Source organism: Sporosarcina sp. NCCP-2331, assembly GCF_023707945.1.
GTDB lineage: Bacteria > Bacillota > Bacilli > Bacillales_A > Planococcaceae > Sporosarcina > Sporosarcina cascadiensis.
On sequence record NZ_BRCD01000012.1, the window covers coordinates 1 to 57,671 of the forward strand.

The 57,671-nt window shown below is 43.5% G+C and carries 60 protein-coding genes and 1 riboswitch (1 of these 61 running past the window's edge); of the genes, 47 read left to right on the top strand and 13 right to left on the bottom strand.

Features of this window, described 5'->3' with window-relative positions; genetic code table 11:
- Positions 1–32: 32 nt before the first annotated feature.
- Genes NCCP2331_RS08595 through NCCP2331_RS08605 form a run of 3 tightly spaced genes read left to right on the top strand, consistent with a single transcriptional unit; the run spans position 33 to position 1,351 of the window.
- Entirely contained in the window at positions 33–431 is a 399-nt protein-coding gene (locus tag NCCP2331_RS08595; RefSeq protein WP_251670035.1) for a phage holin family protein, read from the top strand.
- Positions 424–756 (top strand): hypothetical protein, encoded by a 333-nt coding sequence (locus tag NCCP2331_RS08600; RefSeq protein ID WP_251670037.1) that lies wholly within the window; start codon positions 424–426, stop codon positions 754–756. Before NCCP2331_RS08595 ends, NCCP2331_RS08600 begins: the two co-directional genes overlap by 8 nt.
- Positions 757–772: 16 nt before the next feature.
- Entirely contained in the window at positions 773–1,351 is a 579-nt protein-coding gene (locus NCCP2331_RS08605) for a hypothetical protein (protein ID WP_251670038.1), read from the top strand.
- Between the two features lie 264 nt (positions 1,352–1,615).
- Here NCCP2331_RS08605 and NCCP2331_RS08610 read toward each other — a convergent pair whose 3' ends face one another.
- On the bottom strand, positions 1,616–2,539 hold the full coding sequence (locus tag NCCP2331_RS08610; RefSeq protein ID WP_153720349.1) for an alpha/beta hydrolase: 924 nt from the start codon (positions 2,537–2,539) through the stop codon (positions 1,616–1,618).
- A 25-nt stretch (positions 2,540–2,564) separates the two neighbouring features.
- Entirely contained in the window at positions 2,565–3,458 is an 894-nt protein-coding gene (locus NCCP2331_RS08615) for a hydroxymethylglutaryl-CoA lyase (RefSeq protein ID WP_251670040.1), read from the bottom strand.
- 128 nt (positions 3,459–3,586) lie between these two features.
- Here NCCP2331_RS08615 and NCCP2331_RS08620 point away from each other — a divergent pair, with 128 nt between their 5' ends.
- From NCCP2331_RS08620 to NCCP2331_RS08630, 3 genes are all read left to right on the top strand, one after another.
- Positions 3,587–3,844, top strand: a complete 258-nt coding sequence (locus tag NCCP2331_RS08620; protein WP_153720347.1) for a YqkE family protein — start codon at positions 3,587–3,589, stop codon at positions 3,842–3,844.
- An 88-nt stretch (positions 3,845–3,932) separates the two neighbouring features.
- Positions 3,933–4,358 (top strand): hypothetical protein, encoded by a 426-nt coding sequence (locus NCCP2331_RS08625; RefSeq protein ID WP_153720346.1) that lies wholly within the window; start codon positions 3,933–3,935, stop codon positions 4,356–4,358.
- Positions 4,359–4,415: 57 nt separating this feature from the next.
- Entirely contained in the window at positions 4,416–5,267 is an 852-nt protein-coding gene (locus NCCP2331_RS08630) for an STAS domain-containing protein (protein ID WP_153720345.1), read from the top strand.
- Between the two features lie 36 nt (positions 5,268–5,303).
- Here NCCP2331_RS08630 and serC read toward each other — a convergent pair whose 3' ends face one another.
- Complete coding sequence (gene serC / locus NCCP2331_RS08635; RefSeq protein ID WP_153720344.1) at positions 5,304–6,404, bottom strand: 3-phosphoserine/phosphohydroxythreonine transaminase; 1,101 nt, start codon at positions 6,402–6,404, stop codon at positions 5,304–5,306.
- 220 nt (positions 6,405–6,624) lie between these two features.
- On the opposite strand from serC, the gene ypfJ reads away from it, so the two are divergent.
- A complete protein-coding gene (ypfJ, locus tag NCCP2331_RS08640; RefSeq protein WP_153720343.1) occupies positions 6,625–7,470 on the top strand; it encodes a KPN_02809 family neutral zinc metallopeptidase in 846 nt (281 codons plus the stop codon).
- Between the two features lie 45 nt (positions 7,471–7,515).
- Here the strand turns inward: ypfJ and NCCP2331_RS08645 are convergent, their stop codons facing one another.
- The 3 genes from NCCP2331_RS08645 to NCCP2331_RS08655 form a co-directional block, all read right to left on the bottom strand.
- Entirely contained in the window at positions 7,516–8,799 is a 1,284-nt protein-coding gene (locus tag NCCP2331_RS08645) for an L-lactate MFS transporter (RefSeq protein ID WP_153720342.1), read from the bottom strand.
- 219 nt (positions 8,800–9,018) lie between these two features.
- Positions 9,019–9,810 carry a formate dehydrogenase accessory sulfurtransferase FdhD gene (gene fdhD / locus NCCP2331_RS08650; protein WP_153720341.1) on the bottom strand — a complete coding sequence of 264 codons (792 nt, stop codon included), beginning with the start codon at positions 9,808–9,810 and terminating at the stop codon, positions 9,019–9,021.
- A gap of 14 nt (positions 9,811–9,824) precedes the next feature.
- A complete protein-coding gene (locus NCCP2331_RS08655; protein WP_153720340.1) occupies positions 9,825–10,166 on the bottom strand; it encodes a Na-translocating system protein MpsC family protein in 342 nt (113 codons plus the stop codon).
- 261 nt (positions 10,167–10,427) lie between these two features.
- On the opposite strand from NCCP2331_RS08655, the gene fdhF reads away from it, so the two are divergent.
- From fdhF to purU, 3 genes are all read left to right on the top strand, one after another.
- Positions 10,428–13,352: a formate dehydrogenase subunit alpha gene (gene fdhF / locus NCCP2331_RS08660; protein WP_153720339.1), complete on the top strand. Its 2,925-nt coding sequence runs from the start codon at positions 10,428–10,430 to the stop codon at positions 13,350–13,352.
- Positions 13,353–13,369: 17 nt separating this feature from the next.
- The gene (locus NCCP2331_RS08665; protein ID WP_251670042.1) at positions 13,370–13,858 is read left to right on the top strand and encodes a helical membrane plugin domain-containing protein; all 489 of its coding nucleotides are present in this window, start codon (positions 13,370–13,372) and stop codon (positions 13,856–13,858) included.
- A gap of 187 nt (positions 13,859–14,045) precedes the next feature.
- Positions 14,046–14,936, top strand: coding sequence for a formyltetrahydrofolate deformylase (gene purU / locus NCCP2331_RS08670; protein ID WP_153720660.1), 891 nt, complete (start codon positions 14,046–14,048; stop codon positions 14,934–14,936).
- 65 nt (positions 14,937–15,001) lie between these two features.
- Here the strand turns inward: purU and NCCP2331_RS08675 are convergent, their stop codons facing one another.
- Positions 15,002–15,865 (bottom strand): YitT family protein, encoded by an 864-nt coding sequence (locus NCCP2331_RS08675; protein WP_153720337.1) that lies wholly within the window; start codon positions 15,863–15,865, stop codon positions 15,002–15,004.
- 120 nt (positions 15,866–15,985) lie between these two features.
- Between NCCP2331_RS08675 and NCCP2331_RS08680 the strand changes: the two genes are divergently transcribed.
- The 9 genes from NCCP2331_RS08680 to NCCP2331_RS08720 all read left to right on the top strand — a co-directional run bounded on the left by NCCP2331_RS08680 (position 15,986) and on the right by NCCP2331_RS08720 (position 27,343).
- Positions 15,986–17,914: a PrkA family serine protein kinase gene (locus tag NCCP2331_RS08680; protein WP_376776811.1), complete on the top strand. Its 1,929-nt coding sequence runs from the start codon at positions 15,986–15,988 to the stop codon at positions 17,912–17,914.
- A gap of 1,304 nt (positions 17,915–19,218) precedes the next feature.
- Positions 19,219–20,382, top strand: a complete 1,164-nt coding sequence (gene yhbH / locus NCCP2331_RS08685) for a sporulation protein YhbH (RefSeq protein ID WP_153720335.1) — start codon at positions 19,219–19,221, stop codon at positions 20,380–20,382.
- Positions 20,379–21,776, top strand: a complete 1,398-nt coding sequence (locus tag NCCP2331_RS08690; RefSeq protein WP_153720334.1) for a SpoVR family protein — start codon at positions 20,379–20,381, stop codon at positions 21,774–21,776. Before yhbH ends, NCCP2331_RS08690 begins: the two co-directional genes overlap by 4 nt.
- A gap of 150 nt (positions 21,777–21,926) precedes the next feature.
- On the top strand, positions 21,927–22,739 hold the full coding sequence (locus NCCP2331_RS08695) for an amino acid ABC transporter substrate-binding protein (protein WP_251670046.1): 813 nt from the start codon (positions 21,927–21,929) through the stop codon (positions 22,737–22,739).
- Positions 22,740–22,826: 87 nt separating this feature from the next.
- Complete coding sequence (locus NCCP2331_RS08700) at positions 22,827–23,486, top strand: amino acid ABC transporter permease (protein WP_251670048.1); 660 nt, start codon at positions 22,827–22,829, stop codon at positions 23,484–23,486.
- A gap of 13 nt (positions 23,487–23,499) precedes the next feature.
- A complete protein-coding gene (locus NCCP2331_RS08705; RefSeq protein WP_251670050.1) occupies positions 23,500–24,243 on the top strand; it encodes an amino acid ABC transporter ATP-binding protein in 744 nt (247 codons plus the stop codon).
- Between the two features lie 255 nt (positions 24,244–24,498).
- Entirely contained in the window at positions 24,499–25,509 is a 1,011-nt protein-coding gene (locus NCCP2331_RS08710) for an ABC transporter substrate binding protein (RefSeq protein WP_153720330.1), read from the top strand.
- An 18-nt stretch (positions 25,510–25,527) separates the two neighbouring features.
- A complete protein-coding gene (locus tag NCCP2331_RS08715; protein ID WP_251670052.1) occupies positions 25,528–26,571 on the top strand; it encodes an ABC transporter permease in 1,044 nt (347 codons plus the stop codon).
- Entirely contained in the window at positions 26,546–27,343 is a 798-nt protein-coding gene (locus tag NCCP2331_RS08720; RefSeq protein ID WP_153720328.1) for an ABC transporter ATP-binding protein, read from the top strand. The genes NCCP2331_RS08715 and NCCP2331_RS08720 overlap by 26 nt, the downstream gene beginning before the upstream one ends.
- Positions 27,344–27,407: 64 nt before the next feature.
- Here the strand turns inward: NCCP2331_RS08720 and NCCP2331_RS08725 are convergent, their stop codons facing one another.
- Entirely contained in the window at positions 27,408–28,502 is a 1,095-nt protein-coding gene (locus NCCP2331_RS08725) for a branched-chain amino acid aminotransferase (protein ID WP_153720327.1), read from the bottom strand.
- Positions 28,503–28,636: 134 nt separating this feature from the next.
- Between NCCP2331_RS08725 and NCCP2331_RS08730 the strand changes: the two genes are divergently transcribed.
- The 3 genes from NCCP2331_RS08730 (at position 28,637) to NCCP2331_RS08740 (ending at position 31,522) form a co-directional block, all read left to right on the top strand.
- Positions 28,637–29,761 carry an NAD(P)/FAD-dependent oxidoreductase gene (locus NCCP2331_RS08730; protein WP_153720326.1) on the top strand — a complete coding sequence of 375 codons (1,125 nt, stop codon included), beginning with the start codon at positions 28,637–28,639 and terminating at the stop codon, positions 29,759–29,761.
- Positions 29,762–29,824: 63 nt separating this feature from the next.
- Positions 29,825–30,736 carry a pseudouridine-5'-phosphate glycosidase gene (locus NCCP2331_RS08735; RefSeq protein WP_153720325.1) on the top strand — a complete coding sequence of 304 codons (912 nt, stop codon included), beginning with the start codon at positions 29,825–29,827 and terminating at the stop codon, positions 30,734–30,736.
- Between the two features lie 27 nt (positions 30,737–30,763).
- Positions 30,764–31,522, top strand: a complete 759-nt coding sequence (locus tag NCCP2331_RS08740) for an exodeoxyribonuclease III (RefSeq protein ID WP_153720324.1) — start codon at positions 30,764–30,766, stop codon at positions 31,520–31,522.
- A 38-nt stretch (positions 31,523–31,560) separates the two neighbouring features.
- Here the strand turns inward: NCCP2331_RS08740 and NCCP2331_RS08745 are convergent, their stop codons facing one another.
- The gene (locus tag NCCP2331_RS08745; RefSeq protein WP_228550966.1) at positions 31,561–32,793 is read right to left on the bottom strand and encodes a CynX/NimT family MFS transporter; all 1,233 of its coding nucleotides are present in this window, start codon (positions 32,791–32,793) and stop codon (positions 31,561–31,563) included.
- A gap of 77 nt (positions 32,794–32,870) precedes the next feature.
- Between NCCP2331_RS08745 and NCCP2331_RS08750 the strand changes: the two genes are divergently transcribed.
- The 5 genes from NCCP2331_RS08750 (at position 32,871) to NCCP2331_RS08770 (ending at position 37,782) form a co-directional block, all read left to right on the top strand.
- Positions 32,871–33,800, top strand: coding sequence for an AEC family transporter (locus NCCP2331_RS08750; RefSeq protein WP_251670054.1), 930 nt, complete (start codon positions 32,871–32,873; stop codon positions 33,798–33,800).
- Between the two features lie 86 nt (positions 33,801–33,886).
- Positions 33,887–33,988, top strand: a riboswitch (purine riboswitch).
- A 130-nt stretch (positions 33,989–34,118) separates the two neighbouring features.
- Positions 34,119–34,703 carry a xanthine phosphoribosyltransferase gene (locus NCCP2331_RS08755; protein WP_251670056.1) on the top strand — a complete coding sequence of 195 codons (585 nt, stop codon included), beginning with the start codon at positions 34,119–34,121 and terminating at the stop codon, positions 34,701–34,703.
- Entirely contained in the window at positions 34,703–36,058 is a 1,356-nt protein-coding gene (locus tag NCCP2331_RS08760) for a nucleobase:cation symporter-2 family protein (RefSeq protein ID WP_251670058.1), read from the top strand. Before NCCP2331_RS08755 ends, NCCP2331_RS08760 begins: the two co-directional genes overlap by 1 nt.
- 311 nt (positions 36,059–36,369) lie before the next feature.
- Positions 36,370–37,404, top strand: coding sequence for a DUF1835 domain-containing protein (locus NCCP2331_RS08765; RefSeq protein WP_251670060.1), 1,035 nt, complete (start codon positions 36,370–36,372; stop codon positions 37,402–37,404).
- Positions 37,405–37,545: 141 nt separating this feature from the next.
- Positions 37,546–37,782, top strand: coding sequence for a hypothetical protein (locus tag NCCP2331_RS08770; RefSeq protein ID WP_251670062.1), 237 nt, complete (start codon positions 37,546–37,548; stop codon positions 37,780–37,782).
- A 44-nt stretch (positions 37,783–37,826) separates the two neighbouring features.
- Here NCCP2331_RS08770 and NCCP2331_RS08775 read toward each other — a convergent pair whose 3' ends face one another.
- The 3 genes from NCCP2331_RS08775 to NCCP2331_RS08785 all read right to left on the bottom strand — a co-directional run bounded on the left by NCCP2331_RS08775 (position 37,827) and on the right by NCCP2331_RS08785 (position 39,590).
- A complete protein-coding gene (locus tag NCCP2331_RS08775; protein WP_251670064.1) occupies positions 37,827–38,222 on the bottom strand; it encodes a type II toxin-antitoxin system RelE family toxin in 396 nt (131 codons plus the stop codon).
- A gap of 2 nt (positions 38,223–38,224) precedes the next feature.
- Entirely contained in the window at positions 38,225–38,521 is a 297-nt protein-coding gene (locus tag NCCP2331_RS08780; protein ID WP_251670066.1) for a hypothetical protein, read from the bottom strand.
- 160 nt (positions 38,522–38,681) lie between these two features.
- Positions 38,682–39,590, bottom strand: coding sequence for an aldo/keto reductase (locus tag NCCP2331_RS08785; protein ID WP_153720318.1), 909 nt, complete (start codon positions 39,588–39,590; stop codon positions 38,682–38,684).
- Between the two features lie 72 nt (positions 39,591–39,662).
- Here NCCP2331_RS08785 and NCCP2331_RS08790 point away from each other — a divergent pair, with 72 nt between their 5' ends.
- From NCCP2331_RS08790 to NCCP2331_RS08845, 12 genes are all read left to right on the top strand, one after another.
- Entirely contained in the window at positions 39,663–40,196 is a 534-nt protein-coding gene (locus tag NCCP2331_RS08790; RefSeq protein ID WP_153720317.1) for an NUDIX hydrolase, read from the top strand.
- Positions 40,197–40,259: 63 nt separating this feature from the next.
- Positions 40,260–40,772 carry a hypothetical protein gene (locus NCCP2331_RS08795; protein ID WP_153720316.1) on the top strand — a complete coding sequence of 171 codons (513 nt, stop codon included), beginning with the start codon at positions 40,260–40,262 and terminating at the stop codon, positions 40,770–40,772.
- A 95-nt stretch (positions 40,773–40,867) separates the two neighbouring features.
- On the top strand, positions 40,868–41,338 hold the full coding sequence (gene fur, locus NCCP2331_RS08800) for a ferric iron uptake transcriptional regulator (RefSeq protein ID WP_153720315.1): 471 nt from the start codon (positions 40,868–40,870) through the stop codon (positions 41,336–41,338).
- A gap of 45 nt (positions 41,339–41,383) precedes the next feature.
- The gene (xerD, locus tag NCCP2331_RS08805; protein ID WP_251670163.1) at positions 41,384–42,283 is read left to right on the top strand and encodes a site-specific tyrosine recombinase XerD; all 900 of its coding nucleotides are present in this window, start codon (positions 41,384–41,386) and stop codon (positions 42,281–42,283) included.
- Between the two features lie 22 nt (positions 42,284–42,305).
- Positions 42,306–43,499, top strand: coding sequence for a phosphopentomutase (gene deoB, locus NCCP2331_RS08810; protein ID WP_251670068.1), 1,194 nt, complete (start codon positions 42,306–42,308; stop codon positions 43,497–43,499).
- A 7-nt stretch (positions 43,500–43,506) separates the two neighbouring features.
- Complete coding sequence (locus NCCP2331_RS08815; protein WP_251670165.1) at positions 43,507–44,802, top strand: pyrimidine-nucleoside phosphorylase; 1,296 nt, start codon at positions 43,507–43,509, stop codon at positions 44,800–44,802.
- A 342-nt stretch (positions 44,803–45,144) separates the two neighbouring features.
- A complete protein-coding gene (locus NCCP2331_RS08820) occupies positions 45,145–45,498 on the top strand; it encodes an STAS domain-containing protein (RefSeq protein ID WP_153720313.1) in 354 nt (117 codons plus the stop codon).
- A complete protein-coding gene (gene spoIIAB, locus NCCP2331_RS08825; RefSeq protein WP_251670070.1) occupies positions 45,488–45,934 on the top strand; it encodes an anti-sigma F factor in 447 nt (148 codons plus the stop codon). Before NCCP2331_RS08820 ends, spoIIAB begins: the two co-directional genes overlap by 11 nt.
- A gap of 3 nt (positions 45,935–45,937) precedes the next feature.
- Positions 45,938–46,726 (top strand): SigF/SigG family RNA polymerase sporulation sigma factor, encoded by a 789-nt coding sequence (locus NCCP2331_RS08830; protein ID WP_153720311.1) that lies wholly within the window; start codon positions 45,938–45,940, stop codon positions 46,724–46,726.
- Between the two features lies 1 nt (position 46,727).
- Positions 46,728–48,188: a spore germination protein gene (locus tag NCCP2331_RS08835; protein ID WP_251670072.1), complete on the top strand. Its 1,461-nt coding sequence runs from the start codon at positions 46,728–46,730 to the stop codon at positions 48,186–48,188.
- 85 nt (positions 48,189–48,273) lie between these two features.
- Positions 48,274–49,602: a diaminopimelate decarboxylase gene (gene lysA, locus NCCP2331_RS08840; protein WP_251670074.1), complete on the top strand. Its 1,329-nt coding sequence runs from the start codon at positions 48,274–48,276 to the stop codon at positions 49,600–49,602.
- A 178-nt stretch (positions 49,603–49,780) separates the two neighbouring features.
- A complete protein-coding gene (locus NCCP2331_RS08845; protein WP_153720308.1) occupies positions 49,781–50,155 on the top strand; it encodes a GNAT family N-acetyltransferase in 375 nt (124 codons plus the stop codon).
- Here the strand turns inward: NCCP2331_RS08845 and NCCP2331_RS08850 are convergent.
- Entirely contained in the window at positions 50,152–50,661 is a 510-nt protein-coding gene (locus tag NCCP2331_RS08850; RefSeq protein WP_153720307.1) for a DUF309 domain-containing protein, read from the bottom strand. The genes NCCP2331_RS08845 and NCCP2331_RS08850 overlap by 4 nt on opposite strands.
- A 36-nt stretch (positions 50,662–50,697) precedes the next feature.
- Here NCCP2331_RS08850 and NCCP2331_RS08855 point away from each other — a divergent pair, with 36 nt between their 5' ends.
- The 8 genes from NCCP2331_RS08855 to NCCP2331_RS08890 form a co-directional block, all read left to right on the top strand.
- On the top strand, positions 50,698–51,444 hold the full coding sequence (locus tag NCCP2331_RS08855) for a segregation/condensation protein A (protein ID WP_251670076.1): 747 nt from the start codon (positions 50,698–50,700) through the stop codon (positions 51,442–51,444).
- 1 nt (position 51,445) lies between these two features.
- A complete protein-coding gene (scpB, locus tag NCCP2331_RS08860; protein ID WP_251670077.1) occupies positions 51,446–52,054 on the top strand; it encodes an SMC-Scp complex subunit ScpB in 609 nt (202 codons plus the stop codon).
- Positions 52,051–53,061 carry a D-alanyl-D-alanine carboxypeptidase family protein gene (locus tag NCCP2331_RS08865; RefSeq protein WP_251670079.1) on the top strand — a complete coding sequence of 337 codons (1,011 nt, stop codon included), beginning with the start codon at positions 52,051–52,053 and terminating at the stop codon, positions 53,059–53,061. The genes scpB and NCCP2331_RS08865 overlap by 4 nt, the downstream gene beginning before the upstream one ends.
- A 108-nt stretch (positions 53,062–53,169) precedes the next feature.
- Positions 53,170–53,901, top strand: a complete 732-nt coding sequence (locus tag NCCP2331_RS08870; protein ID WP_251670081.1) for a pseudouridine synthase — start codon at positions 53,170–53,172, stop codon at positions 53,899–53,901.
- Between the two features lie 104 nt (positions 53,902–54,005).
- Complete coding sequence (gene resA / locus NCCP2331_RS08875) at positions 54,006–54,542, top strand: thiol-disulfide oxidoreductase ResA (RefSeq protein WP_153720303.1); 537 nt, start codon at positions 54,006–54,008, stop codon at positions 54,540–54,542.
- 15 nt (positions 54,543–54,557) lie between these two features.
- Positions 54,558–56,216, top strand: a complete 1,659-nt coding sequence (resB, locus tag NCCP2331_RS08880; RefSeq protein ID WP_251670082.1) for a cytochrome c biogenesis protein ResB — start codon at positions 54,558–54,560, stop codon at positions 56,214–56,216.
- Positions 56,207–57,391 (top strand): c-type cytochrome biogenesis protein CcsB, encoded by a 1,185-nt coding sequence (gene ccsB / locus NCCP2331_RS08885; RefSeq protein ID WP_251670084.1) that lies wholly within the window; start codon positions 56,207–56,209, stop codon positions 57,389–57,391. Before resB ends, ccsB begins: the two co-directional genes overlap by 10 nt.
- 105 nt (positions 57,392–57,496) lie before the next feature.
- A protein-coding gene (locus NCCP2331_RS08890) for a response regulator transcription factor (protein WP_153720300.1) crosses the window boundary here: on the top strand, positions 57,497–57,671 show its 5' portion. It continues 545 nt past the right edge of the window; 175 of the gene's 720 nt are visible here — the first part of the coding sequence; the start codon lies at positions 57,497–57,499; the stop codon falls past the right edge of the window.

A 57,671-nucleotide genomic window follows, 5' to 3' on the forward strand; every position in this document is an offset into this window, starting at 1 on the left:
AACACATACACAATTCGAGAGGATTTTATCATATGGAAAAATTATTATTAGCATCATCAATCATAGGTTCATGGCTTGCCTTTCTTATTGGTGGCTGGCATGCCTCTCTTACAGTTCTATGTATTTTTATGTGTATAGACATCGTAACAGGCATTATGAAAGCATTTGTGACTAAGCAGGTAAATAGCAAGATTGGTTATGTTGGCTTTGTCCGTAAAGCAGGAATTATGTTAGCAATCATTATAGCAAACCTATTAGACGTACTGACAGGATCGGAGTTTCTATTCCGTAATCTTGCAGTGCTTTTTTATATTGGACTGGAAAGCATCAGTATTATAGAAAATTTAGGGCATATAGGCGTACCGCTGCCAGAGCAGATTACAAAATATTTAAAGCAACTATCTAATGAAGGGAAAGATGAAGATGAATAATATGGAGAGAATAAAATTAGAAACTAAAGGAATCCAGTTGACAGATGATGAGTTGAAAATCTACTTACAGGAGAATGGATTAGAACCTCTTTCAGAATATAAGGCAAGTAATCTTGAATCACAAAAAGCAGTATACACCACTACACTTTCTATTTTAGAGAGTTTAGCAAATAATCCTGAAAACTATAAGAACATTAAAATGGACGATCTTTCTGTCAGTCAATTCAGTGAGAACATACAAAAGCGTATCTATCACCTAACACGTAAAATTAGAACAATGAAAACGGAAACCAAAAGTACAGATACCTTCATGCTGTATCTATAAAAAGGTGGGAAATAATATGAATAAATTTACAGGTGTTCAGTCGCTGCAAGATGCTTTTAAATCCATTGCCGATACTATACTCATTAATGATGTACCTCAACAAGCATATATTACCACTGCCCATTTAGGTGAAAAAAGCAGACGGCATTTACATTCAATAGAGCCATTTAATCAAGGTGATTATGTGGATTTTAGAGAAGGCGTTTATATGGTTGTGGAAGATGTTATTAATCAAAGAGGGGCTAAATATAAATCAACTATTGAGCATTGTAATTATAAAATCACCTTAGAAGGTGAGTCAGAAAGAGTCATTACTGGTTATGATGATCGTGGTAGACCGATTTACGGTTATATTACTAAGCCCGGTCGTGAAATCCATGCCATTGTTGATATGGATAGGGTTACAATTAGTGGAGCGCAAATTAGAATAAATACCTCTATGATGTCTATGCTAGTACCCGATACAGAAGAAAATAGAACAGAAATTATAATAGGTAAGGAATATGATGTATACGGCTCTAATATGGCAGTAAGTCATATAAATAGATTGCGTACAGGATTATTAGAGATTAATTTACAGGTGAAAGTGGTTTAAGAATCAGCAGAATGTATTAATCAGACAACAAATAACTAGACAAGCCATCTAGCATTCTGGTATAGTTTACTTACAGTGAAAAGTGATAATTAAATCTTTGAAAACCCTTATATATCAATGTTTATGCTTTGTTTATCCATCTAATTCACAAAAGAAAATCAATCAAATGATGGCTCAAATGAACAAGGTTCAAGACAAGCCCGATAAAAAAAAATAAGCAAAAACTCCGTTGCAGGCTAATGACCTTTTACGGAGTTTTTTGTTTTAATATAATCGAAAACGGTGCAGGAATGTCTGGACAGTGCGTAAATACTGTTCAGGATTATCATTATATGACTTCGCATGAGCACCTTTCTCAAACAGTCTCATCATTTTGTCGCCCTCCTTTAGTTCATACAACTCTTCTGTCATATGCGGCAATATAAAAGTATCTTCCATACTGTGTATGAAAAGAACAGGTTTATTGATATATTTCATCACCTCGCGGGGAGACACCGCAGCCGAGGTATAGCCATCACGAATTTTCAGGAATAAGTTGGCGACGCGCAGGCTCATAGAAGTCTTAAAAGGAAATTCGGTTCGGATGATATGCAGCAGCTGTTCTGAGAAATCGGAGAAGGGACAGTCTGAAATATAGAAATCAGCCTGATCTTCATAGGTACCGGCATATAATAGCGTCGTCGCAGCTCCCATCGATTCACCATGTATCCCAATCAGCGCACGTTTGCCGACCCGTTCGCGCACTGCGGAAACTACTTCTTTCAAATCCATCTTTTCATAAAACCCAAAGCTGGTAGTCTTTCCTCCAGAATCCCCATGCCGGCGATGATCAAAGATGACAGAGTTAAAACCCAGACGCTCAAAAAGCCTGGCATATTTGATGGAGTTCACTTTGTTTTCAGTTACGCCATGACAGATGACAACTGTCCGCGTCGTATCGAGCGGCCGTAAAAAGATGGCGCGAAGATTATAACCGTTAGGAGAAGGAATCCAAATATCATCTTTGCGTACCGTTTCAAACCACTGACGATCAAATCGCTTGGCAATTGTCTCTCTTTGCAAAATAAATTCGGAATCCTTTGTTTTCAGGTACATCATTCGATTGGTGACTAAAAAACCGAAAATGGTCAGTACAGATGCGAGTACACTTGAAATGATGCCTGTCATATAGATTAATCTGCGTTTCAAAGAATTACCTCCTTCCCGTTTATTCTTATTGTTTACTTAATTGATACATAGCAGTTGTTATGGGCCGTGAGAGATATGGGGCTACTTCATCCACTGCGAGAATAACTTTCTGCAGGTCAACTCCTGTATGGATATCTAGAGTGTTTAAAAGGTATAAGACATCCTCTGTCGCTACATTTCCAGTTGCACCCGGCGCAAACGGACAGCCCCCCAGACCACCCGCAGATGTATCGAACCGATCCACACCTGCCTGTAGAGAAGCATAAATATTCGTCAGTCCCAATTTTCGCGTATCATGAAAATGAGCTGTCACCAGTGTATGCGGAAAATGTTCTTTCAGACTGTTGAATAATGAGAAGCTGGCAGCAGGATTGGCCATTCCGTCTGTATCTGCAACGCTTAATTCATCTGCACCCATATCAATGAATTGCTGACATAAAGCTATTGTCTGTTCGGGTTTGATCCATCCTTCATATGGACAGTGAAAAGCAGTGGAAATACAAGCGCGGACAAAGTGCTTTTTTTCTTTTAATTGCCGGACGACAGGAAATAAAGCGTTGACAGCTTCCTCGGTAGTTCGATTGATATTCTTTTTATTGAATGTATTACTGACTCCAACAAATACAGCCATATTCTGTGCGCCTGCATGTAGGGCAGTTGAAACACCTTTTTCATTGGGTGTCAGTACAATTTGCCGTCCAACTTTTTTGGCTTGCCCAACAATCTCTTTGGCGTCTGCCATTTGGGGAATCCATTTTGGAGATACAAACGAGGTCAGCTCCATTTCCTGAATACCTGCCTCCTGAAGTGCATGAATATATGCTAATTTACTGTCTGTGGGGATACTGTTTTTTTCATTTTGAAGACCATCACGCGGTCCTACCTCGATTAGTGTGACGTTTTTTGGTAAACTAAACATAGAACATCCCTCCCTCCTTCTATTGTACGTAAAAAAGAAGAATTAGGGCAATGGTTATACCCTGCGAATTACTATTATAAGTCGCATGAAGCCGGATGATACATAACAGATAGAAAGCAGTGATAGATATGGCGAAAAAAGGAAAGAAGATTCGTGCAGCTCAGCCGAAGCAAGAAATAAAGGAGACAGGCAACTCACTTTCTGACTTAGTAAGCGATGAAATGCTTGCAAAATTAAAGAATGCCAAACAAGAACTCTCAGCAGCTGACGAACAGAAAAAAGAGCTGGAGAAAGAAAAACGTATTCAGGAAAGAAGAGAACGGGAGAAAAATAAAAGTTTTGGAGAACTTTTAGAGGAATACGGTGACAAAGGGGCAAAATACTAAGTAATTGAACGATACGCTTAACGAATAGGTTATAATAGACTTGTCTGGATAATCAAAGACAGTAAGAGCGATTTAAGGAGGGAATCACGTGAAATTTTTACATATTGAGTATTGCGGTCTAAATGAAATATCCGAAGCGGCAATACATCAGCATCCATGCAAAAAAGTTCATCAGGCACCTCTGGAACACCCGATTGCAGCATGGGTCAGAAATCAGTTACAATTACTTGCTGAAAATGAAGAGATTCTTTGTTATGATTTTCCTAAAGAAAAGGTTGAGCTTTTTTATGATGTTTTGAATGAAGCACATGCTGAGAAAGCGAAAGATCCATCACGTCCTTGGAAGTATCTTCCTATCCCTGATGAAGAGAATTATCCTTATCCAATCGCGCAGTATGAAAAAGAATATGGACAGATTTATTATGAGTCACTTTATAAATACATTACAGTACTTGGAGTGATTTTGAATATATTTGATTTCGAAAAAAATCAATTAATCATTACAATCAAGTAAAAATGTCTTTGTTGTGTAAACATATGATGGAAACTAGAATATTAGCGGAGGAAAGATATGAAACAATTAGATGTAAAACTTTATGAGTTCTTAATGGCTAATTTCAATAATATTACGGACTCCTGGTTGTCGATGAGAGAAGTAGAAGACGGATCTGTCTATTCACTCGATGTGAATGACAAGATGGAAGAGACACTCCGTGAGCAAAACAAACTCACGAACTTGACAATTACAAGCAGTTTATTGGATGATCCTGAAATTTTCGAGAAAAATAAAAAGAAATGGGCTGCGGTAGTCGCGCTCAGCAGAGTAAACAGCAGTACGCCGATCGAAGATGTATTGGCGGCATTGAGTAAAGTCCGTTTAACGTACTGGAAATTTATCAAAGAGTTTTATTTGCTTCACGGGGACGATGTAACAATAGAAGATTATGTTCGCTGGAGCGAAACGATCAATAATGCATTCGATCAAATCAATGTAGATTTCGCCGCTGCATACAATAAATTTATAAATAGTAAATTTGATATTCAGCAAACCTTGATCAATGAATTAAGTTCGCCTGTCATTAAGCTGACAGACAAAATCGGAGTGGTTCCGCTAGTTGGCGACATGGATGAATTGCGTGCACGAATTATGCTAGAAAGTATTCCTGAAAAATGTTTGGAAGCAGATATTATTCATTTGTACATCGATTTATCCGGTGTGACAGTTATCGATACGTTAGTCGCCCAGCAAATTTATCAGGTTATAAAAGTTCTTGAACTTCTTGGCACAGAAGCTACACTCACTGGAATCAGGCCGGAAATTGCTCATGCATCTACTGAATTAGGATTAGACTTTACAAACACTCAGACATTCAGCTCACTACAGCAGGCATTTTCCAAAGAATTCAGCGTAGTTGCCAATTAAAAAATGAGGCACTCTCATAAGAGAGTACCTCATTTTTTATTTCTGATGTTTTGCCTGGAAGTTTTTCATGAACTGCTCTAAAGCCTGGCATGCAGTAAATGGCACGGAGTTATATGCAGAAGCACGGCATCCGCCAACAGAGCGATGTCCGTTCAATCCTACAAAACCAGCTTCTTTTGCTTCAGCTAAAAATTGTTTTTCCAGCTCTTCATCCGCAACACGGAACGTAATATTCATCAAAGAACGGCTGCCTTTTTCAGCATGTCCTGTGTAGAAGCCGCCACTGTTGTCGATCGCGTCATAGATCAACTTTGCTTTTTCTTCATTATTTCTAGCGATTGCTTCGAGCCCGCCTTGTTTTTCCATCCAGCCCAGCACTTCACCCAGCATATAAATTCCAAATGAAGGGGGAGTATTGTACAGCGAGTTATTGGAAGCATGTGTGCTGTATTTCAAGATCGCAGGAATGGAAGAATTGGCATTCTCCAAAAGGTCTTTTCGGATAATCGCAACTGTTACGCCGGAAGGACCCAGATTTTTTTGCGCTCCTGCATAGATCATTCCAAATTTGCTGACATCAATTGGACGGGACAGAATATCGCTCGACATATCCGCAATTAATGGCACATCGTTTGTTTCGGGGAATTCCTGAAATTGTGTACCGAAAATCGTGTTATTAGATGTGATATGAACATAGGCATCGTCTTCGTTCCATTTGATTTCATTGAGGGCAGGAACTTTATTATAGTTGGTTTCTTTTGTAGAAGCTGATTCATATACTTCTCCGATTGCTTTACCTTCTTTTAATGCTTTATCAGACCAAGCGCCCGACATGATATAGGCAGCTTTTTTTCCGGAAGCTAAAAAATTCATTGGAATCATAGCAAATTGAAGGCTGGCTCCGCCCTGCATCAAAAGCACTTCGTAATTTTCCGGAACAGAGAAAAGTGATTTCAGACGTTCGATTGCTTGATTATGTACTTCTTCATAAGCGGCACTGCGGTGGCTCATCTCCATAATAGACATTCCAGAATCTTTAAAATCAACCAATTCTGTTTGTGCTTTCTCCAAAACTTCACGCGGAAGAGCTGACGGACCCGCGTTAAAATTATATACAGACTTCAGATTACTCAACATAACCACTCCTTCATACAGTTTACGATACTAAAGTAAAGTATATATGAAAAAGCAGCTGTGTGAAATAGATAACTGCCGATTCACAATAATTTCACTGTATAGTACATAAGCTTGCTTGTTTGCTCGGCTCAAAAGATGGGTATGTTGAAATAAAAGTTATTTTGTCTTTTAGCTACTAGACGGACATTCCACAATGGAAAGAAAGAGTGGAGGAGATTGTATGAAAACAGATGGACGTAGAAAAAGCTCCAACGTAGAAGACAGACGCGGCAGGGGCGGCGGAGGCGGGGCGATTGCGCTCGGCGGCGGGGGACTCGGTATCGTCGGAATTATCTTGTTCTTATTGCTGGGCGGCAACCCGACTGATTTATTGGGAAATGAATCATCTGTCGGTAATGAACAGCCTTATGTCGAAACAGAGCAGGATAAAGAATTGGCTGACTTTGTTTCAGTAGTTCTGGCAGATACTGAGGACATCTGGTCAGAGCAGTTCAGACAGGAAGGCCTGACTTATAAGAACCCGACATTAGTATTATATACGGGACAAGTACAGACAGCCTGCGGATTTGGCAGCGCTGCAGCGGGCCCGTTTTATTGTCCGGGTGATCAGAAATTATATATTGATTTAGAATTTTATAATGAACTGCAGAATTCCTTCCAAGCTCCGGGAGATTTTGCAATGGCATACGTTGTGGCACATGAAGTCGGTCATCATGTACAGACACTGCTTGGTATTTCCGATCAAGTGATGCCTTTGCGGCAGAAACTCAGCGAAGAGGAATTTAATAAATATTTAGTTCGATTTGAGTTGCAGGCCGATTACTTTGCCGGTGTCTGGGCGCATCATGCACAGGGACGCGGTTACTTGGAACAAGGAGACTTGCAGGAAGCAATCACTGCGGCGGGTGCAGTCGGAGACGATACCATTCAAAAACGTGCAAGAGGCTATGTAGTACCCGAAAGTTTTACGCATGGTACAGCGAAACAAAGGATTTATTGGTTTGAGCGCGGCTTTAAGCTCGGTACCATTGAAGGCGGCGACACATTTAACGAAACAGAAAAATAAAAGCAGCGCATCTTCACAAAAACTGTGAATAGGATGCGCTGTTTTTTATTTTGTAGCGGCTGTCTGAGCAATTACCGACGGATCAATACCTTCCTGTTCATTGCGCAGTCGCTTCATATCGACACGGATTAATAAGGAGATGACGAAAGCGACAGCAAACAGTCCGGCAAAAAATAAGAGACTGCTCTCATAACTGCCTGTTGTATCTTTCATCCAGGCAGCAAACATCGGGCCGGCTACTCCCGCGGCAGACCAGGCAGTTAGAATATAACCGTGAATCGCACCGAGCTGTTTTGTGCCGAAAATATCCCCGATAAACGCGGGAATGGACGCGAAACCTCCACCGTAGCAGGTATAGATGACAGCCAGGATAATCTGGAATACTATCGCGTTTGTCGTGAATGGAAGCACGGAGAATAAAATGAGCTGCACGACGAAAAATGTCGTATACGTATTCGGACGGCCGATATAGTCTGAAATGGCCGCCCAGCCGAGACGCCCTGCACCGTTGAAAATACCGAGTACACCGACCAGAGCGGCGGCTTGAACAGTCGTCATCCCGATACTGTCGATGGCGAGAGGTTTAGCAGCAGAGAGAATGGCGATTCCGCATGTGACATTAATAAATAACATAAGCCATAAATAATAAAAACGTTTTGTTTTTATGGCCTGATTAGCAGTTAACTGAGCAAGATCCTTTTTAATTTCTGATTTTCCTGAACGGACTTTCTCAATAAATCCAGGAGGAGCCCATCCTTCTTCTGGTTTCTCTAGGTATAGAGAGGACAGAAGCATGATCGCGAAATAAGAGATTCCAAGAATGTAAAAAGTATTGGTCAGCCCAACATTAACGATTAAATATTCCATGATCGGACTGCTGATTGCAGCAGCAAAACCAAAGCCCATAATTGCGAGACCTGTTGCCAGCCCGCGTCTGTCGGGGAACCATTTGACCAAAGTGGAAACAGGTGCGATATAACCGACGCCCAAACCGATTCCGCCGAGCATACCGTAGAAAATATAAAGCATTGGCAATGATCCCATACTGACAGCGAGTCCTGAACCAGTAACTCCAATTCCAAAGAACGCAGCTGCCAGCAGCCCGGCTTTGCGGGGGCCGTACTTCTCTACAAAATGACCGAGAAATGCAGCTGATAAGCCGAGGAAAAGGATGGCGATACTGAATGTCAGCTGTACTTGACTTGTCGTCCAGCCAAATTCTTCGATCAGTGGATTGGTGAAGTTACTCCATGCATACACCGACCCGATAGAAATGTGAATACCTACCGCAGATAAAGCGATTAACCATCTGTTCTTAGTCTTTTTCATGCGATATCCTCCCTTTTTTATTCAGGTTTCTCTTGTTGTATTTTTATGCCGGAGAGACGTCTCTCTCTGTACAGATCTGTCGGTGAAATCCCGTTTATTGCCAAAAACAGAATTCGTTTTAGCGATAAGTAACGTGCAATTCAGGATTAAGCTGTATGTTAGTATCATTTCACAATATTGTCAATATTAATTTTTGTATTTACTTGGGAGAGGTTCCAGTTAATCCGTTAGTATACGTTCGGGATGTGTGTATAAATTAAAAGATGTACCCCGGATAAAGCCAACTGTTGTAATCCCCAGATCTTCAGCCAATGTCAGTGCTAATTCGGTCGGTGCCGATTTTGATAATACAATTTCACAGCCGATTTTTGCCACCTTCAGAAGAATTTCAGATGAGATGCGACCACTGAAAACAATAATCTTATTCCGAACGGAAATTTTGTTTTTCAGACAGTGTCCATAGATTTTATCCAGCGCATTATGCCGGCCGATATCCATTCGCGATAAAAGCAATTGATCCGGCTGGCAAAGTGCCGCATTATGGACTCCTCCAGTATGCCGGAACATCTCCGCCTGTTCTTCCATCTCGTTCATCAGTGAGAAAATTTGATTGGTTGTCAATTGCACAGAGATGCTGTCCATCTTTTTTGCTGTTAAAACATCGCTGGCAAAGACAAACCCTTGCCGGCTCATCCCGCAGCAAGAGGTAATATAGCGTTTATTCTGCAGCTGTTCAAAAAATGGATATACTGTTTCCGTATGCACATCGATTATTCCTTTTTCCTTATCCAGACGAATGTCTTTGATCTGATCCCATCTCGGCACTACTCCTTCAGATGCAAGAAAACCAACCACCATATCTTCGATGTATTCAGGGGTACAGACGATGGTGGCGAATTCTTTATCATTCAGTCTGATGGTAATCGCATATTCTACAGCCACTTGATCTTCTTTTACAGTAAACTGTCCATTCTGATAGCGTATAATCGGCCGTTTTTGCTGCTGCTCCACATCTTTTCCCCCTTTCACTCGATCGATCTGTCAAATAAAAATACCGAGACAGCAATATCATCATCCACTTTGAAATCACTGAATAAGTGTAAAAATTGAGCTTCGACTATTTCTTCCAGTCCCTCCGGAGGTGCTTTTGCGTAGACCGCCTGAATCATGCCTGTGCGTGCGCGGTGCACCATTTCTCTTCCTTCCGGGGTGCTGGCAATAAACTTTTCAGTCGGCGTCAAATTGCCGTACAGCGTAGAGACTGCCATATTATCTACGAAGACTGTATGGATTCTTTCCGGACCTTTTCCAAACAGGTCTTTTCGCAGCTTTCTGATAATATCATTGAACACATGGATCTTTTTCATGGGTTTCCCTCGATTCCGTTTACTGAATAATCAAAATTTTAATTTATAGGCATTGTATTAATTGTTATATTACTTTATACTAAATAGTGAATCGATGATAGTCTGGTATGTGAATGCCAAATTATTATCTATTGTCTATTGTTATATTAAATATGGATTGGTTCTTTAGCAAGTCCTGTTAAGAAACTATTCCACCATGAAAATTGCCGATATACCGGCCTTTTTCATGGTGGATTTTTATTTGAGAAGGGGGACGCAGACGTGTCAATTACAATCAACGGCAAGCCCTTTGACTTTTCTCCAGGGTCAACGATCATTCAAATCATCAATGCCAATAAAATAGAACACCCGCAGATTTGCTATTTACCGGAAGTAGATCCGATCGAAACTTGCGATACGTGCATCGTAGAAGTAAACGGTGAATTGATGCGTGCCTGTTCCGCGAAAGCAGCCGACGGTATGGATGTCCGGCTGGATTCTTCACGCGCAAAGGCTGCACAGACAGAAGCAATGGACCGAATCCTGGAAAATCATTTACTGTACTGTACAGTGTGTGATAATAACAACGGCAACTGTAAAGTGCATAACACGGTGGCGATGATGGAAGTCGAGCATCAAAAGTATCCATACGAGCCGAAGTGTACGAAAGATGCAGTTGATTTCACTCATCCGTTCTACCGCTATGATCCTAATCAGTGTATCGCCTGCGGTCAATGCGTGGAAGTATGCCAGAATCTTCAGGTCAATGAAACACTGTCGATGGACTGGAAACGCGACCGTCCGATTGTGCTGTGGGATGGCGGAGCGAAAATCAATGATTCTTCCTGTGTTGGATGCGGACATTGTATTACGGTTTGTCCGTGTAATGCCTTAATGGAGAAAACTATGCTGGGCGAAGCAGGATTCATGACGAAGATGGATGATGAACTGATGGATCCGATGATCGATCTGATCAAAGATGTCGAGCCGGGCTACAGCAGTATTATGGCAGTATCCGACGTAGAGGCGGCGATGAGAGAATCGAAAATCAATAAAACAAAAACCGTCTGTACGTTCTGTGGAGTTGGCTGCTCTTATGAGGTTTGGACGAAAGACCGAAAAATCTTGAAAATTCAACCTGTCCATGAGGCGCCGGTCAACCAAATATCCACTTGCATCAAGGGAAAATTCGGCTGGGATTTTGTCAACAGTGAAGAGCGGATCACATCTCCTCTAATCCGTAAAGGTGATGCATTTGTCGAGGCTTCATGGGAAGAAGCACTGGATCTGGTTGCTCAAAAACTGGGAGAAATAAAAAAAGAACATGGACGTGACGGTGTGGGCGTAATTTCTTCTTCCAAGATTACCAATGAAGAAAACTACGTCATTCAAAAGTTCGCACGTCAGGTATTTGAAACCAATAACGTGGATAATTGCTCACGCTACTGCCAGTCACCTGCAACCGATGGATTGTTCAGAACGGTCGGGATGGGCGGAGATGCCGGAACGATTAAGGATATCGCGAAAGCCGGACTGGTCATCATTGTCGGGGCAAATCCTGCAGAAGGACATCCAGTTCTTGCAACACGTGTAAAACGGGCGCATAAACTGCATGAGCAGAAATTAATTGTCGCTGATCTCAGAAAACATGAAATGGCAGAGCGTGCAGATATCTTCATGACACCGCAGCAAGGGACAGACCAGGTATGGCTGATGGCGGTTACAAAATATCTGATTGATCAAGGCTGGCATGATCAGCGTTTCATTGATGAAAATGTTCATCACTTCGAAGATTTCAAAAAGGTATTAGAGCGCTATACACTTGAGTATGCAGAGAAAATTACAGGGATTTCACAAGAGGTGCTGATTCAAACAGCTGAATTAATCCGCGATGCGGATGGCACTTGTGTGCTGTGGGGAATGGGTGTCACTCAAAATACAGGCGGGTCTGATACATCAGCAGCAATTTCAAACTTGCTTCTCGCTACCGGGAATTACCGCCGCGAAGGTGCAGGCGCCTATCCGCTGCGCGGCCATAATAACGTACAGGGCGCCTGTGATATGGGCAGTCTGCCGGGCTGGCTTCCGGGTTATCAGCATGTGACGGATGATGCGGCGAGGGAAAAGTTTGAACACGCATATGGTGTGAAAATTGAAGGGAAGCCGGGTTTGGATAATATCCAGATGCTTCATTCGATTGATGACGGCAAGATGAAAGGCATGTATATCGTCGGAGAAGATATGGCGTTAGTTGATTCGAATGCCAATTATGTTCATGATGTTTTATCTAAACTTGATTTCTTAGTCGTGCAGGATATTTTCTTCTCCCGTACAGCCCAATATGCAGATGTTATTCTGCCGGCGGTTCCTTCATTGGAAAAGGACGGAACATTTACAAATACCGAACGCCGCGTGCAGCGTCTGTATAAAGCACTGCCGAACAAAGGCGACTCACGCCAGGACTGGTGGATCATTCAGGAAGTGGCCAAACGTCTCGGATATGATTGGAATTACACACATCCGCGTGATATTTTTGAAGAGATGACAAGTCTGAGCCCGATGTTCAGCCAGGCATCTTACGAAGAACTCGAAGATTGGGGCAGTTTCCTTTGGGGCAGTCTGGAAGGAGAAAGTACACCGCTTCTGTATACAGACGGTTTTAATTTTCCTGATAAAATGGCGCGTTTTGCCTTGTCTGACTGGGTAGAGCCTGTGAAATTCGACGATGAGTTTGATCTTCATATTAATAATGGCCGGATGCTCGAGCATTTCCATGAAGGGAATATGACCAATAAATCCGAAGGGATCCAGGAGAAAGTTCCCAATATATTTGTGGAAGTTTCACCGGAACTTGCAAAAGAGCGGAAAGTCGTGACAGGTACTTATGTCCGTCTGATCTCTCCATACGGTGCATTGAAACTGCCGGCACTTGTTACAGACCGTGTGCAGAAAAACGAATTATTCCTGCCTATGAACTCTGTCAGCAAAGAATCTGCGATCAATTTCCTGACAGGTCCTGCGACAGATCAGCGTACGAATACACCAGCCTATAAGCAGACAAAGGTACGCATGGAAGTACTTGATAAAGAAGGCGATAATCCATTGCCTAAAAGCAATCACCGCGATAAGAAAAGACATCCGCAAAACGGTGTGGAAGTAGAGCGGAAATGGAAACGCCCCGGGTATATCCAGTTAACAGATCAATAATTCAGGAGGTGAAAGGAATGGCGGCACCGATAACTTCTATTAAACGAATTGAACGGACAGAGATGGAAATTCAGCAGGAGAAGCTGGCGGATCTTCAAAAACTGATTGCAGAACAAGAAGAGTCACTGCAGAAGATTATGGAGATCACAGGGGAGCTTCATGACATCGGCGCGCTGGATGCATTGCAGGCGATGCTTCAGGCGAAAGAGAAAATTACGGGCATTGCTGTTGGTCAAATATCACGTGAGCCCGTAACCAATATGCTCAATAACGTCATGGCAGCTGCCGGCGCGCTGACAGAAATTGATCCGGCGACTATTCAGAAGCTGACAAAGAGTGCGCAGCGCGGTTTACAGGAAGCGGAGCAGGGAATTGAGCAAAATCATAAAACCAGTGCTCTTCAATTATTGAAATCAGTGAACGATCCTGATATTAACCGGGCGCTTACTTTCGGACTCAACTTTCTAAAGGGAATGGGCAAAGGATTAGATACTCCAGCCGAATAACAAAACTTTGCGAAAAAGGAAGACTTCCTTCATACTATATAGAAGTAAAACATTCTCCAGCTGCCACCTCAGGCAGTTGGAGAATTTATTGATTATAGAAGTTGGATGAGGTTCGTTGCCATAATCGTAACCGGTCATCACAACTTACCCAGTAGGAGATGGAGAATACATGTCAACAAGAAGTAAAATGTCAGCACACCTTGAAAAGCAATCATCAGCAATGCGGAATATCGGAAGATTACTTATTAAATGCTCCGACAAACCGGGAATCGTTTCGGCCGTCTCGACTTTTTTGCTGAAACACCAAGCAAATATCGTAGAATCCAGCCAGTACTCAACTGATCCTGAAGGCGGAACGTTCTATCTGCGTATTGAATTTCATTTAGAAAATCTGCTTGAACGAAAGGCAGAACTTGAGAAAGATTTTCGTGGTATCGCAGATGGGCATAGTATGGAATACAAATTCTCCTATGCTGCTGAGTTAAAAAGAGCGGCAATCTTTGTTTCAAAAGAACCGTATTGCCTGATGGAACTTCTTTGGGAATGGCAGAACGGTGACTTGAATGCGGAAATAGCTGTTGTCATCAGTAACCATGAAGATGCACGCGATATGGTCGAAGCACTGGGCATTCCATTCCATTATATTCCTGCGAATAAAGACATTCGCCAGGAAGTTGAACAGAAGCAGATTAAGCTGATGGAAGAATATGAAATCGATGTGTTGATACTTGCGCGTTATATGCAAATTCTCACCCCTGATTTCGTCAGCCATTTTCCAAATCAGATAATCAATATTCATCACTCCTTCCTGCCGGCGTTCATCGGTGCACGTCCTTATGAAAGAGCTTTTGGACGCGGAGTAAAGCTGATCGGGGCAACTTCCCACTATGTTACGAATGATTTGGATGAAGGTCCGATCATCGAGCAGGATATTGAACGTGTAGATCACCGCGACGATACAGTTCAACTGAAGAAGATCGGCCGTACGATTGAACGGCGTGTACTTGCACGCGCAGTGAAATGGCATATTGAAGACCGGATCATTGTAGAAGATAATAAAACAATTGTCTTTCATTAAGAATGCGAAACAGCCTCTCCGTAAAACTGCGGAGAGGCTGTTGCTATTATATAGAAGGAACTCGTTTAATGGATCGGTGATTTAAAGGTCGCTCCATGTGTTTCCTGTGTATTCATAATCGTTAAAAATGCAGATGGATCAACGTCCTGCGCAATTTGTTTAAGCTTGGAAATCTCCAGACGTGTGACAACGACATAGATGACATCTTTTTCATTGTCTGAATAGCCGCCGCGTCCATGCAATTTCGTTATACTGCGGCCTAAACGTAGACGAATCGCTTCACCGAGTTCTTCATATTCATCAGAAATGATAATGACTGCTTTTGTTTCATCAAGACCCTGGATGACAATATCAATCGCTTTGGAAGCGATATAATAAGTGATAATTGAGTACATGGCCTTTTCAGGACCCAATACAAAACCTGCCCATCCAAAAATAAAAAGATTGAAGAACATCACGAATTCACCGACACTGTAAGGTATTTTACGCGTCAGTAATATACCAAGTATTTCCGTACCGTCCAACGCTCCGCCATTGCGTATGATCGTTCCAACGCCGGCTCCCAGCAGTAAACCCCCAAAAACAGTAGCAAGCAATGGATCTGTAACGAAAGGCCCGATAGTTTTTAAAGGAAACTCCACAATTGCAAGCAGTGCAATCGCAAATGAAGAAGAGATAAAAAAGTTCTTTCCGATATGTTTGTATCCGAAAAATAAAAACGGCAGATTGAGAATGAGGATCAGAATACCAAAAGGCATCCCCGTAATGAAATTCAATATAAGTGCAATACCAATAATGCCTCCGTCAATGACTGCGTTCGGTATAAGAAATAAATCTAATGCAACAGCGGTCAGCACAACGCCGATCGATATGAATAAATATCGTCTGATCAAATGACCGGTACTTTCTTTTTTATGTTGTTTGTTCATAAAACTCTCCTTTTCTACATCCTGTACCTTCTATCTTAACGGAATATATAGCAAGAACCTAGTCGCAACTTGTTATTTCTCTGCAGTCGCAGGTAATTATTTTTCTTTCTGGCGCATACGATGATACATCATAGCCTAATTGGAGGAGAGACGTTGGATATTATTAATCAATTGCATAACTATCGTAAAGAAGAAAATGAGTTGAAGTGGGAAGGGACGTTCAAAGATTATTTGGAACTGCTGAAGGAACGTAAAGAAGTTGCACAGACGGCTCATTCGAGAATATATGAAATGATTGAAAGTGCAGGAATCGAGAAACAAAATGGACGAAAGGTTTTCAGCTTTTTTAATGAAGAGTTATTCGGCTTAGAAGAATCTATTGAACGACTCGTAGAAGAATATTTTCATCCGGCAGCCAAGCGCCTGGATGTTAAAAAACGTGTTTTACTGTTAATGGGACCGGTGAGCGGTGGAAAGTCCACGATTGTGACGATGCTGAAACGCGGTTTGGAAGAGTATTCACGGACTGATAAGGGGGCTGTTTATGCGATTAAAGGCTGCCCGATGCATGAAGATCCGCTTCATTTGATACCAATGGCATTGCGTGATTCATTTTTTGAAGAGTACGGGATTCGTGTGGAAGGAAGTCTTTCTCCTTTAAACAGACTTCGTCTCGAAGAAGAATATGAAGGCAGAATAGAAGAAGTATTAATTGAGAGAGTGCTATTTTCAGAAGATCGAAGAGTTGGCATCGGTACTTTCACACCGTCTGATCCCAAGTCGCAGGACATTGCTGACTTAACAGGAAGCATCGACTTTTCCACAATTGCAGAATATGGTTCCGAATCTGACCCGCGGGCGTACCGTTTTGACGGCGAATTAAATATTGCAAACCGCGGTATGATGGAGTTCCAAGAAATGCTGAAGTTGGATGAGAAGTTTCTCTGGCATTTACTGTCGCTGACACAGGAAGGGAATTTTAAAGCAGGCAGATTTGCGCTGATCAGTGCAGATGAGCTGATTGTTGCCCATACGAATGAAACGGAGTATCGCTCCTTCATTAGCAATAAAAAGAATGAAGCATTACACTCCAGGCTGATTGTCATCCCGATTCCATATAATCTTAAAGTGAGTGCGGAAGAGAAAATTTATGAGAAAATGATTCGCGACAGTGATATCTCACATGTTCATATTGCACCGCATGCGTTGCGTGTGGCTGCTATTTTCTCTGTCTTGACCCGATTAAAAGCATCTAAAAAGCAAGGAATTGACCGCTTAAAAAAGCTGCGTCTGTATGATGGTCAAAATGTGGAAGGCTTCAATGATGCGGACGCAGAAGAATTGAAAAATGAGTTCATGGATGAAGGCATGGATGGAATTGATCCGCGTTATGTAATCAACCGTATTTCATCAGCAATTATCCGTAAAGAAGTGCCCAGTATCAATGCGCTGGATGTGTTACGCAGTCTGAAGGATGGTTTTGATCAGCATGCATCGATTTCAGCTGAAGACCGTGATACTTATATGAACTATATATCGATGGCGCGAAAAGAGTACGACGAAATAGCAAAGAAAGAAGTACAGAAAGCATTTGTCTATTCTTATGAAGAATCAGCGGAAACGTTGATGGATAACTATTTGGATAATGTAGAAGCGTACTGCAATAAAAATAAATTGCGTGATCAGCTGACAGGTGAAGAAGTGAACCCGGATGAAAAATTGATGCGTTCGCTGGAGGAGCAGATCGGAATATCTGAAAATGCGAAGAAAGCATTCAGAGAAGAAATTTTGATTCGAATTTCTGCATATGCGCGAAAGAATCAGCGTTTTGATTATCGTTCGCATGACCGTTTGCGCGAGGCAATTCAGAAAAAGCTATTTGCCGATCTGAAGGATGTCGTCAAGATTACAACGACGTCTGCGACACCTGACGAGACTCAGCTCAAGAAGATGAATGAAGTAGTCGCACGCTTGGTCGATGAACATGGCTATAACTCTGTTTCAGCAAATGAATTGCTGCGCTATGTAGGCAGTCTGTTAAATCGGTGATATAAACAAGGCCTGAATATAGGCCTTGTTTTTGGGTTCTTCAACAAAGACGAATGCTGGCCAGTTTATTCCTTTAAGTAATGCAGTCTGCAATCAAGAGTAGCTTTTATAGTTTACGCAGTTATAGATTGATAAGTGGGAGTATACCGTTTCCCTGCGCTCCAGGCGGACGCGTTCTGGAGGGCCCGCGGTGAGCCAACTTGAAGTGCAAAGATGTGCTTCTAACGCTTCGCTTTTACGCGCAAAAGCCGTTCTTCGTGACGGCTCTCGCTTCGCTCCCGCAAGTTGTCTCACCTGTCGGGCTGATCCTCCCAGAGTGTTTTTAGCCGCGGGCTCACACGAAGTGAGTCATGCAACCGTTGCCGCAGGACGCGGCGTACTTAGGTTGCCTTCCACTCCGGTACACTGGCTGGTTTTTCAATAACTTTTATGTGAGTTGCAGTATGAGCATATTATTTGAGATTATTACGATAGGTGAGGCATTTCATGCATTACTTATCATTCTGCAAATACCTAGATGCCTGTAATCAATGCGTTTACAAAGTCGAGAAACGGGACCTAACCAACTAATTAATACTCTAAAAAAGAGCAACATGATGTCCACTTTCCACACAAGCGTAGGCGCAACTGCGGGGTCGGCCGTTGCTATGAGACTGCTGGCGCGCTCTTTGCCAGTAGGCTCATAGCGTAAGGCAATCCCCCAGCGCCGAAGCGAATTTAAACTGCAAACACACCCTTCGTTCAAATCTCTTGCAAAGTCGAGCAACGAAACAAAACCAACTAAATCCACACTCTGCAAAAAAGCAGAATGAAATACATTCCTCACACCAGCGAAGGCGCAACTGCGGGGTCGGCCGTTGTGATGAGACTGCTGGCATGTCCTTCGCCAGTAGGCTTATCACGTAAGGCAATCCCCCAGCGCCGAAGCGAGTTTAAACTGCAAACACACACTTCGTTCAAATCTCTTGCAAAGTCGAGCAACAAAACAAAACCAACTAAATACGCACTCTGCAAAAAGCAGCATTACATACATTCCCCACACCAGCGAAGGCGCAACTGCGGGGTCGGCCGTGGCTATGAGACAACTGGCGTGCTCTTTGCCAGCTGGCTCATGGCGTAAAGCAATCCCCCCAGCGCCGAAGCGAGATTAAATTACAAACAAATACTTCATTCAAACGCTCTGCAGGACCGAGCAACGACACCACACCAACTAAATTGTGTTTCCTGAACATTTAGTCAATAATTAAAAGTCTGCCGCATATGATAGGGGAAACAGATTGTACGAGAGATAGGCGGGGATTCGAATGGAAGAAAACGAGAAAAGTCGATTTGTCGTTACCGAGGAAAATTGGTCTCTCCATCGCAAAGGTCATCAGGATCAGCAACGCCATCTGGATAAAATTAAAGAGGTTTTGCAAAGTAATTTACCAGACTTAATCAGTGAAGAAAACATAATATTATCCAACGGTAAAAATGTCGTTAAAATTCCAATCCGTTCTCTGGACGAATTTAAGATACGCTATAATCATGATAAGTCCAAGCATGTCGGCCAGGGAACAGGCGACAGCAAAATTGGAGATGTTGTAGCACAGGGAGAACAGCAAAAAGGGCAGCAAGGCACAGGAAAAGAAGCGGGAGATCAGCCGGGGCAGGATATATATGAAACAGAAGTGACAGTAGAAGAGATTGAAGAAATGCTTTTCAAAGAGCTGGAGCTGCCTAATTTAGAGCAGAAAGAACAATCTGCCACAACAATTGAAGACATCGATTTTACAGATATCAGAAAAAAAGGCTTGATTGGAAATCTGGATAAAAAGCGAACGCTGCTGTCTGCAATTAAACGAAATGCAATGGAGGGGAAAGCGGAAATTGCACCGATTTTAGAAGATGATCTGCGTTTTAAGACGTGGAATCCCGTAGAGAAACATCAGTCAAAAGCCGTTGTGCTGGCGATGATGGACACAAGCGGTTCGATGGGGAAGTTCGAAAAGTACATGGCAAGAAGTTTCTTTTTCTGGATGACGAAATTCTTGCGCACGAAATATGAAACGGTGGATATTGAATTCATTGCACACCATACAGAAGCGAAAGTTGTGACGGAAGAAATTTTTTTCAATAAAGGAGAGAGCGGCGGGACTAAGTGTTCGTCAGCATATGAAAAAGCTCTTTATCTCATCAAGGAATCTTATCCTCCAGCCAGTTATAATATTTATCCGGTACACTTCTCAGATGGAGAAAACATGACGAGTGATAATCGTAAATGTCTTGAATATGTCGAGGAGCTATTGAGAATATCCAATATGTTCGGTTATGCCGAAGTCAATGAGCATCGTAGAATGTCGACATTGATGTCGGCATATAAATCGATTGAGCATCCAAAATTCAACTATTATATTTTACAGAAGAATCGTGATGTCTACTTTGCGCTAAAGAAGTTTTTTGAAAAGCGAACGGAGGGATTCCGCTGACTGGATACCGGGAATTGGAACAGGCAATTGATGAAATAACAGAGATCGCAAACGGATTCGGACTTGACTTTTATACAATGCGCTATGAAATCTGCCCTGCGGATATTTTGTACACGTTTGGTGCATATGGCATGCCTACCCGCTTTACGCACTGGAGTTTTGGCAAGCAGTTTCATAAGATGAAACTTCAATATGATATCGGGCTTAGCAAAATCTACGAGCTTGTCATCAACTCCAATCCCTGCTATGCATTCTTGCTTAATACAAACAGCCTGATTCAAAATAAATTAATTATCGCGCATGTTCTGGCACATTGTGATTTCTTTAAAAATAATATTTATTTTTCCAAGACGCGGAAAGACATGGTAGAAAGTATGGCGGCAACGGCAGAACGCATAGCAGATTATGAAATTCGCTACGGTAAGCAGCAGGTGGAAGAGTTCCTGGATGCGGTGCTCGCTGTTCAGGAGCATGTGGATCCGAGCATAGTACGGGATATCAAACCCTCAGCAGATGCCTTTGAAACACAGCATCCGAGGAAGTCTGAATATGATGATTTGTGGAAACTTGATCAGCGAACAGTAACAGGACAGCAATCGATCGAAATGCACAAAAAACATCCGGTCCAGCAAGAAAAGGACCTTTTGCTTTTCATTCTGGAAAATAGCCGCAATCTGAAAGAGTGGCAGTCGGATATTCTGACAATGCTTCGCGAAGAGATGCTCTATTTCTGGCCGCAGCTGGAGACGAAAATCATGAATGAAGGCTGGGCTTCTTATTGGCATCAGAAAATCTTGCGCAAAATGGATTTGTCTCCATCGGAAACAATCGAGTTTGCAAAGCTTAATGCGAATGTGCTGCAACCGTCAAAAACATCCATTAATCCATATTACTTAGGCGTTAAAATGTATGAAGATATCGAGAGAAAGCAGGATCTGCTGGCAAAGAAAGCGGCAGAACTCGGTGATCGGGCAATGACAGGCCGTGAAAAGATTTTTGAAGCACGCGAAATTGAAAATGACACATCTTTTATTCGGAATTATCTATCAAATGATTTGATTAAATCAGAAGATTTATATGTATTTCAGAAACAGGATAATATGTATAAGGTGTCCAATCAGGAAGCGGAATCAATTCGCAGCCAGCTGATTAATATGCGTGTCAATGGCGGATTTCCGTATATTGTCGTAGAGGACGGCGATTATATGCGTAACGGGGAACTTTACCTGGTGCACCGATATGAAGAGACAGAGCTCGATCTTCCTTATCTTGAGCATGTGCTGCCATTCATTCATCAGCTGTGGGGCCGGATTGTTCATCTTGAAACAGTGCTTGAAAACAAGCCGCTTATATTTTCCTATGACGGCCACAAAGTGTTCCGCAGAACTAAATAAAAGAGAAAGAATAGGCTGCTGTCTATTCTTTTTTTATTTGGCAAAAAGAAATCAGTAGTTTAGGGCTTTTCATTTTGAGTATCTAATGGTATTTTTATAGTATATTAATTCTTTACTAAGGTAAAGCGTTAAAAGGAAGAGGGGGATTTTATGAAAAAGACCATTTTCACGTTTTGGTTTACAGCAGTGTTATTACTTATCGCGGGATGCGGGGCAGATTCTTCTGACAAGAACAGTACAGGCTCTGAAACAGACAAAGAAACAGACCAAAAAAGTCAGGAAATTGTCATCGGAGTCGATGATAAGTTTGCACCGATGGGCTTTAGAGACGATAAAAATGAACTGGTAGGTTTTGATATTGATATGGCTAAAGCGGCTGTCGAGCATATGGGGGCTACAGCAAAATTCCAGCCGATTGATTGGAAAACGAAAGAAACTGAACTGAGCAGCGGCCGAATTGATTTAATTTGGAACGGGTATACGATTACGGATGAGCGTAAGGAAAAAGTGCTGTTTACAAAACCTTATTTGGATAATAATCAAGTAGTCGTGACATTAGCTGATTCAGACATAGAAAAAGTAGAAGACTTAGATGGCAAAGAAGTTGGCTTGCAGGCACTGTCTTCAGCCGGCCCGGCGCTTGAAAGTGATCCGATACATGAAAAAGTTAAAAAAGTGACGGAATTTGCGGATAACGTTCTGGCATTGACAGACTTGAAAACAGGCCGTCTGGATGCGGTTGTCATTGACGAAGTAGTCATTGATTATTATATGACCACAGAAGAAGGTATCTTCAAAAAGCTTGACGGTTCATTAGCTGTTGAGGAATACGGCATTGGTGTGAAGAAAGGTAATGAAGAATTGCTGGAAAACCTTCAGAAAGCCCTTGATAAGATGAATGAAGATGGAACGGCAGCTGAAATTTCAACAGAATGGTTCGGTGAAGATAAGGTGCTTCGTTAAGAGGATTACAGCAGCTGCAGAATCGATTTCTGCAGCTGTACTTTCGTGAGATTAAGAAATTTGCTATGCTTTTTGGAGGAATAAAAAATGACGTTAGAATATTTTATGTCTATGCTGATCCCGATGCTGCAAGGTGCCAAAGCGACTGTATTGCTGTTTGTACTCGCAATTGTGCTGTCAGTACCAATCGGTTTTATGCTGACACTTGCCGTAAGAAGTAGTATTAAACCAATCTCGTATTTGGCGCAGACCTATATATATATCATGCGTGGGACTCCCTTGTTATTGCAGCTATTGTTCTTTGTTTTTGGTTTGCCACTTCTGCCGGTAATTGGAGAGTTCCTGGTTTTGGACCGATTCGTTGCTGCAACACTGGCATTTATCCTGAATTATGCAGCCTACTTCGCTGAAATTTTCCGCGGCGGGCTGATCTCGATTGATAAAGGACAATATGAAGCTTCGCAAGTACTGGGGCTGTCAAAATGGCAGACAACCGTCCGAGTCGTTCTGCCCCAGATGTTTCGTGTGACGCTGCCGCCTATTGCGAATGAATCGGTGTCGTTAGTCAAGGACACAGCATTGCTGTATGCAGTCGCGGTGCCTGAATTACTGCATTATGCACAGACAGTGGTCAATCGGGATTTCACGATCATTCCATTTTTTATCGCGGCCGGTATTTATCTGCTGATTGCCTTTGGATTGACAATTATATTTAAATATCTGGAGAGAAAGCTGCAATACGATTGAGGAGAGAAAAGGTATGTCTTTCATTGAAGTAAACAACTTACAGAAGTCATTCGGCCCGTTAGAAGTATTGAAGGGCTTAACTTTTGCAGTAGAAAAAAATGATGTGCTCGCGATTATCGGGCCATCTGGATCGGGCAAGAGCACGATGCTGCGAAGCTTGATTCAGCTGGAAGAAGTGAACGGCGGAAGTATTACTGTTGACGGTGATAATCTGGTAAGTGATGGTGTCTATGCAAAGCCTGCGGACAGCAAAAAAATCATTGCGAGGATGGGGATGGTGTTTCAGCAATTCAATCTATTCCCTCATCTGACAGTGAAGCAGAATTTGGAATTGGCGCCGAAACTGGTGAAAAAAGAGCAGGCGAAAGCTTACAGTGACAGGAGTATAGAACTGCTGGAAAAAGTAGGGCTTGCAGATAAACGTGACGAACTGCCGTCGAGGCTTTCAGGCGGTCAAAAACAGCGCGTGGCAATAGCTAGGGCACTCATGATGAATCCTGATATTTTATTATTTGACGAGCCGACGTCGGCTCTGGATCCGCAGCTGACTAAAGAAGTACTGTCTGTCATGAAAAAACTTGCTGAAGAGCATATGACGATGATTGTCGTCACGCACGAAATGGAGTTTGCGAGCAGCGTTGCGAACCGAGTAATCTTTATGGATGAAGGAAAGATTGTAGAAGAAGGGACGCCTCGTGACATTTTTCAGACACCGAAGCAGCAGCGCACGAAGCAATTTTTGAACTACGAATTATAGGAAATAAAGAGGAACGAAAGCCAAGCACAGAAAGTATGTGCTTGGCTGATTTCTTTTAAAAAGACATTTGCATGCCGAATTATCGGAATTTATAAATAATTGTTCGTAAAATGTCTCTTGACTTATGAGAATTTACTTAAAATATTGAATAATGCATTGACGTATAGGTAACTAGAGTGTACGATAACGTATAATTATTGCCTTTTCTGAATAAAACGACAGGGCAGTAGAGAGAAAAGTATAGGGGGATTTTGAATGAAGAAGCGTTGGATGACTTACGCAGCTGCACTATTCAGTATCGTGCTTGTATTGGCTGCATGCGGAGGGAATAAGGAGTCATCAGGTTCATCGTCAGACGATAAAAATGATGATAAAGAAAGCGAAGGAAAAAAATACACGATTGGTGTTACACAAATTGTCGAACATCCATCTTTAGATTCTGCGTTTGAAGGGTTCCAAAAAGCAATTGAAGATGCAGGATTGGATGTAGAGTACGATAAGCAGAACGCGCAGAATGATCAAAGCTCGAACTCTACAATTGCAAACAACCTGGCTGGAGCTGGTGTGGATTTGATTTTTGCTAACTCTACGCCAAGTGCACAGGCAGCAGCAAGTGCGACACAGGATATTCCTATTATTTTTACTTCTGTAACAGATGCAGTAGCTGCAGAATTGGTTGCTTCCAATGAAGAGCCGGGCGGCAACGTAACGGGAACTATCGATAACCATCCGGAAGCGATTTCGAATACTATGAAGTTTTTGAAAGAAGAGCTTAGTGCGAAAAAAGTAGGCATGATCTTCAACTCTGGAGAGCAAAACTCTCGCCTGCAGGTAGACCAAGTAAAAGAAATTTTAAAAGATATGGATATGGAAGTAGTGGAAGCATCAGTTGCCACTTCTGCTGATGTAAAACAAGCAGCTGAGTCATTGATTGGTTCAGTAGATTCACTTTATATCATTACAGACAATACGGTAGTATCTGCTCTTGAATCTGTAGTTTCTGTAGCGAATGATAACAAACTTCCAATGATGGTCGGCGAGTTCGATTCAGTTGAACGCGGCGGACTGGGTGCTTATGGTTTTGAATACTATGACATCGGCTACGAAGCCGGGGAAATGGCAGCGAAGATCCTTAAAGGTGAAGCGACTCCTGATTCACTCCCAGTACAAGTTCCTCAAAACTTAAAGTTAGTGTTGAATGAAAAAACTGCAGAAATGATTGGTCTGGAAATTCAGAAAGACTGGAATGCAGAAACGACAGAATAATTTAGGAGATGATCTTGCATGTTTTCAGCTGTATTTGGCTCAGTTGAGCAGGGTATCATCTATGCGATCATGGCGCTCGGAGTGTATCTTACATTCCGGGTGCTTGATTTTCCAGATTTAACGGTAGACGGAAGCTTCGTAACGGGTGCTGCTGTAGCGGCTACGATGATCGTATTTGATTATCATCCCCTTGTTGCGACACTGACTGCTATCGTGGTCGGGTTTTTTGCTGGATGTATCACAGGTTTGTTACATACAAAAGGAAAAATCAACCCACTTTTATCCGGAATCCTCATGATGATAGCCCTCTACTCGATAAACCTTCGGATAATGGGATTGACGACTGAAAGCTCAGTCGGCCGTCCAAATATTCCGCTTTTAAATTCGGAAACAATATTCAGCAAGTTCCAGGGATTCTGGAGTAACCTGGGTATTGACGGGGCCATCAATGGTTTCCTGTCGGGACTGGGTCTCGAACATTTACCTTCTACATGGGGTACATTGTTCTTAATGATCGTCGTCGTGATTCTGATTAAGGTCATTGCAGATTGGTTTTTGCAGACAGAAGTCGGTCTGGCAATCCGTGCAACAGGCGACAATAAAAAGATGATCCGCAGTTTTTCTGCAAATACTGACACGCTTGTTATTTTAGGTCTGGGAATCTCGAATGCACTGGTTGCGTTCGCAGGATCTCTGATTGCACAGTATGGAAAGTTTGCCGATAACGGAATGGGAATCGGAATGATTATCATCGGTCTGGCATCTGTTATTATCGGTGAAGCTATTTTCGGAACGAAGACGATTTTCCGCACGACATTGGCGGTAGTTGTCGGAGCGGTCATTTATCGTATCGTCCTAGGGCTTTCATTGCGTGTGAAGATTTTGGATTCCGGTGATATGAAATTAATCACAGCTGTAATTGTTATTGCGGCGCTGATTATTCCTCAAATTCTTGAAAAAAGACGGGAAAAAGCCCGCAAAGCAAAACGGCAGGCAGAACGAATGGAAATGAAAGCAATACAAGGGGGTCACAGCATTGTTGAAACTCGACCAAATCAATAAGATTTTTAATGAGGCGACCCCTGACGAAAAAGTCGCGCTGGATCAGATCAATCTTCATTTGAAGCCGGGTGATTTTGTAACGGTCATCGGCAGTAACGGAGCCGGAAAATCCACGATGATGAATATGATTTCCGGAGCGTTGACGCCTGATTTCGGCAGTATTTTAATTGATGGAAAAGAAGTAACCAGATTAGCTGAATTTAAGCGCTCCAAGATGATCGGGCGGGTTTTCCAGGATCCAATGGCAGGTACCGCGCCGACTATGACGATCGAAGAGAATCTGGCGATGGCATACTCACGCAATAAGCGGCGTTCGCTTCATCGCGGGGTCGATAAGAAACGCAAAGATCTATTCCGTACGTCTCTCGAAACTCTCCATTTGAATTTGGAAGATCGAATGACAGCGAAAGTGGGATTGCTGTCAGGCGGTGAACGTCAGGCATTGTCTCTGCTGATGGCGACATTTACACAGCCGTCAATTTTATTGCTGGATGAGCACACCGCTGCTCTTGATCCCTCAAGGGCAGAGCTCATTACGGATCTGACGAAGCGTTTAGTCGAGCAGGATCAACTGACGACGCTGATGGTGACACATAATATGCAGCAGGCCCTGGACCTTGGAAACCGTCTGATTATGATGGACAAGGGACAGATCATCCTGGAAGTTGAAGAAAAAGAAAAGCAGCACTTAACGATTGCAAAACTGATGGATGAGTTCCAGCGAATTCGCGGTGAGCAGCTGACCAGCGATGCGGCATTGCTCTCTGTATAGAAAAAAGCGGCCCCTGTTCCGAAATGGATCAGGAGCCGCTTTACTATTTACAGGTGAATAGACATTATGCAAGCTGAGCAAGTGTCTTTTTAATTTCGTATACCCAATTAAACGGATCCTCTTCTTTGCCGGTCTGGATATGAGTCAGCGTATCATAAAGCTTTTTGGAAAGTTCGCCGGTTTCACCATTTCCAATTACCATTTTATAGCCGTCCCAGTTGAGTTCGCCGACTGGAGAGATGACTGCGGCTGTACCGGTGCCGAATACTTCTTCCAGTTCGCCGGTTTCATAGGCAGTACGAATTTCATCCATCGAAATTTGACGCTCAGCTACAGGGATATCCCAATGCCGAAGCATTTGAAGGATGGATTTTCTGGTGATACCTTCTAAAATACTGCCGTTAATTGCTGGTGTTACGACTTCCCCGTTTATTTTGAAGAAGATATTCATACTACCGACTTCTTCTACATATTTACGTTCCACACCGTCCAGCCACAGCACTTGTGAATAGCCCTGCTGATCGGCCACCTGCTGAGCCTTTAAAGCGGAGGCGTAGTTGCCGGCGGTCTTCGCACTGCCTGTTCCGCCCTTTGCTGCACGGACAAATTCATTTTCGACTAAAATCTTTACCGGATGAATTCCTTCTTTATAATAAGAGCCGACCGGCGACAGGATCATATAAAACTGATACTTTTTAGCAGGCGCTACGCCGAGGAAAGCTTCCGTTGCAATTACAAATGGCCGAATATATAATGAAGTCCCATCAAGAGTAGGAATCCATTCTTTATCAATCTGAAGAAGTTGATTGAGTGCGTACATGGCGTTCTCTTCATCGATTCTCGGCATGCATAGACGGTCGAGTGAGTAATTTAGACGTTTCATGTTTTCTTCCGGACGGAATAAACGAATTGTTCCATCTTCCGATTTATAGGCTTTCATTCCTTCAAATACGGTTTGACCGTAATGCAGGACAATAGCAGCCGGATCGAGAGTTAAAGGAGCGTAGGGAATGACGCGGTGACTGTGCCAGCCTTTGCCTTCTTCGTAGTCAATGACAAGCATATGATCCGTGAATGTTTTACCGAAAACCAGAGTGGATGGATCAGGCTTTTCTTTTTTACTTTGCGTAAGCTGTATTTGTATAGGTAATCTCGTCATAATCATCAGTTCTCCTCAGATGTAGAATATTCCGAAAATATAATTTCGAATAGACTTATTATACTGCTTTTTTAAAAAAAATAAAGTGAAAAATTTGTCGATTTCGAAACTTATACAAAAAGGAGTGGAAATAAGTGAAAAAAGTTATCATAATCGGTGCAGGAATTGTCGGAATTTCTGCTGCCTATCATCTTGCTGGGCGAGATGCTGAAGTGGTTGTCATCGACAGAGAAGAGGCCGGACAGGCAACGAAAGCCGCTGCTGGCATCATTTGTCCTTGGGCTTCTCAGAGACGTAATAAAGCATGGTACGCGCTCGCTTCTGCGGGAGCTGCCTATTACCCAGAATTGATCCGTTCATTAGAAGAAGCAGGAGAGAAGGATACAGGTTACATTCAAGCAGGGGCATTGGCAATACATACAGATATTGAAAAACTTAAGAAAAAGTTTTCACTAGTAGAGGAACGGAAAAAAACTGCTCCGGAGATCGGTGAGGTTGAATTGCTCAGCGCAGAGCAAATGAAAGCCCGTTTTCCATTACTGTCAGAAAGTTATCAGGCTGTCTGGATTTCAGGCGCCGCAAAAGTGGACGGCGAGGCATTGCGGAATGCGCTCGAAAGTGCAGCGGTACGGCAAGGTGTTAAGCTAGTCAAGGGGTCTGCACACCCCTTCGTACAGAATGGGCGGGTTGCAGGAGTTATAGTAGACGGCGAGTTAATTGAAGGGGATAAATTCATTGTAGCAGCAGGCGCCTGGGCGAATGAATTTACAGAGCCTCTGGGAAAAAAACTTCAAATTTCAGGACAGAAAGCGCAAATCCTTCATTTGCAGGCAGATGAAGCAGAAACAGAGAAATGGCCTGTCATCATGCCGCCGGCAACACAATATGTGGTGCCATTTCAAAATGGCAGATTTGTTGCAGGGGCAACACATGAGGAAACGCATAATTTCGATATTCAGCCGACAGCCGGCGGCATGCTGGAAATATTGAATCAGGTAATCCCGATGGTCCCCGGTTTATGTAATTCCGAAATTAAGGAAGTCCGGGTAGGCATACGACCGCATACACCAAACTTCATGCCGGTCATCGGCGCACTGCCGGACTTTGGAAACATTTTCGCGGCAAACGGATTAGGATCTTCAGGTTTAACAGTCGGTCCTCTGGCCGGAAAAATATTAGCACAATTAGTACTTGGAGAGGATACGGGATGGGACTTAGAAAGTTACACGCTCTCCCAGATAATCGACGATGAGCATTGAATTAATAGTATATAATGATTATTATGAAGATAGAGTAATCGAACGGTAAAGGGGAAGAGTCAGATGAGGAGATATGTTTCATATTCGGAAGAAGTCAAAGAAGCGATGAAATACGGCAAGCCGATTGTCGCATTGGAATCGACAATTATTACATACGGCATGCCCTATCCTGAAAATGTTAAAGCGGCGCGTGAAGTACAGCAGATAGTCCGGGATAACGGCGCAGTCCCTGCAACAATTGCGATTATGGACGGCAAAATTAAAATTGGTCTGACAGATGAAGAGTTGGAACGTTTTGGAGACAGCAAAGGTGTCGTTAAAGCGTCCAGACGAGATATCAGCTATCTGATCGCAACAAAAAAACCAGGGGCTACAACTGTTGCAGCATCGATGTTTTTTGCAGACTTGGCGCGGATCCGTGTATTCACGACAGGAGCAATCGGCGGTGTACATCGCGGAGTGGAGCAAACAATGGACATATCAGCAGATTTGGACGAATTTTCACGGACAAGCGTGGCGGTAGTCTGCTCAGGAGCAAAATCTATTTTGGATCTGGGCAAAACACTTGAGTATCTGGAGACCAAAGGGGTGCCGGTCATGGGCTATCAGACAGATATTTTCCCTGCTTTCTATACAAGAGGCAGTTCCCATCGTGTAGACTATCAAGTAGACGACGTGGAATTAATAGCAGAGATGCTGCGGGTGAAATGGAACTTAGGCCTTGAAGGGAGCGCGATCATAGCCAACCCTATTCCTGAACAATATGCAATGGATCAGGAGTATATGGAGCAATTGGTATCAGATGCCTTGGAGGAAGCCGAAGAGCTCGGAATCAGCGGTAAAGAATTGACACCTCATATGCTGAAAAAAGTTCAGGAACTGACCGGCGGCAAGAGTCTGGAAGCAAATATCGCATTAGTGAAATCGAATGCAGAACTGGCGGCGAAATTGGCTGTCAGTTTTAATGGAAGTTAATTGATTGAATAGACAGGTTGTGTAGATTTGAAGATTGTTTCTTGGAATGTTAACGGAATACGGGCTTGTGTGAAAAAGGGCTTCCATGACTTTTTTGAACAGTCACAGGCAGATATCTTCTGCGTGCAGGAAATCAAATGTCAGGAAGGGCAGATTGAACTTCCTTTTGAAGGATATGAACAATATTGGAATTATGCAGAGAAAAAAGGGTATTCGGGCACTGCTGTCTTCACAAAGCAACGTCCAGTTTCTGTGCAGTACGGCCTGAATGGCAAGGATCATGAAGTGGAAGGCCGGGTGCTGACACTTGAATTTGAGGAGTTTTACTTAGTAAACTGCTATACGCCCAATTCACAGAGAGACTTGGCGCGATTGCATTTCCGGCTGGAGTGGGAAGATGAAATGCTGGCTCATCTTACTGCTCTGGATCAGCTGAAGCCAGTCATTTACTGTGGCGATTTGAATGTAGCTCATGAAGAGATTGACATATTCAATGTGAAATCCAATCATGGCAATTCAGGGTTTACGATGGAGGAACGGAGCAGAATGTCGCGACTGCATGAGGCTGGCTTTATTGACAGTTTCCGTTACCTTCATCCGGATGTAACAGGGGCTTATACGTGGTGGTCCTATATGCGGGATGTCAGAGCGCGTAATATCGGCTGGCGGATTGATTATGTACTGCTTTCGAAGCGTCTCCAGCCCACTCTCCAAAGAAGCGAAATTCATGCAGAAGTCCTTGGCAGTGACCATTGTCCGATCTCAGCTGAATTGATTTTTGAATGATCAAAAAAGAGCAAGTGCCGAGGCACCTGCTCTTTTTCTCATGAGGTTTGCGTGTCTTCCGAAATGACCCGATCTTTTCCTGCATATATCCCTGATAGGAAGATGAGGAATGCGATCAGCATGAATACATAAAGTGGTAGAGTCCAAGAACCTGTCCAGTCGTGCAGGTAGCCGAACAGCACCGGCCCGACTGCTGCCAGCAAGTAGCCGATAGACTGTGCCATGCCGGAAAGTGATGCAGCCTGTTCTGGTGTGGCTGTTCGAAGTGTGAAGAACATCATCGACAGGCCGAATGCAGAACCGCCGCCGAGACCGATGAAGATCATCCATAATGCTGTTAAGCTTTCGCTGCCGAACTGTACGCCGCCGTATCCGAGCAAATAACAGACTAGTATGGCAGCAACCAGTACTCTTTGATTTCTCATCTTATCCGCGATGACTGGTATGATAAACAGCATAGGCAACTGCGCAAACTGAACTAAGGAAAGCATCCAGCCCGCTGCCTCGTCCGAAAATCCTGTCGATTGCAGAACGACAGGAATCCATGAGGAAGTTGTATAGAATAAAAATGATTGCAGACCCATGAAAAAGGTGACACTCCAAGCGATCGGTGATTTCCAGAGTGGAGTCTTCACTTGGACTTTCACGTTTTTTGCTATTTCCTTTTCGACGTCACGTTTCTTCCGAATTTGAGGAATCCAGACGATGATCGCTAAAAATGTAATGACTCCCCAAATTCCTAGTGCTCCTTGCCAGCCATATGAGGTATGATTAGCAATTGGTGCTGCAATACCTGAGGCAAGAGTAGCTGAAAGATTCATTGAAACCGAATATAAGCCTGTCATCAGTCCGATATGTAAAGGAAAACTTAGTTTTAATAAACTCGGCAGCAGAACGTTTGCGAATGCGATTCCTACGCCGATCAAAAAAGTACCGATTAACAGCAGGCTGCTCGATCCTTCTGACCTCATTAATATGCCGGCCATTAATATCAAAAGGGCATAGAACAGGGTAGGCGCGAGACCATATCTCTTCGAAAGCCGCGGAGCAAAAGGTGATACAATGGCAAATGCGAGCAGGGGAATGGTTGTCAGAAACCCTGCTAATGAATTGGATATTTGCAATTGATCACGTATGGACCCAATAATAGGACCCACCGAAGTAAGCGGAGATCGAATAGTTGATGCAATGAATAAAATTCCGGCTAGCAGTATCCATTGACTTTTGGGAAAATGTAAATGCTTGTTCGGACGTTCTGGTTGTGATTTCAAGATTGTGAAGCCTCCTATATTCCGTGAAGATTGTTCTGAGAAGTAGGCAGCTGCAAATGCAGAAAGGAGAATCCTTTATGGGATACTTACTCATAGTCTTTGTAAATGTTATCACACCGATGCTGATTTTATTAGCAATTGGTGTTATTTTGCAAATAAAATTTACTTTTAACGTCAAAGCACTGGGGAATATACTGACGTATTGTTTAATACCCGCTGCCGTTTTCATGAACTTATATCATACTGTCATTAATATAGAAGTCTTGCTGGATGTATTGTTTTTTGTCATTTTATTCAGTTCTTTGCTGATTGTGACCGGTCATGTCTTCAGTAAAATGCTTCGTCTGAACCGCCAGCAGTCAGCTGTAATGAAGAATAGTATCGTTTTGATTAATTCAGGAAATTATGGACTGCCCGTCAGTCAGTTGGTATTTCATTCGAGTCCTCTCGGCGTGTCAATTCAGATTATTATCATTGTCTATCAAAATCTGCTCACTTACTCATATGGACTGTTTAATCTGGTCTCCTCCACGCAGTCGGGGATTTCTATAGTCAAACAATTTATCAAGATGCCCATCATACATGCCCTGTGGATCGGCGCGCTGCTCAATCTGGCGGATATCCGGCTGCCTAATTTTATCGAATTGCCGGTCAGTCATTTATCAGATGCTTTTATCGCGATTGCCTTGATAACGTTAGGAGCTCAACTAGCGCAAATTAAAGTGAAAACTTTGTGGAACCGGCTGATTTTCCTCAGTGCATTTGGCCGTCTCATTCTTTCGCCTGCCATTGCCCTGCTGCTCATTCTGCTTTTAAAAATTGATGGAGTAACCGCTCAGTCATTATGGATTGCCAGTTGTTTCCCTACATCGCGAAACAGTTCCACATTGGCATTGGAATATGATGTCGAGGCAGAACTCGCAGCACAGATTGTTCTGTTTACTACTATAGCCAGCAGTTTTACTGTAGGAATCGTAATCTATCTGTCATCTATTATATTTGTCTAGAACTCTGAAAATAAAGCTGCAACAAAATTGTCAATTTGTATGAAGAATTTACATATTGAAAATTTGTCGAATCGTGCTATACTGTTAGCATTCAGTTAAATAGGACTCATATAATCGCGGGAATATGGCTCGCAAGTTTCTACCGGTCCGCCGTAAACGGACCGCCTATGAGGGAGTATGAAAAGCAGCTTTTCTTGCCGTCGGGCGGGAAAATGCTTTTTCATCTTTACAAGCGCAGATGCCGCTCTCTCATAGTTTATATGGGGATTGGCATGTGCGCTTTTTATATTTGTGTAAATTCGAAGGGAGCACAATATTGTGGAGTTGCTAAAAGACAAGATTCGTCAAGAAGGTAAAGTATTATCAGAAGAGGTATTGAAAGTCGATTCATTCTTGAACCATCAGATCGATCCGGCATTGATGTATGAAATCGGCAAGGAATTCGTTTCACGGTTCAGCGATCACAACATCACGAAAATCGTCACGATTGAATCTTCGGGTATTGCTCCTGCAGCGATGGCTGGACTTATTTTAGGAGTGCCTGTTGTCTTTGCGAGAAAGCGCAAGTCTCTAACATTGACGGATCAACTGTACACGGCAAAGGTCTATTCATTCACAAAGAAAGAATCAAATGATATTTCTGTTGCCAAAGATTTTATTACAAATGAAGATACCGTATTGCTGATCGATGATTTCCTGGCGAATGGGCAGGCGGCACTCGGATTAATAGATATTGCACAGCAGTCAGGCGCGACAATTGCAGGCGTGGGAATCGTTATCGAAAAGTCGTTCCAGACAGGTGCAAAGCTTATACGTCAAGCAGGCGTTCGTGTGGAATCACTGGCTGAAGTTCAGTCACTGCAAAATGGCAGAGTTCAATTCGTCGGGGAGGAAACTGTCTGATGAAAACTACTTTACTTGGTTTTCAACATTTACTGGCCATGTATGCCGGTGCAGTACTGGTCCCGCTGATTGTAGGAAATGCGATCGGATTGACACCGACACAGCTGACGTATCTGGTTTCTATTGATATTTTAATGTGCGGGATTGCCACACTCTTTCAAATTTCCCGCAATAAAGTTTTCGGCATCGGTCTTCCTGTCGTCCTGGGTTGTACATTTACCGCTGTCGGACCAATGATTTTAATCGGGAATGAATATGGTATTTCGGCTATTTACGGTTCGGTTATTGCTTCTGGGGCAATTATATTTGTGATCAGCGGCTTCTTCGGAAGACTTGTACGTTTCTTCCCGCCGATCGTTACGGGATCAGTCGTAACAATCATCGGGATTACATTGATACCCGTGGCGATTAATAATATGGGTGGCGGTCAGGGGGCTGCGGATTTCGGTTCCATGACGAATATAGGCCTTTCATTTGGGACATTGCTGTTCATCGTGCTGCTATATAAGTTTTCTTCAGGATTCCTGCAATCGATATCGATTTTGCTTGGTTTAGTAGTCGGTACTGTTGCGGCTGTTTTCCTGGGGATAGTCGATTTTTCAAATGCTCAGGAAGCTTCTTATGTGCATATGGTAGCACCGTTTTATTTAGCAACTCCAACGTTCCATGTACTTCCTATTGTGATAATGGTGCTTGTTGGAATGGTTTCATTGGTCGAGTCAACTGGTGTTTATTTCGCGCTTGGAGATATTTGTGATGAGGAAATCGATCAGGAGAAACTGAAAAAGGGATACCGTGCGGAAGGACTGGCTTCTGTGATCGGCGGGATTTTCAATGCGTTTCCTTACACGACATTTTCTCAGAATGTCGGACTCATGCAAATCTCAGGTGTGAAATCACGGCGTGTCATTCTTGTGACTGCGATCATGTTGATTTCTCTGGGCCTCCTTCCGAAAGTGGCTGCACTTGCCATCATTATTCCTAACGCTGTACTTGGCGGAGCGATGGTTGCGATGTTCGGTATGGTTATAGCGCAGGGAATTAAAATGCTGAGTCCTGTAATTTCAAAAAATCAGGACAATGCAATGATTGTGGCCTGTTCAGTAGGCATCGGCCTTGGTGTTCAAGTTGTTCCTGAGTTATTTGCAGGATTGCCAGATAGCGTACAGATTTTGACAAGCAACGGTATCGTACTCGGCAGTCTCACAGCGATTTTCTTGAATATCATTTTTAATATGATTCCTTCTAAAAAGAAACCGACCGAACAGCAAACTGCAGAAATGAAAAGTCAGACGGCAGTTCGGAATGACGGATCTTCTTCTGTTCTGGTCAGTGCGTCAGCTCAAAGTAAGTAATAGATGCAGTAAAATAGCTGTCTTGGAAGTGGAAATCACTTTCAGGGCAGTTTTTTTAGTTCGGCAAAGGGTTTCCCCGATAAAGTGCCGCGCCAAAAAAGTATCTAACCGCGCCAAAAGACTTAGGAACCGAACCAAAAATGCCGACAGCCGCACGTTTATTTCCCTTCAACGCGCCAAACGGATTGCTGACCGAACCAAAAGGAATGAAAGCCGCGCCAAACCGGTCTTTTGAATAGTTAAGTGGTAGAATAATGTATAAAAGTTATGCAGCAGTAGGATTAGTTAGTTGCGCGGAAAGAGGTATGCGAATGGAACACATCAATCAGCTGAAACAAGCTATTTCTAAATTGGATGAACGAGAAGTGAAGTCCTTTTTGCATCTAATGTTTTTGCGTCTTGAACAATGTGAAGAGCGCGAAGTAAAAGAAACCCTGCAGGCTATGAAAGAATCATTGATCGAAATAAGCTACAGAGAAGAAAATCGCGGCTCTGAAACGGTACATATCATATTTGGAGGATCAGCCGGCGGCAGTTTGAAAGCAGCATTCCGCAAGAAGCCTTATAAAACGACGGAAGAAGTCATTGTCGTCCCGGGTGTTTTATCAGTCGGGCCGGTCGAATCCCTGCATACAGAACAAGGTGTCAGAAATCGGAATCAATGGCAGTCGCAGCATTTCCATTCATTTCCTGGTGACTTCGAGCAGGAAGAACAAGAGCTGTTAAAGGCGCTGAAGCAAATAAAAGCCATCCCGCCGACCCGGCCAATCATCGTCTGGACAGGCGAGAATGCCGCAGAGCAGACCGGATTGCGAATTGTGATGTATCTGCTGAATGATCAGCCGAATGAAGTGTCTGAACTGAATACAAATAAAGCATTTCACGATATTCATGTATATCAGGAGCAGAAAACAGAATATTATTACCGGCATTCAGGAGAAATGGCTCCTGAACAGCTGCTTGAACTGTATGAACAGTATGAACTCCGGCCATTGAAGCCGGCAAAACGGCGTGCACTTCAGGAAGAGGGGAATCATGTTTTGCTGTTGGAAGATGTGCTGAGGACTTGGGAGCACGGGGAATTATGGGGTTCAAACAGTGATCGTCACGACGATTTCATTATCGAGTGCGCAAAACGTCTTCATAAAGAACAGACAGAGCCCGATTTTATGCCTGCTGCCCGTGTCATTGGCGAAGTGCTTGGACATATAGAGCAATACACCGGTGACCAGTGGCTCGAGTACAGACTGCGTGAACTGATCGGTAAAGAGGTTTTTTCCTATCAAGGTGATCTTCATGAAATGTGGCGGTATCAAGTGAAACTGAATAACAAATATATGCAGTAAATACGATTCGGAAATGAGGACCATACACTTTGATTATGTACACAAGAGTATCCAGCTCCATACCCCGCTTGTAAAGAGTACCGTTTTCATCCTTTGAGACTCTTTGCAAGCCGGGGTCTGTCAAAGGAGCTGGATCATTGTATGAAAGAAAAAAGAACACGTGCCTACACGCGGCATCAGCGTGAACGAATCATAAAAAAGAAGCTGTCAATTTTGCGGAATGTGCTTGGCTATGAAGAGAAATATTTGCCGGTTGCCGGCAAGCTGAATAAAGGGAAAATACATTGTTCCTGTAAAATGTGCCGCTATGAACAGTTTTATGGGATACCGAAAGCTAAGCATCGATCAATAATAAATCTTGAAGAAGAGAGAGAATAGTAAATGTAAAAGACCGCCGATGTAAATGTCAAAATCGCGGTCTTTTACTCTCTCTTTTTATACCTGCCTGCCTTTTCAAAGCTGTCTAGTATCTGATTAGTGTTTTTTAGCTCATTTAATCTCACAGAAGCAATCTTAAAAACAAAATCTCTGCTTCTTTTTTCTATGGCTAAAATATACACGACCCGAAGTACTTCAACTATTTCGTTCGAGACTCTGTATATAATCCTTATTCCCGCATCTCTTAATTTTATTTCCCTGCAGCCCGCTAATTTCATGTCCCGTTTATTTCCTAGAGGTTTCCCTATTTCATCAGCCCTGAACATTAACTCGTCGATAGATTTATTTACCAGCGTTAGATCAGGTTGTTTGATTTTTTGATATTCCTTTGCAGCGCCAACATCAAACCGGATATCAAACTTACTTTCGTTGTCTGACATGATCAGGTACTTTTTAGATCTTTCCAAGATGTTGCAGAATCAGGATCGTTATCTAGACGGGCTATTCTTTCGAATAATAAACGATCTTCTTCAAGCTGCTCCAGTTCTTTTAATCTCGCATACATTTCCTCAAAATACCCGTATTCCAATACAACAGTATCCACCTTGCCATTATCGGTAATATATTGAGGTTGTTTTTTTGCTTTTTTTCTTAAACTTCCAAATGTCTTAGCAGCTTCTGATGCACTAGTCAGCTGATCGGCATTGAACACTGGTTTCTCCATTGTTTTCACGCTCACTTTCAAACACCCTTTCTTATAGTATAGTAAAAAGCTACTTACATTATACAATATACTGTTAAATTATTGCACGTATCTTTGTACGTATTATTATACGTGTAAGTAAAAAGCCAATTCACCTGCATAATTAGGTGAATTGGCTTTTAGGCATCGGACATATTCAGCTTTCAACCCGATGTTCTTCATAGCCGTGCTGGACAGTAACCTTTTCCAGCTCATCCAGCAGTTTGGGATCAACCGGAGTTCTGTAAGCGTCAAGTGTCTGCTGAAGCTGCTCAGATGTTCTTGAGCCAATCAAAGCCGATGCGACAACCGGCTGCCTAAGATTAAATGCCAGTGCAGCGGCATGAAAATCTGTTGTTATTTCAGAAAGTGACTGTACAGTCCGTTGCAGATCTGCGTGTGAATAGGATGCAAAACCACCCATTTTTGTCACACGTTCCATACTTTCATCTGTCAGCAGGCCTTTGGCAATCGTTCCGCGCGTGACGACCGATGCACCGCACTGTTTGATCATCGGAAAATATTCTTCAGGCCGTCTGTCGAGCAGACTGTACTGCATCATGACGGAAACAGCGCTGCTATTTTCAAGGAAACGCTGTATGACATTCGGCCGGATGGAAGAGATTCCGTATTCCCGGATGACGCCTTCTGTTTTCAATGCTTCAAACGCTTCGATCGTCTCCTCGGCATTGTCATCCATTGTACCGCCGTGAAGCTGATACAAATCAATCGTATCCAGCTGCAGCCTCCGCAGACTGTCTTTCACTGCCGACATAATATGTTTTTTTGAAGGATCCCACTCCCAGCCGTCTTTGCCGGGAGTCCACTTGTTTCCTGCCTTCGTCGCAATAATCAGGTCATTTCTCTTTTCTTTCAACACAGCACCGATCAATTCTTCATTTGTCCCTTTATCATAAAGATCTGCAGTATCGAAATAATTAATACCGTTTTCGATTGCTTCATCCAATACTGAACGGGCCGAATTCAGTTCGGCAGGCAGTGACATGCAGCCGAGACCGAGCTCAGAGACATATAAATCACTCGAGCCTACTTTTCGCTTCTTCATTTGCATCTCTCCTTTACCTTTCATGGTACAATGAAAACTGATAAGAAAACCAATGGAAAGGGTTGAGGTTATATGAAATTTGAAGAGCGGACCCTCTCGACAGAAAAGATCTTTACAGGTAAAGTGATTTCAATGCAAGTTGATGAAGTAGAACTGCCTGACGGAAAAATCGCAAAAAGAGAATTAGTGAAACATCCGGGCGCGGTCGCAATTATTGCGATTACTGCAGACCGCAAACTAGTCTTGGTGGAACAATTCAGGAAAGCGCTGGAGCGGACCATTCTGGAAATTCCGGCAGGGAAGATCGAGCCTGGGGAAGAGCCGGAATTGACAGCAATCAGAGAATTGGAAGAAGAAACAGGCTACCGGGCGAATTCATTCAACTATCTTCAGAGTTTCTCCACTTCGCCGGGCTTTGCGGATGAAATTATTCACCTTTACATAGCGCAAGACTTAGAAATAGTAGAAAATCCTGCAGCCGGCGATGAAGACGAATTTATTAATGTGATAGAAGTAACAATAGAAGAAGCGGAAGAACTGATTGCAAATGAACGAATTTATGACGCCAAAACTGTTGTGGCGGTCTGGTACGCAAAAAGTCTTTGATTTGAATATAAATTAGTACGGACAAGCATATGTTGTAGAAACGATGCGGAGGTGTCCTGTACTATGGCTCGATCATTGTCTTTTGTTTATTTATTCGTTATACTCGCAATCAGTTATATAGGAGGCGCTTTACTATTCAGGGAGTGGCCGGCTGCAGCTATGGATACGATTGTAGGATTATACGACCAGCGTGTAGTGAAAGGTCGGGAGGCTGTGGTTTGGTCTCCATTTCTTACATCCTTTGTTTTCATTGCAGTCGTGCTCTTCCTGTCACGCTATAAAAAGCTTCGATTCATCATTATGTTGTTTGGAGCTGTGAAATGCGTACTGTTCGGCCTGTCTTCTACATATTTATTGTCCGGCGGCATGAAACTCATCATGTATGCAGTCTGGTGGTTTCCGTTTCAACTGGCGGGAAGTTTTCTGTTTTTAATCCTTTGCACCGTGTTGCACCCGCCATTTTTCACTGCACCGGCTGTAAGAAAAGATCGCCCGCTGTCTGCTGTTCCGCTGCTGATTGGCATGCTGTTCATCATTCAGTTGCTAGAACTATCGATCTTTCATTTTCTGAAATAACTCTATTATCAAACCGGATGGACGGAACATTTCCTTTCTATTGTCATCTTGAAAGACAGTTTGGTATAATGGAGACAATTTGAGGGGGGCGTCGTATGGAAAGCCGAATCGAACGGATCAAGAAGCAATTGCACGGGGCCAGCTACAAGTTGACGCCTCAGCGTGAAGCGACTGTAGCAGTTCTTCTGGAAAATAAAGAAGACCATTTAAGTGCGGAGGATGTATTTCTCTTAGTGAAAGAGAAAGCACCCGATATCGGACTGGCTACTGTCTACCGAACGCTGGAACTACTGACTGAATTAAAAGTTGTCGATAAAATTAACTTTGGCGATGGAGTGGCGCGCTATGATCTCCGCGAAGAGGGAGCAGCACGTTTTCATCACCATTTGATTTGTTTAGAGTGCGGAGTAGTGGATGAAATCCAAGAAGATCTGCTCGGTGAAGTGGAGAAAGTAGTGGAAGGCCGTTATGGATTTACGGTGAAAGACCACTGGCTCACTTTTCACGGCATCTGCAAACGCTGTAAAGATGCAGAAAAAAACAAAGAGGACGACGGGATGGCATAAGTGCTGTCCTTTTTTACTTTTCCGGAAAAGGAGGAGATCGCTTTGATGAAAGATGCACAGTTTGCATTGGAAGATTACATACATTTCTTAACTGTTGAACGGCAGCTCGCACAAAATACCATTACATCCTATAAACGTGATTTAGCATCCTACTTGCATTTTTTAAAAGGGACACAGCTGAAAACGCTTAATTCAATTGACCGGGCTGTTGTACTGAAGTATATTCAAATTCTGAAAGACAGCGGCAAGTCTTCGCGCACACTCTCCCGGCACATATCTTCCATCCGTTCATTTCACCAATTTTTAGTGAGGGAGCAAGTGACAACACATGATTGCACCATTCATTTGGAGCTTCCGAAAATTGAACAGAAACTGCCGGATGTCCTGTCAATTCCGGAGATTGAGCAATTGATGGATATAGTGGATTGCTCTGTTCCGCAGGGTCTGCGTGATTTATCACTTCTGGAATTGTTATACGGCACAGGAATGAGGGTAAGTGAATTGATAGCAATCGATTTGGCTGATCTACATTTGACGATGGGATTTGTCCGTGTATTCGGTAAGGGGAGCAAGGAAAGGATTGTGCCGCTCGGACGTTCTGCGATTGACGCATGTACCGATTATCTGAATAAAGCCCGTCCCGCATTTATCGGAACAGGGCAGGATACGGAGGCATTGTTTGTCAATATGCACGGCAGACGCCTGACGAGACAGGGATGCTGGAAAATATTGAAGGACGCCGGGCAGAAAGCGAATATTCAAAAGGTGATTTCCCCGCATTTATTGCGTCATTCTTTCGCTACACATCTGATTGAAAACGGAGCAGACTTGCGGGCGGTTCAGGAAATGCTCGGCCATGCTGATATTTCCACGACTCAGCTCTATACGCATGTAAGTAAAAAACGGCTGAAGGATGTCTATACCATGTATCATCCGCGGGCGTAAAAAATATACTGGAGGTTTTATTATGAAAGATTTACGCTATAATCGAATTCATTTAATCGTCATGGACTCTGTAGGAATCGGCGAAGCACCGGATGCTGAAGCTTTCGGTGATGCCGGTTCAAATACACTCGGTCATATTGGGGAAGAAATGGACGGTATTCATCTTCCGAATCTGGAACGGATGGGTCTGGCGAATATTGCGCCGATTAAAGGACTGTCTCCTCAAAAAGAAGCATTGGGCCACTATACAAAAATGGAAGAAGCATCAGTAGGCAAAGATACGATGACAGGTCACTGGGAGATCATGGGTCTTCGTATAGACAAGCCATTTAAAGTATATCCGAACGGTTTTCCGAAAGAATTACTTGATGAACTGGAATTGAAAACCGGCCGCAAGATTATTTGCAACAAGCCGGCGAGCGGGACAGAAGTGATTGAGGAGTATGGACCCGAACATATGGAAACAGGCGCACTCATCGTTTATACGTCTGCGGACCCCGTGCTGCAGATTGCCATGCATGAAGAGATCATCCCAATCGAGGAACAATACCGGATCTGTGAAATTGCCAGAGAACTGACGCTTCAGCCGGAATATTTGGTCGGCCGCGTCATCGCCAGACCATTTGTCGGCGAACCGGGTACGTTCAAACGCACGACCAACCGTCATGATTACGCGCTGAAGCCATTTGGCAAAACCGTCATGAATGAACTGAAAGATTCAGGATATGATGTCATTGCAATCGGTAAAATTGCCGACATTTACAATGGAGAAGGCGTGACAGAAGCAATCCGTACCAGCAGCAATATGGACGGTGTGGATAAGCTAGTCGATGTTATGAAAAAAGAGTTTGAAGGAATCAGCTTCGTTAATCTTGTAGACTTTGATGCTTTGTACGGTCACCGACGTGATCCTATTGGCTACGGTAAAGCACTGGAGGAGTTCGATGCGAGAATGCCTGAAATAATGGCTGCTTTAAAACCTGATGATTTATTGATTATCACAGCAGACCACGGGAATGACCCGATCCATGAAGGTACTGATCATACTAGGGAATACGTACCGCTGCTAGTGTATTCGCCAAGCAATAAAGCTTCAGGCAAACTGCCGATCCGCAAGACATTCTCTGATATCGGAGCAACCATTGCGGATAACTTCCAAGTAGACCTGCCGGAATTTGGTGAAAGCTTTTTATCTTCATTGGCTGAGGGGGAGTAATTTTATGCTGAGAATGGTTGATGTAATTCAAAAGAAACGCGACGGCCGGGAGCTGACAAAAGAAGAAATTGAGTTTTTCGTCAATGGTTATACAGACGGCTCCATTCCTGATTATCAGGCAAGTGCTTTCCTGATGGCGATTTATTTTCAAAAGATGACGACGGAAGAACAAGGGTACTTGACGATGGCGATGGCGGAATCAGGTGATCAGATAGATCTGTCCGCTATTGAAGGCATAAAAGTAGATAAGCATTCTACCGGCGGAGTAGGCGATACGACGACTTTAATACTCGCGCCGCTGGTCGCTGCCTGCGGAGTGCCTGTAGCGAAAATGAGCGGCCGCGGACTCGGGCATACAGGCGGGACGCTTGATAAATTGGAAGCAATCGAAGGATTCCATGTCGAAATTTCAACAGAACAATTTATTGAGCAAGTCAATGATCTGAAAATTGCTGTCATCGGTCAAAGCGGAAATCTGACGCCTGCCGATAAAAAGTTATATGCTTTACGAGACGTTACAGCGACCGTAGACAGCATTCCTCTTATTGCCAGCTCTATCATGAGTAAGAAGCTCGCAGCAGGTGCAGACGCTATTGTGCTTGACGTCAAGACGGGTGCAGGAGCATTTATGAAGACGCTCGAAGATTCGAAGCAATTGGCAGATGCGATGGTGGCAATCGGCAATGAAGTTGGCCGCAATACGAGCGCCGTCATTTCCGACATGAGTCAGCCGCTGGGTTTTGCAATCGGCAATGCGCTTGAGGTGAAAGAAGCGATTGAAACCCTCCAAGGCAACGGACCGGATGACCTGACAGAACTTTGTCTCGTGCTCGGCAGTAAAATGCTTCTTGCCGCAAACAAAGCGGAATCAGAAGAAGACGCACGAAGTCAGCTGCAAACCGTCATAAAGAACGGTGAAGCGCTTCAATTGTTTGGTGAACTGATCAAAGCACAGGGCGGAAATCCTGAAGTCACTAAACATCCTGAACTTCTGCCGCAAGCACAATATCAGATTGAAGTGCCCGCTAAAACAACGGGCTACGTCAGCGCAATCGACGCAGACGAGGTTGGAGTCGCAGCTATGCTGCTGGGTGCCGGGCGAGCCACAAAAGAAGACGTCATCGACCTTGCAGTTGGAATCGTTCTCCAGAAAAAAATTGGAGACAGCGTAAAAGAAGGCGAAGCACTGGCCATCCTGCATACTAATAAACAAGACGCAGAAGATTCTATCAAACTGCTCCAAGACCACATCAGCATCACTCAAGAAAAAATACAGGCACCATCATTGATTCATACACGTTAAAAATATAAGCCATGCAGCTGTCTGGACCCTTGAAAAAGGATTTAGACTGACTGCATGGCTTTTTTTGCTGTTTATGTGTAAAAACGATTTTCTTTGTACATACTTTTATGTAGCTCGAGAGAAAACTATTCCCGATTTGATAGCGCCCAACTGGTTGATTGAATCGGAAGACGGGCGACTCACGAGGGAATCGTTCTGTCCGGAGCGCGATCAATGGCATGTAAACTGCACGCTCTGTCGCAAACTAAGAACCTTTAGGGGCTCTTGACTAGTTTTGTCAAAAGTAAAGGATTCGGGTTCTAAATATGTAATGATACCTTCATGAAGGAGGCGTTTGAACATATGGCAACTATTACCCAATTGGAAAATGGCATTGTCGTCATTACATTAGCAGGTGAACTCGACAACCATGAGGCCAATCAAATTAGAGCAGAAGTATCCAACGCGATTTTTGCAGGGAAAACCAACGCAATCATTTGGGATCTGAACTTACTAGGATTTATGGACAGCGCGGGAATTGGATTAATTTTAGGGAGAATGCGTGATTTGGCACCTGTCAATGGTGAAACATTGATATTGAATCCATCACCGACAATGGAAAAGATCTTTCAATTTTCGGGACTCGGTGAAGTAATTAGAAAATGTACAGTCGAGCAAGCAATCGACGAAATCGGAGGGGTTGTACATGAAAAATGAGTTAACCTTATCGTTTCTGGCGATAGAAGAAAATGAAGCACTCGCACGAATGGCAATGACCTGCTTCATCACGCCGCTGGATCCCACTCTGGAAGAAATATCAGAGTTTAAAACGATTGTGTCTGAAGCTGTGACGAATGCAATTATTCACGGTTATGAATGCGACGGCAAAAGCCTGGTAACGATTCATGCAGTAATTGAAGACCGTCATATCAAAATGACGGTAACTGATGAAGGCATGGGGATTTTTGATGTGGAGCAGGCAATGGAGCCGATGTTCACGACGAAACCGCAAATGGAACGTTCGGGAATGGGCTTTACCATTATGGAAAGTTTCGCAGATTGTATACGTGTAGATTCTACCCTTGGAAACGGGACCGTCGTAACATTTGAAAAAAGTTTTTCTCCCATTATAGAAGTAAGCAGAATGAGGTGACATATGGAAGCATCTGTTGAGAAGCAGCACGCTCTATTGTCACAAGAGAAAATGCGGGAACTCATCCTGGAATCACAGGCGGGTGACAAAGAAGCAAGGCGAATGATGGTAGAGGGAAATACCCGACTGGTGTGGTCCATCGTTCAACGATTTGCTTCGCGTGGTGCGGATTTAGAAGATTTATTTCAAATTGGCTGTATCGGCTTGATGAAATCCATAGATAAGTTCGATCTTTCGTATGAAGTGAAATTTTCCACATATGCTGTGCCGATGATCGTCGGAGAAATCCAGCGCTACCTTCGTGATGACGGTATGGTGAAAGTAGGCAGAACCATCCGCGAGCTGAGCTATAAAATCCGCCATGCGACGGATGATTTCATTAAAAAACAAGGGCGCTCTCCTTCGATTTCAGAAGTGGCGGAAATTCTTGAAGTAACAGTGGAGGACATTATTTTGGCCACTGATGCACTGCGGGATCCTGCATCGCTTCATGAGCAGCTGTATGAAAGTGACGGTGACAGCCTGACACTGATGGATCAGCTGCGTGACGACCGGTCTGAGCGGGTATTCGATCATATACCGCTGCGTGATGTCATCACCCGCTTGAATAAACGCGACCAAACCATTATCTACATGCGATATTACTTGGACTGTACACAAAGTGATATCGCAGAACGTATCGGTATTTCACAAGTTCAAGTATCACGGCTTGAGAAGAAAATTCTCGCGCAGATGAAAACCTGGATGGGTGCAAATGCTGAGGAACAGCTTGAGAAGGTGAGGAGAAAATAATTTGACCGAAACTCTATTTACGTCTATAAGAGAAGGGGAAAGGTGGTTTATCAACCAGTTCGGCAGAGACGAGTCATTTGACGCGACACGCCGGCAGATCCACCTGTGGGATAAAGAAATACTTCTTCTGTATATGAATGGACTGGTAGATGGAGAGGTCTTGACAACCTTACTGACAGAAATGCAATACCGCAATGAATTATTTAAGTCTGCTTCGTCCGATGAAGAAACGGACCGGGCGATGATCGATTATTTTCCGTATCATGCACTGGAAGTAGCGAAAGACGAGGATACGGTTGCCAAGTCACTTTTGAGCGGGCTGGCTGTCTTTGTGATGGCGGATGGCTTTACGTTCATACTGGACGTCCGTTCCTATCCCGGCAGGCAGCCTGAAGAGCCGGATACCGAGAAAGTAATTCGCGGCTCCCGTGACGGCTTTACAGAAAACATTCTGACGAACACCGCGTTAATACGCAGAAGGCTGCGCGCAACGGAGCTGCGATTTGAAATGCATGAGACGTCCGTAAAAGGCAAGACGGATATCGCCATCGCTTTTATGAAAGGTGCGGCAAATGAAGAACATCTGAATTTCGTCCGTGAACGCTTGGACAACTTGGAAACGGATGGTCTGACGATGTCTGATAAGTCGCTCGAGGAATTTTTGTTTAAGCAAGGGTTCCATCCGATGCCCTTCGTTCGTTATACAGAGCGCGCTGATATTTGTGCAGCCCATTTGCTCGAAGGCCATATTGCGATCATCGTGGATACTTCGCCCTCCGTGATTCTCGTGCCTGTAACACTTGTACATCATATGCAGCATGCGGAAGAATACAGGCAAGCGCCGTTGATCGGGACATTCATCCGTATGGTGCGTTTTACGGGAACCTTTCTGAGTTTGGTGATGCTGCCGTTTTGGTACTTGCTGTCGACTGAGAAGCAGTTTGTTCCCGAAGCCATCAAGTATATCGGGCCGAATGAATGGGGAGAAGTGCCGCTGTTTGTCCAGCTTATACTGGCGGATGTCGGGATTGAAGTGCTGCGTATGGCGGCGATTCACACCCCGACACCGCTGTCGACCGCCATGGGATTAGTAGCAGCAATTGTCATCGGGCAAGTGGCGATTGACGTAGGGCTGTTTTCTTCGGAAGTCGTACTTTATGTCGCTGTCAGTGCAATTTTGACGTTTGCTATTCCTTCCTTCGAATTAAGCATTACGACAAAGGTATTTCGAATCTTTTTGCTCGTTTCAACCGCTTTATTCGGTGCGCCTGGATTTTTTATAGCTTTCGCAGTCATGTACTTCTATCTATGTTCACTCAAACCGATGAATGTGCCATATTTGTGGCCATTTACACCGTTTTTCCCGAAAGCGCTGCTGCGCGTTTTGATCCGTTTCCCGATGACCATCGATGATCCGCGGCCTTTCGTTACGAAATCGCCGAACCGTGACCGAATGTCATAATTACTGTTCATTCCCATAGAAGATTGCCTCTGCCGACAAACTTATGATAAAGTTTACCTTAGAGAAATCGGGAGGGGTATGCTGAATGCATCTTTATGGAACTCAGACAGTGAATGAAAAAGGTCATTTAACAATAGGAGGAGTCGATGTTTCTGAACTTGCTTCGCAATATGGAACACCTGTCATGGTCTATGATACAGAGCTGTTCAAAGAGCGTGCGAATGCATTTAAGAAAACATTCGAGACGAAGGGTATAAAAGCGCAGGTTGCTTATGCTAGTAAAGCTTTTTCCTCCATTGCGATTTATCAATTGGCGGAGCAGCAGGGTCTGTCTCTGGACGTGGTGTCAGGAGGCGAACTATATACAGCGGTTGCTGCAGGTTTCCCTCGTGAAAGGATTCATTTCCATGGAAATAATAAAAGCAGAGAAGAAATCATATATGCATTTGAAGAACAGATCGGCTGTATAGTAGTCGATAACTTTTTGGAAATAGCGCTCATCCAGGATATTGCGGCAGAACGCAAACAACAGATGAATGTGCTGATCCGTGTCACACCAGGCGTGGAAGCTCATACACATGATTATATTACGACAGGGCAGGAAGATTCCAAATTTGGATTTGATCTGAAAAATGGACAAACCGACCGGGCATTTGATGCGCTGCATGATCATCAATATATTAACTTCCTTGGTATGCACTGTCATATTGGATCACAAATTTTCGAAACAGATGCTTTTCGCTTTGCTGCAGAAGTACTGATGGAAAAAATGGTCAAATGGCGTGAGACGTATCAGTTTATATGCCCTGTACTCAATTTAGGTGGAGGCTTCGGCATACGTTACACGGAGGAAGATCAGCCGCTCGAGCCGGCAGTCTATGTAGAAGAAATGGCGGATGTTGTCAAAGCAATGTCGGAAGAGTGTGAGTATCCGGTGCCGGAGATTTGGATTGAGCCGGGCCGTTCACTTGTAGGCGATGCAGGGACAACGATCTATTCCGCCGGCAGCACAAAAGAAGTGCCGAATGTTCGCACATATGTAGCAGTTGACGGGGGGATGTCTGATAATATCCGTCCGGCTTTATATGACGCACATTATTCAAGCGCTGCTGCGAATCGAATGAATGAGCCGCATGATCAACAATGGACTATTGCCGGGAAGTGCTGTGAATCAGGTGATAAGCTGATCGAAAAAGCCTCCTTGCCGAATGTTGAAACAGGTGATCTGATCGCGATTTTCTGTACAGGTGCCTACACGTATTCGATGGCGAGCAACTATAACCGTCTGCCTCGTCCTGCGGTAGTATTTGCCGAAAGAGGACAGCATCAGCTGGTTGTAAGACGGGAAACATATGAAGACATTATCAAATTAGATCTCCCTCTTCAGCAAATGGGCAAGGAGTTTGCCGAATGAAGAAGAAAAACCTTTACCTATTTTTAGGAATTATTGTAATCGCACTGATTTGGGGAGTCGTCTATTGGTATTTTGTTGTTCCCGTCATCGACCCGAATTATCAATAAGGCCATGAGTTGAATAAAATGGAATGTTCGTGTAAACTGTACAGAGGATTTCTGAAAAGAAGGGGTTACTATTGAAACTTATCCGTTTTAAGAAAGCGCAAGAAAAAATCGCCATGGGTTTTCTATCTTATATTCCCAGCGAAAAAATGCTGCGAAAACTTCAGGAGACCATTCAGCAATATTTATGCGATGAGAACAGTCAGCTATTTCTATACAAAGAAGCTGAAGACTATATTGGGCTGATTGGTGTGGAACTGGATGAACTTAATAAAACCTACACAATTCAGCACATTTCTGTTAATCCATCTTTCCGCGGCGAAGGAATTGGCTATGAAATGGTGAAAGAGCTGGCATTGATCTATCCAGGCTATCAATGTAAAAGTACCGACTTTACAGAACAATTTATACAAAGCTGTAAAAGAAAAGAAGAAGGCGCAGATTCCTAACTGCTGCCCTTCTTCTTTTCTTCGCGTTGCAGCAGAATATCTGACCTGTCCCGCTGCATATGCTTATGAATGACGGACGCGCTGTTTTTCGGCAAGAGCAACAGGGAAGGTCTTGCAGTCTCTGCTGCCGCCTGAAGCTCAGGTGAAACAGGGAGCGGGAACGCCGTAAAACACGTACCAGATTGCATCCGATTTAAGCTGTTCTGGATATGATGAAGAACTTCATCAACCGCCACTTCGTCATAATAGACATCAAATTTAGCCGGTATCTGACGGAAGCGTTGCGAAGCCTTATTCATTGTCCGGGAAGCGCCGGTCACATTTCCTCTGCGCCAATGATACATACCGGTCGCCAGCAGGATATAAGCAGTCAGCGGATGATCTTTTGAAAAACCGTCCTGCGTTTTCCAATACTCCTCCAGCACTTCATGGCATTCGAAATAGTCTTGATTGTCATTGAAATACACAATAAACTGTAGAAAAAGAGGATGGTAGTAAGGGTTCAACCAAATCATTCCTTTCTGTTAAGGTAGGTAAGCAAAATGAGCTATAGTGTGAAACTAGAAGTATTTGAAGGACCGTTAGATTTACTGCTGCATTTGATCAACCGCTTGGAAATTGATATTTATGATATACCCATGGCAGAGCTGACCCATCAGTACATAGAGCATCTGCATGCCATGCGTGTTCTGCAGTTGGACGAATTAAGCGAGTACCTGGTGCTTGCGGCTACCCTTCTCGAAATCAAAAGTAAAATGCTGCTGCCTGTCAATGAGGAAGAAGAATTTGACGAGGAGTTTGATTACGACGAAGAAGATCCGCGCGAAGAACTGATTGCCAGATTAATTGAGTACCGAAGATATAAAGAAGCTGCCGACTCGCTGCGGGAATCAGCAGCAGACCGTGACGAACATTTTACGAAAAAGCCTGAAGATCTGGCAGATTACGGTGAATTACTGATACCTGAAACAGCAGAGCAGCTGAATGTCTTCGATTTGATTGGCGCGTTCCAAAAGATGCTTCAGCGAAAAAAACTTCGTCTGCCGCTTACTGCAAGTATAACAAAAACGGAGCAGTCTGTCGGCGATCAGATGTCCGCAATCATGTGCAAACTTGAAATCTGCGGCGGGGAATGTGGATTCCATGAGCTGTTTGACATGACAAATACAGCAGAGCTGGTTCTGACATTTGTTTCTTTGCTGGAACTTATGAAACTGCAAGAAGTCATAGTCCGGCAGAGTGATAATTTTGAAGAGTTGACAATCTCATTGATTCAAGGAGAGGAATGAAATGGAAATAGAAAATACACAGCTGGGCAAAGCCGAGAGTTTTTTATTCGTCGCGGGTGATGAAGGTCTGACACTTGCACAGCTTTCTGCTTTACTGGATTGTGACGAAGTGCAGGCAGATCAGATTATCGCCAGATTACAAAAGAATTATGATGACGGCGAGGAACGGGGCATTACGGTCAAGCGCTATGGCGGAAGTTTCCGCTTGGTGACGAAAGGCGAACTGGCGGATGAAATCAAGAAAATGCTCGAAAATCCGAAACCATCGACCTTTACACAGGCAGCACTTGAGGTCCTGGCAATCATCGCATACAAACAGCCCGTCACACGTGTGGAAGTGGATGATCTTCGGGGAGTGAAATCTGAACGGGCATTGTATTCATTGACAGGCAAGGGTTTTGTCGAAGAAGTGGGAAGGATGGACGGTCCGGGGCGGCCGATTTTATATGGCACGACGGAGTTCTTTCTGGACCGTTTCGGCCTGGGGTCAATCGCTGAGCTCCCTCCGCTTTCATTGGAAGAAGAACAGGAAACGGAAGATCCGGATTTATTTATGACGAAGTTTCAGGAAGCTTTTTCAATACAGGGAGAAGGAGGACATGATGCTTGAGAAAGCGTTCGATGTTTGCACTCGTTGTCATGTGTATACTGCTGTTCAGCACACCACAATCGGCAGATGCATCTGGTTCTGCCTGGGCAGTAATTGATGCAGAGAACGGACGGCTGCTAAAGGGAGAGAATGAGCATACCCGGCTTCCGATTGCCAGTCTGACAAAAATGTGGACCGCGTATACATTTTTGGAGCTGCTGCCGGAAAATCAGGAAACAATCATTTCGAATGAAGCTGCCGCGGCAGAAGGCTCATCGATTTATCTGGAGGCCGGATCTGCTATGAAAACCCATGACCTGCTGTATGGACTGATGCTGCGCTCCGGCAATGATGCGGCACAGGCGCTTGCGGAGCATGCTGGAGGCTCATTAGAAGGGTTCGTTTATTTAATGAATGAACAGGCATCACATCACGGCTTGGATCAGACGTATTTTACAAATCCATCCGGCCTGCATAACGAACAGCATCTTTCCTCAGCATACGACACAGCCAAAATGCTGTACTATGCAATGAAAAATCCAGACTTCCGAAAAATCGCCACGACGGTAAACTATCCGTTTGAGAATGATCAGGGGAAACACAGCTGGCAGAATAAGCATCGCTTGCTCTTATCCGAGCCTTCCGCAATTGCGGGCAAAACGGGCTTTACGAAAGCGGCCGGCCGAACGCTCGCTACTTATTTTGAGAAAGACGGCAAGTCGGTCATAGTGGTGACACTGAATAACGGGGATGACTGGAGGACCCATAAACATCTTTCTCAGCAGGTATTTTCTGAATATCAACAGTACACTGTGGTGAAAAAAGGGCGCTATCAAGTTTTTCCTCATCTTACAGCGTCCATAGATCAGCCGATTAAAATGCTTGTCAGCAAAGAAGAGAAGAGAAATTTATCGAATGTGCTGCAAATTCCACAAACTGATGAACAACAGAAGGAAGGCTATTGGTCCGTCTACTTAGGAAAAGAACCCGTAAAGACTGTAGCAGTCAGCATCGAAAGCGATAAATAGCTATAATACTAACAATTTCGAAGATTGACCTGTCTAGGTCAGTCTTCTTTTCATTTAGCCCAAAGTGTGACATAATTTTTTACAGCATGTAACACCAAGGAGGAACCAATGGAAAGATTACAAAAAGTATTGGCGCAAGCTGGAGTGGCGTCTCGTAGAAAAGCTGAGAAACTGATTCTCGACGGCCTGGTTAAGGTGAACGGAAAAACGGTGACAGAACTTGGCACAAAAGTGAGCAGAACAGATACGATTGCAGTAGAAGGCGTTCAATTGACTAAAGAAACGCCTGTCTACTATTTACTCTATAAGCCCCGCGGCTACATATCTACCGTTGATGATGAAAAAGGACGCAAAACGGTCATGGACCTGGTACCTGAAGTAAGCCAGCGGATTTTCCCTGTCGGCAGATTGGACTATGACACGTCAGGCGTTCTGCTGCTGACAAATGACGGAGATTTTTCATACTTAATGACTCATCCGAAATTTAAAATTCAAAAACGTTATGTCGCGAAAGTAAAAGGCATTCCAACACGGGAAAACTTGAAAAAGTTAGAGACAGGAATTAATCTCGAAGATGGACTGACGGCGCCTGCTCAAGTAAAAATGACGACTGTCGATAAGAAAACTAATTCTGCTATTGTCGAAATTACGATCCACGAAGGCCGCAACAGACAAGTCCGCAGAATGTTTGAAGCAATAGGCTGTCCCGTTCAAAAGCTAAAACGTGAACAGTTTGCGAACTTGACGACACGCGGTTTAAATGCCGGCGAAGCGAGAGAGCTGACAACGCATGAACTGAAACAGTTGCGCGTTCTTGCGGAAACAGGCAAAATCGGCTGATAGAGGCGGTAAAAGTTCACAAACCTATCACTAGTGCTGCGTCAACTTTTTTTCCGTTTTGGTATAATGACTGTTGAACGTAAATTTGACGGGAGGTTTCATGATTGGCCAAGAAAGTAAACAAGAAAAAAAACCGGCTGATTTTCCGGACGGTCCTTCTCGTAATTATGGCGGCTATTATTGTATATGCGATTACTTCTAAAGATAAAGTGACAGTATTGGCTGAAGGAGACAAAGCTCCTGATTTCGAGCTGGTTGATCTGGATGGAAATGCGCATCGCTTATCAGATTACAAAGGCGAAGGTGTATTCTTGAATTTCTGGGGTACTTGGTGTCCGCCTTGTAAAAAAGAAATGCCGCATATGGAGGATATGTACAAAGACTTTGAAGCGAAGGGTGTAAATATCCTGACAGTGAATGTCGGAGAACCCAAAGTAAAGATTGAGCTTTTCAGAGATGACATGGGTCTTTCATTTCCAATGTTATGGGATAAGAATAAAACGGTAATGGATCTTTATAATATCAAACCGCTGCCTACGACTTTCTTAATTAACCCTGAAGGTAAAATTATAAAAATCATCAAACAAGGGATGACGGAAGAACAAATTAGGGAGTTTTTAGAAAGTATTCAGCCAAAGTAAGGAGTTTGTTACTCAATGAGCAATATTAAATGCCAATGCGGTCATGAAAACCCTTTTGGTACGGAGCTTTGTGAAAAGTGTGGACGGCCGTTGTCCGAAAAGGCGAAGAAAAGTGAAATTGTGGATATGCGGTACGAAGGCTCTTCCAGAAGGTCTCAGACTTACAGCAGCTCCATCATCGATAAAATTTGGAACTTTTTCTCGAGTGTGAAAATTGGGGTCAGCATCATAGCAGCTGTGTTGATTGCTTCTGCAATCGGTACGATTTTTCCTCAGAAGTTCTATGTACCTGCGACAACTGATGCAGAATATCTGGCATACTATGAGCGTCTGTACGGCACTGTCGGAAAACTATATTATCAGCTCGGTTTTTATGATATGTATAATAGCTGGTGGTTTAAAATCCTGGTCGGAATGCTCGGAACTTCTATTATTATCGCAAGTATAGACCGTGTAATTCCGCTGTATAAATCACTGAAAAAACAGCGGACACGCCGTCACCCATCCTTTATGAAACGTCAGCGAATTTTTGGAGAAGGCGAAATCGTAAACACAAAAGAGTCGCTCGATAATGCTGAAAAGAAACTGAAAGATTTTCATTATAATATAAAAAGAGAAGACGGAGCGATCCTGGCAGAAAAACACCGGTTTTCCCGCTGGGGCCCTTATGTAAACCATACCGGCTTGATCATCTTTTTTATCGGTGTTCTATTGCGTGGGATACCCGGTTTCTATGTAGATGAAACGATGTGGCTTCGTGAAGGCGAAACCCGCAATATCATTGGTGCAGACGGTTACGTTCTGGAAAATCGCGGATTTATTTTAGAAAACTATACTAAAGAAGAAGCAGAGGAAGTTTTCGGAGCAGCACTTGACAAAGTAGGTAGTGTTGTAAAAAACTACCAAACAGATGTCACCCTGTACAAGAAAAAAGACGGGGCGCTGCCTGGAAGTGACGATCTTGAAAAAATGAAAGACTATTCCATTGTTGTAAATAAACCGTTGACATTTAATGGCTACAGCGTTTTCCAGATGGATTATAAGTTGAATGAATTGAGTACCATGACATTTCATTTAGTAGAAAAAACAACCGAAAAATCGTTGGGAGAATTCACGGTCAATCTGAGTAATCCAGAAAAAGAGTATGACCTAGGAAATGGATCTACAGTTGATATGCTCGGTTTTTATCCTGATTACGACGGAATTAAGGACGGCGAGCCATACTCCAAGTCGCCAATTCCGAATAACCCGGCCTTCATTTTTCAAATGAACACGCCTGATAAGCCGGAGGGTGAAAAGAGTTTTATTGCCATCCAGCAAACGTTAGAGGTTGAAGAAAATGATTATGCAGTGAAGTTTGCCGCTGCTGATACTCGAAACATTTCCGGTTTAACGATTAGGAAAGACAAGACATTATACATTCTCTTGCTGGGCGGACTGGTCTTTATGATCGGTGTTATTCAGGGCATGTACTGGCAACATCGAAGAATCTGGATTCAAGAGGATTCAGAAGGACATCTACTGATTGCTGCACACACGAATAAAAACTGGTTCTCTTTACGAAAAGAACTAGATAAATTACGGGAGTCTGCAGACTTGCCTGCTTATATTGATCGTCAGGATCCTGAGTTGGACAAGCTAGAACAGGAAGGGGACGAAAACATATGGACTTAGTTACCATCAGCAGTAACTTATTATTTGTTTCATTTGTTGCCTATTTAGTGGCTACACTGTTTTTTGGTGGAGCAATTAAGAAATCGAAAACAGAAAAAGCTTATCACAACAGTAAGTGGGGAACCATCGGTCTGATCATTACAATCATCGGATTCCTAACCCACTTAGGATATTTCTTTACAAGATGGGCCGCTTCAGGTCATGCACCGCTCAGTAACATGTTCGAGTTTACAACTGCATTTGGAATGATGCTCGTGGGGGCATTCATTCTGCTGTATATTCTCTACCGGACACCGTCGCTCGGATTATTTGCACTGCCGGTTGCAATTATCATTATCTCTTATGCGACCATGTTTCCGCGGGAAGTTACTCCGTTGATTCCTGCATTGCAGAGTAAATGGTTGTTCATTCACGTAATTACAACCGTTATCGGTGAATCGATCCTTGCGATCAGTGCGATTGCAGGACTTGTATTTCTAGTGAAGAATATTGATATGACAAAAAAGTCCAAACAACGGTTTTGGATTGAAGCAGTGATGTATACGCTGATTCTTGTACTTGGTTTTGTAGTCACATCCACGACATTCAAAGTAATGAATTATGAAGCTGAATTTGCGTATATTGATAAAAATCAGGAGCCTGCTGAAATTACGTATCATGTCCCGCCATTATTCGGGATGAACGAATACGAAGCAATGACACCTGATGCAATGACGCCTTTCTTTGAACTGCCGCCGATTATAAACGCTCAAAAGATGTCTTCTCTTGTGTGGTCTATTGCGGTAGGTTCTGTGCTGTACCTTATCTTGCGCTTGATTGCGCGCAAGCCGATTGCTGCGGTTTTCCAGCCGCTCGCAAGAAAAGCGAACTCTCAGCTGATGGATGAAATCGGCTATCGGGCTGTACTGATCGGCTTTCCGGTCTTTACACTCGGTGCATTGATCTTCGCTATGATCTGGGCGCACGAAGCCTGGTCGAGATTCTGGGGATGGGATCCAAAAGAAGTTTGGGCTCTCATCACATGGCTGTTCTATGCTGCGTTTCTTCACTTGCGTCTGTCACGCGGATGGGAAGGTCAGAAATCGGCTTGGCTGGCTGTAATAGGTTTCGTCATCATTATGTTTAACTTGATCGCGGTTAACCTGATTATTGCAGGCTTGCATTCATACGCATAACAGCGGACTGCATGGCAAACATTGTCATGCAGTCTTTTTATTTCTTTTTAAAGAAGATAAATTGTACAATAGGAGATAGAAGACTGTCGAAAGGGGCAATGATTTGTGGAAGAGACTGTGAAGCTATTAGTAGTTGACGATGAGGATCGGATCCGTCGGCTTCTGAATATGTATTTATCCCGTGAAGGCTACGAAATCGATGAAGCGGTAGATGGTGCGGAAGCATTGGAGAAAGCGTTTTCTGAACAGTATGACTGCATCTTGCTGGACGTAATGATGC

Excerpts from the sequence above, each read along its gene's own strand:
- NCCP2331_RS08790 (WP_153720317.1), top strand. The coding sequence starts at position 39,663 with ATGAAATTTGAAGAGCGGACCCTCTCGACAGAAAAGATCTTTACAGGT.
- NCCP2331_RS08595 (WP_251670035.1), top strand. The coding sequence starts at position 33 with ATGGAAAAATTATTATTAGCATCATCAATCATAGGTTCATGGCTTGCC.
- spoIIAB (WP_251670070.1), top strand. The coding sequence starts at position 45,488 with ATGAAAAATGAGTTAACCTTATCGTTTCTGGCGATAGAAGAAAATGAA.
- NCCP2331_RS08775 (WP_251670064.1), bottom strand. The coding sequence starts at position 38,222 with ATGTCAGACAACGAAAGTAAGTTTGATATCCGGTTTGATGTTGGCGCT.
- NCCP2331_RS08675 (WP_153720337.1), bottom strand. The coding sequence starts at position 15,865 with ATGAACAAACAACATAAAAAAGAAAGTACCGGTCATTTGATCAGACGA.
- resB (WP_251670082.1), top strand. The coding sequence starts at position 54,558 with ATGAGCAATATTAAATGCCAATGCGGTCATGAAAACCCTTTTGGTACG.
- NCCP2331_RS08605 (WP_251670038.1), top strand. The coding sequence starts at position 773 with ATGAATAAATTTACAGGTGTTCAGTCGCTGCAAGATGCTTTTAAATCC.
- scpB (WP_251670077.1), top strand. The coding sequence starts at position 51,446 with ATGGAAATAGAAAATACACAGCTGGGCAAAGCCGAGAGTTTTTTATTC.
- serC (WP_153720344.1), bottom strand. The coding sequence starts at position 6,404 with ATGTTGAGTAATCTGAAGTCTGTATATAATTTTAACGCGGGTCCGTCA.
- NCCP2331_RS08725 (WP_153720327.1), bottom strand. The coding sequence starts at position 28,502 with ATGACGAGATTACCTATACAAATACAGCTTACGCAAAGTAAAAAAGAA.
- NCCP2331_RS08830 (WP_153720311.1), top strand. The coding sequence starts at position 45,938 with ATGGAAGCATCTGTTGAGAAGCAGCACGCTCTATTGTCACAAGAGAAA.
- NCCP2331_RS08870 (WP_251670081.1), top strand. The coding sequence starts at position 53,170 with ATGGAAAGATTACAAAAAGTATTGGCGCAAGCTGGAGTGGCGTCTCGT.
- NCCP2331_RS08770 (WP_251670062.1), top strand. The coding sequence starts at position 37,546 with ATGAAAGAAAAAAGAACACGTGCCTACACGCGGCATCAGCGTGAACGA.
- NCCP2331_RS08710 (WP_153720330.1), top strand. The coding sequence starts at position 24,499 with ATGAAGAAGCGTTGGATGACTTACGCAGCTGCACTATTCAGTATCGTG.
- NCCP2331_RS08705 (WP_251670050.1), top strand. The coding sequence starts at position 23,500 with ATGTCTTTCATTGAAGTAAACAACTTACAGAAGTCATTCGGCCCGTTA.
- NCCP2331_RS08765 (WP_251670060.1), top strand. The coding sequence starts at position 36,370 with ATGGAACACATCAATCAGCTGAAACAAGCTATTTCTAAATTGGATGAA.
- NCCP2331_RS08715 (WP_251670052.1), top strand. The coding sequence starts at position 25,528 with ATGTTTTCAGCTGTATTTGGCTCAGTTGAGCAGGGTATCATCTATGCG.
- NCCP2331_RS08820 (WP_153720313.1), top strand. The coding sequence starts at position 45,145 with ATGGCAACTATTACCCAATTGGAAAATGGCATTGTCGTCATTACATTA.
- ypfJ (WP_153720343.1), top strand. The coding sequence starts at position 6,625 with ATGAAAACAGATGGACGTAGAAAAAGCTCCAACGTAGAAGACAGACGC.
- NCCP2331_RS08645 (WP_153720342.1), bottom strand. The coding sequence starts at position 8,799 with ATGAAAAAGACTAAGAACAGATGGTTAATCGCTTTATCTGCGGTAGGT.
- lysA (WP_251670074.1), top strand. The coding sequence starts at position 48,274 with ATGCATCTTTATGGAACTCAGACAGTGAATGAAAAAGGTCATTTAACA.
- yhbH (WP_153720335.1), top strand. The coding sequence starts at position 19,219 with ATGGAAGAAAACGAGAAAAGTCGATTTGTCGTTACCGAGGAAAATTGG.
- NCCP2331_RS08855 (WP_251670076.1), top strand. The coding sequence starts at position 50,698 with ATGAGCTATAGTGTGAAACTAGAAGTATTTGAAGGACCGTTAGATTTA.
- NCCP2331_RS08680 (WP_376776811.1), top strand. The coding sequence starts at position 15,986 with ATGATACATCATAGCCTAATTGGAGGAGAGACGTTGGATATTATTAAT.
- NCCP2331_RS08615 (WP_251670040.1), bottom strand. The coding sequence starts at position 3,458 with ATGTTTAGTTTACCAAAAAACGTCACACTAATCGAGGTAGGACCGCGT.
- fur (WP_153720315.1), top strand. The coding sequence starts at position 40,868 with ATGGAAAGCCGAATCGAACGGATCAAGAAGCAATTGCACGGGGCCAGC.
- NCCP2331_RS08600 (WP_251670037.1), top strand. The coding sequence starts at position 424 with ATGAATAATATGGAGAGAATAAAATTAGAAACTAAAGGAATCCAGTTG.
- NCCP2331_RS08795 (WP_153720316.1), top strand. The coding sequence starts at position 40,260 with ATGGCTCGATCATTGTCTTTTGTTTATTTATTCGTTATACTCGCAATC.
- NCCP2331_RS08655 (WP_153720340.1), bottom strand. The coding sequence starts at position 10,166 with ATGAAAAAGATCCATGTGTTCAATGATATTATCAGAAAGCTGCGAAAA.
- NCCP2331_RS08620 (WP_153720347.1), top strand. The coding sequence starts at position 3,587 with ATGGCGAAAAAAGGAAAGAAGATTCGTGCAGCTCAGCCGAAGCAAGAA.
- xerD (WP_251670163.1), top strand. The coding sequence starts at position 41,384 with ATGAAAGATGCACAGTTTGCATTGGAAGATTACATACATTTCTTAACT.
- NCCP2331_RS08700 (WP_251670048.1), top strand. The coding sequence starts at position 22,827 with ATGACGTTAGAATATTTTATGTCTATGCTGATCCCGATGCTGCAAGGT.
- NCCP2331_RS08785 (WP_153720318.1), bottom strand. The coding sequence starts at position 39,590 with ATGAAGAAGCGAAAAGTAGGCTCGAGTGATTTATATGTCTCTGAGCTC.
- NCCP2331_RS08735 (WP_153720325.1), top strand. The coding sequence starts at position 29,825 with ATGAGGAGATATGTTTCATATTCGGAAGAAGTCAAAGAAGCGATGAAA.
- NCCP2331_RS08750 (WP_251670054.1), top strand. The coding sequence starts at position 32,871 with ATGGGATACTTACTCATAGTCTTTGTAAATGTTATCACACCGATGCTG.
- NCCP2331_RS08665 (WP_251670042.1), top strand. The coding sequence starts at position 13,370 with ATGGCGGCACCGATAACTTCTATTAAACGAATTGAACGGACAGAGATG.
- purU (WP_153720660.1), top strand. The coding sequence starts at position 14,046 with ATGTCAGCACACCTTGAAAAGCAATCATCAGCAATGCGGAATATCGGA.
- NCCP2331_RS08630 (WP_153720345.1), top strand. The coding sequence starts at position 4,416 with ATGAAACAATTAGATGTAAAACTTTATGAGTTCTTAATGGCTAATTTC.
- ccsB (WP_251670084.1), top strand. The coding sequence starts at position 56,207 with ATGGACTTAGTTACCATCAGCAGTAACTTATTATTTGTTTCATTTGTT.
- NCCP2331_RS08760 (WP_251670058.1), top strand. The coding sequence starts at position 34,703 with ATGAAAACTACTTTACTTGGTTTTCAACATTTACTGGCCATGTATGCC.
- deoB (WP_251670068.1), top strand. The coding sequence starts at position 42,306 with ATGAAAGATTTACGCTATAATCGAATTCATTTAATCGTCATGGACTCT.
- NCCP2331_RS08695 (WP_251670046.1), top strand. The coding sequence starts at position 21,927 with ATGAAAAAGACCATTTTCACGTTTTGGTTTACAGCAGTGTTATTACTT.